Below are 57671 nucleotides of genomic sequence, written 5' to 3'. Positions count from 1 at the left end.
TCATGTAGTTTAGCAGATTCATTCTTACTTTCAAATTCAGCTACTGCTGTTGCAAGTTGGGAAATGTTATCAATTCTTGCTCTATCTTCTATTTTCGTTGAAGATTCCAACATTTTCTTATACCCTGTTTTTACATATACATCTTCAACTAAATCAGTTATCAAATATTCATCAACTAAATTTATAAAAGCAAGCATTTCATCAGCAAAACTTCTTAATTTTGTCACTGCAGCTTTTGAAAGTTCTTTATCTAATTCATCTGCATAAATTGCATCGAAGATACTTTGATTTATTCGTTTTGCAAAATTGTCTAATTTTGCTACTGTTGTATCTCCTATTCCTCTTTTAGGAATGTTTACGATTCGCTTAAATGACAAGTCATCATCAGGATTACCTATGAATGCTAAATAAGAAAGAATATCCTTAACTTCACGTCTATCGTAGAACTTAAGCCCACCTACAACTTTATTAGGAATACGCTCTGCCATCAGTTTTTCTTCAAGTACACGAGATTGGGAGTTTGTCCTATAAAGTATTGCCATATCTTTATAGTTATATCCAGCACTGTACATTTGATGAATTTTCATCACAATATCATCTGCTTCATCGTATTCAGATGAAGAATTTCTATAAACAATGTTGTGTCCGTCATGATTTTCCGACCACAATGTTTTATCTTTTCTTTCAATATTATTTTTAATTAAATCATTAGCTGCATCTAGAATATTTTTTGTAGATCTATAATTTTGCTCCAATAATATAACTGAAGCATTTTTAAAATCTTTTTCAAAATTAAGAATATTTGTGATATCAGCACCTCTCCACGAATAAATAGATTGGTCACTATCCCCTACAACGCAGATGTTTTGGTGTTTTCCAGCAAATAATTTAATCAATTCATACTGAGATTTATTTGTATCTTGATATTCATCGACAAACACATACTTAAATTTTTCAGCATAATAATCTCTAGTCTCTTGATCTTTTTTTAATAAACTTACAGTTTTTAATATCAAGTCGTCAAAGTCCAACGCATTATTTAATTTTTTTCTTCTTTCATAAAGTTTGTAAATTTCGCCAATATTACGCTGTCTTTCGTATATTGCTTTATCAATAACTTCTTCCGGTGTTTGGAATTTATTTTTATGGTCTGAAATACTTGAAATAATCGAATTTATTGGATTGTATTTTTCATCAATATTTAATTCCTTCATAATTTCCTTAACCAAAGTTTTCGATTCTGAAGTGTCATAAATACTAAAGTTGCTCTTATATCCAATTTTATCAATATTTCTTCTTAAAATTCTTGAACAAATGCTATGAAACGTACCAATCCACATGTGGCTAATATCTTTATTTAACTCTTTTCCAATTCTTTCCTTCATTTCATTAGCTGCTTTATTTGTAAATGTGAATGCTAAAATATTAAATTCACTAATATTTTTTTCTTCTATCAAATATGCAATTTTTCTAGTAAGTACGGTAGTTTTACCAGAACCTGCACCCGCAACAATTAAAATAGGTCCATTAGTTGTAAGAACGGCTTGTCTTTGCATATCATTTAAATTTTTCAATAAATTAGTCATTGTTCTCCTTTTCTAAACCTAAATTTGGAATTACATTCACCCTTAAATTATCTGCTCCATATTCCAAATAGTTATAATATCCAGCTGTTGCAATCATTGCAGCATTATCTGTACATAATTTCAATGGTGGATAATATAATTTAACATTCATGTCTGATAATTGCGATTCTAAATGTTCTCTTAAATCTTTGTTTGCAGCAACTCCACCAGATAAAACAAATTTATCTCTTCCCGTTTCTCTTAAAAGTCTTAATGATTTTTCAACTAAAACGTCATTAACAGCTGCTTGGAAACTTGCTGCAACATCATAAGGATTTATCTCATTTCCCGCCATTTTTTCTTGATTTAAGTAATTCAAAACTGCTGTCTTTAATCCACTGAAACTAAAATCATAAGAATCTTTTTCAAGCATTACTCTCGGAAAATCTATAGCATTTTTATTCCCTTTATAGCTCGCATTTTGTATAGCAGGACCACCTGGATATCCAAAACCTAACGCTCTAGAAACTTTGTCAAAACTCTCTCCAGCAGCATCATCTCTTGTTTTCCCAATAACCCTATAATCTGTATATGACAACACATCAACTAAATATGTATGTCCTCCTGAAACAACTAAAGATACAAATGGTGGCTCTAACTCTGGAAATTCTAAATAATTTGCACAAATGTGTCCTTCCATGTGATTCACACCAATCAAAGGTGTATCAAGCGCTAAAGACAATCCTTTAGCATAAGAAATCCCCACCAATAAGGCACCCACCAAACCAGGTCCTTTAGTTACAGCAATTAAATCAACATCATCAAACCCTATTTTTGCTTCTTCCAGAGCTTCCTTTGCAACATAACTAATTGCTTTAATATGCTCTCTTGACGCAATTTCAGGTACAACTCCACCATAAACTTTATGAGTATCAATTTGAGTAAAAATCACATTTGATAAAATTTTTCTTCCATCTTCAATTATTGAAATACTTGTTTCATCGCATGATGACTCAATTCCCATAATTCTCATAATTCTTCCTTTCTATCTCTTTGCATAATGTATGCATCTTCTCCATCACTATAATAGTTTTTTCTAGTATTAATGATTTCTAATCCATATTTTTTGTATAAATTTATAGCGGGAATGTTGTCAGTTCTAACCTCTAAATAAATCAACTGTTTTTTAGTCAATCTATTTAATAATTCTTGCATAATTTCACTAGCATAGCCATTTTTCCTATGTTTTGTATGGACTACAAAATGATTTATATTTACTTCATCCAAATATTCACTGTAAAACATATATCCAACTAAAACGTCATCTATACATAGCCCAATTGACCTCGTAAACTCATTTTCCATTTCTAAGAAAAACCCTTCCAATGGCCACGGATTTTGAAAATCTTTTTCCATTTCAACTAAAAAATCGATATATTTTTCGTCTATTTCTACAAATTCTCTATTACTCAAAATTTCCTCTTATTTATTCATCAAATTAACTTCTGCTTGAGATTTTCTCAAGTAATTTGGTGCAATATCAAAATAGCTTTCAGTTTCTCCAGATTCAAACTTTTGCTTTGCCATTACACATAAATTTTTACCTATTGCATTGTTCAGACTAGCTGGTGCCAAAATAACTTTATCACTTTTTTTAATTGATTGTGGCAATTTTTCAATCGCTTCTCCAACTATTGTAATTTTCTCATTTTCCTCAACAATTTCTACTAATTTATTTTCTAAAATAATATCTTCAAAATCACAAACTAATTTACCATTAATATATTGATAAAGTCCGGTAAAATATCTCTTTCCTCTAGCATCAATTATAGATAAAATTTTATTATCATTTAAAATTGAAAATGCCATAGCCTCTAATGTTGAAATTCCAATAATTGGTTTATCAAAAACTTGAGCCATAGCTTTAATAGATGCAACTCCTATTCTAAGTCCTGTAAATGAGCCAGGACCTTTTGCAACTGCATAAACATCAATTTCAGATAAATTAATCTTCAAATCTTGAAGCATTCTCTTAACAAGAGGCACTAGCATTTCTGAATGTGTTTCTTCTTGACTAATACTAAAATCTCCAATTATTCTATTATCTTCCATTATAGTTATTGACGACATCATGGTAGATGTATCAATTGCCAAAATCTTCATTTAATTTTTCTCCAATTTCTTTAGATCTAATATTATTTTCTTCAATTTCAATAATTCTCTTATTCAATCCTATTTCAATTGAAATTTCAATCATATCCTCAGGTAGATAGTATCCGCCTTTTTCTGCCCATTCAATAAATGTAATTCCTTCTGGGTAAAAATAATTTTCAAAATCAATTTGTTCTAACTCCGTTGGATCTTCTAATCTATATAAATCCATGTGATAAATTTTTTCGTCACCTTCATAAATATTTACAATTGAAAATGTTGGAGAAGTTACATAATCATTAACCCCCAACTCTTTAGCGATAAATTGAACTAGTGTTGTTTTTCCGGCTCCTAAATCGCCTTTTAATGAAATAACATCTCCAAACTTTAATATTTTAGCTAATTTTTTTCCATAATTTTCTAATTCTTTTAAATCTTTTATTTCTCTTTTCATAATTTCCTATTTTTAAAAATATATTTTTCTCTCAAAAATTCTATTAAATCTTTCATAATTACATAAAGAATTGCCCTATTTTCAAACTCATTTCTAGTTTTTGGCAATTCATCATTTTTAAAATCACTAATCAGTAATTTTGCTTTAGTTATTAATCCTACAACTGTGTTTTTTTCATCAAAATCATTTCTAATTTCATCAATAAAATCAGATACTACCTGCGTTTGTTCAAAATTTGAATCTAGTCGTTTTGATTCGCTGTAAATTTTCACTAAAATATTTACTTGATTTTTTCTCATTTGTAAATATTCTAAATCGTAAATATCTCGATTAAGCAGCGTATTTTCAATCTTTCTCAATGTTTTAATTTCTAAATCATCTATAAATTTTTTTATAATTTTAATTTGTTTATCAATATAAATTTCATATATTTGTTTATCAATGTTTGAGCTATTTATTGTATATTCTTGATTTAATAAATTTGAAGTATATAAAAGTAGTTTTTTTACATACTCATCTAATTGATCTCTTTCAATATTCTTTTCTTTTTTAGTCATAGGAATAATCAAGTTTACTGCAATCGCCATTATTAATCCTATCAGATAGATAGCTATTTCATTAAGAATAAAACTATAATCCGTACTCATTTTCGCATAAAAATGTCCTGCAATAACTACATTTGGTGCAAGCCCTACGGAAATATTGAAAAATGAATTTAGTACCGCAAATACTAGCACGAATATTCCAAATGAATATAAATTATATCCCATGAAATTAAAAAATATTAATATCAATGCCAACATCAAGAAAAATCCAAAAACTCTTTTTAAGGCAATAACTACTGTTTGTTTCTTAGTTATTTGAACGGATAGCAAAGTTATTACGCCAGCAGTAATAGCATTTTGTAAATTAAAAAATTGAGAAAATAGTATAGATAAAGTGAAGGCGATTGCTATTTGTAAATTTAATAATAAATCAAACTTCTTAAATCTTTCCATATTTCCTCAATCTAAATTGTCTTTTCTTCTAATTCCTCTAACATATCTTTTTATCAACTGGTAATAATCCCCATTTTTTGAAATATGGATATTGAAACTTCATTGAAACACCCAAAATTGGAGAAAAAATAATTAATGCTATAATTGTACCTTCTCTTATTATGTATTCAGAATTAAATATGTATGATAACAATAAACACATAACTACTGCGATAACATCAAATACCCATCTATATTTCAAAAAATCACCATTGGTTTTTATAGCTAATGCATCCAAAAAACCTTCAAGTGCAGTATACACTACATTTATATTCATAATTGCTCCTACTGCAAAACCACATATAGCTGTTGCTAAAATAAATAATAAAACTCTTTGAATATATGAATTTACCTCAAAAGTAAATACATTATAATAAAAAATATTTATTACATATCCTAGTACAAATATTACAATAACTTGTAGATATTGAAATTTATTAAAATTCTTACCTAAAAGTAAAATTTGCAATAAAATGCATGTACCATTTATTATAATTGTAATTGTCCCAACTTTTATAAGCGAGATATTGGATAATGTTGTCGATAGAGCATCATATGGACCTAGTCCTATTCCTGATTTTATCGATAATGCAATTCCCATACCTATAATGCAAATACAAAGTAACATGGCTAAAAATCTTTTAATCATATCCTTCTCCTATCTATTAAATTATATCAAAAAAGCAATTTTAATACTACTTTAACATCTAATAATTAATCTTTTTCTAATAATTTTTCATAGGTATTTTCTATTCCAATTGCCCCGATTGGAGCAGTTATCAAAATTCCTAAAACAGCAATAGATAAAATTAATGTACCATTAGGAAGTCCAAGTGATAGAGGGATGGCACCTATTGCAGCTTGCACTGTGGCTTTTGGCAGATACGAAATCATACTAAATACTTTTTCTTTTAAGTTTAGATTTGTTCCCATTAAACAAATATTTACAGCTAAAATTCTAAATGCTAACGTTGAAAAAATTAATAATATTCCTAAGATACCTGCTCCCAAAGTATATCTAATATCAACTTGCGCTCCAATTAACACAAATAAAAGCACTTCAAATCCATTCCAAATTCCATTAAATCCATTCTTTACTGAGTCAATTACTATGCTTTCAGATTGCATAGAATATACAAGTCCAAGTGTCATTACACTTAACATTTCTGAGAAAGCAAACACTTTTCCAATTTCATCTTTAAGTCCAACTAATAATAAAGACGCTGCAAATACGAATAAAACTTTAATATTATTTGTTAATTTAATCTTTCCTAAAACTAAACTTAGCAAATATCCTATAATAGCACCTATCAAAACTCCACTAATTATCGAAATAGGAATGTCTAATAATTTATATATGGAAAATTCTCCGCCCGTACTAAATCCAACCAAGCTTGAGAAAATAGCCAATACAAACACATCATCCAAAGATGCTCCAGCCAAAATCAATTGTCCTATTCCTTTTTTATTTCCATAACCTTTTTCAATAACATTAATCATTCCTGGCACAACTACCGCAGGAGATACAGCTGATAAAATCGACCCCATAATTGCAGCACTTAACATATCAATTCCAAATATGAATTTCGCCAAAAATGTATAAGCTAAAATTTCAACCGTTGCTGGCACGAATGACATTAGAAGCGCTGGACGCCCAACTTCCAATACTTTCCTAAAATCCAAAGTTAGTCCAGCTCTTATCAGAATTACAACAAGTGCAATTTTTCTAAGCTCTGGCGAAATTTTAAAAACACTAATATGTATTAAATTCAACACGAATGGTCCTATCAAAATCCCTGTAATAAGCATTCCTAGCAATCTAGGCAATTTAAGACTTTCTGAAATCTTTGCTAAAATTAATCCAAATAAAAAAATAATCGATAACGAAATAATCATAATATCCTCCATAAACACGATTATTATACTATATTTTAAAATAAAAATGGAGTACATTTGTACTCTCATTTTTACATATTAAATAAATCGTTCAAAGCTTCACTTATTGTCGGATGTGTGAAAACAAAATCTCTTAATTTTGTATATTCTAAACCTTCATCCATGGCTAATTTTACAAAGTTTATAATTTCCTCTGATCTTTCAACAAATAACATAACACCCAAAATCTTATTAGTTTTACTATCAACTAATGCTTTTAGTAATCCTTTTGTTTTACCCAAAACTTTTGCATTTGGTATAGATTCAGCCTTCATCACATTAACTTTATAATCTATCCCTTTTTCTTTTGCTTCTTTTTCATTCAAGCCAATTCTTGAATAAGTAGGTTCGATGAATGTTGATGTAGCAAATACTTTTCTTTCACTTATTGAGTATGATTTATCACCTAATAATTGTGATTTTACTATTCTAAAATCATCAAGTGAAGTATATGTGAATTGATATTGTGAAGAAACATCCCCTAAAGCATAAATATTTTCTTGTGTTGTTTCCAAGTATTCATTTACTTTAATCAATCCTCTATCTGTTAATTCTACTCCAGCACTTTCAAGATTTAAATCTTTTACATTAGCTCTTCTTCCTGTAGAAATAAGTACTTTTGTATTTTCTATTAATTTTTCTTCACCATTTTCAACATAATATAAAGTATCACCCTTTATCCTTGATGTTTCAGAATTTAATAATATTTCTATTTCTTTTTCTTCAATAGATTTTCTAATTTCATCTGAAATATCTGTATCTTCTCTAGGTAAGAATTTGTCTTCTCTAATCAAAATTCTTACTTTGCTTCCGAAATTAGCATAAATTGATGCAAATTCTAACGAAATAAATCCACCACCAATTATAGTTAGATTTTCCGGTAATTCTTCTAAATTCATAATTGATGTACTTGTAAATACATTTTCATTGTTTTCAATACCTTCCATTTTAGGTATAAATGGTGTTGCCCCAGTGTTTATAAATATTTTATCCGCTTTTACTTCCAATTCTTCAGATTCAGTTTTAACCAAAACTGTTTCTTTGTCCTTAAAACTAGCAAATCCATCTATAACTTCAGCTCCAGAATTTACTACATTATTATAATTAGCTTCATTTAACTTTGCTATTAAATTTTTCTTTTTAATAATAGATTTTTTATAAAACTCTTTTTTATCAATTTGGGATAATTTACCATCTTTACTGCTATTTAATAAGTTTTTTGAAGGAAGACACCCTATATTAATACATGTTCCGCCATACATTTTTTTATCTTTTTCGATAAGTGCAACTTTTTCACCTTTTTTAGCTAAAGTTGCTGCTAATGTTTTTCCTGCTTTTCCAAATCCTATAATAATTGAATCATATCTCATACACAGCCTACTTTAATAATTCTTTTACTTTTTCTAATGCAGATTTGAAATCTACTTCTGTTGCAGAATCTTCAAGATATTCTGTATATGCCACGTTTCCTTCTCTATCTACGATAACAATTCCTCTTGCTAATAATTTTAATTCATCAATCAAGAATCCGTATTTATTACCAAATTCTCTTTCTTTGTAATCAGAAACTGTTATTATATTTTCTATACCTTCTGCAGCACAAAATCTTTGTTGCGCAAATGGCAAGTCAAGTGATACAGTCACTATTCTTACTTCTTCACTCAATTTTGTAGCTTCTTCATTAAATAATTTTGTTTGAATCGAACACAGACTTGTATCAACTGATGGCACAACTGACAAAACTACTGTTTTTCCTAAATCTTCACTCAATTGATATGATGTCATATCTGCCTTTGTTGCCTTAAAATCTGGTGCCTTATCACCAACTTTAACTTGTGTTCCTAATAAATGTATTGGATTTCCCTTAAATTTAAATTCCATAATTAACTCCTTTATTTTTTTCTGTTATAACTTTTTTATATCCTTTTTTTTATTTTTTAATCTTTTATATGATAAAATAATCTTAAATTAAAATTTGGAGGATATATGAAAATTTATGTTGCAGGCTCTCTTTTTAACGAAGCAGAAGTAGCTCAAAGAAAATTAGAAGGAAAATTATTAAGGGAAAATTTTCCAGAATTAGATATTTTTAACCCTATTGATCAACCATTTAATGAAAACAAACAAAGTTTACCAACTCCTATCTCTATTTTTGAATGTGACACAAAAGCTGTTGAAGAAGCAGATATTTTTATAGCTGATCTTACAAATGAAGATGCTGGAGTAATCGTAGAACTAGGCATTGCAATATATACAAACACAAAACTTATTATTGGAATTAATTCAGATATTAGACTAGCTTCTTCAAACAAATATGATATTCCAACTTACGGTATGAATCACTATGTTTTAGGTGCAATATTAAAACATGGTCACTTCGTTAAAAATTTTGATGAAGCAATTGACGTAATAAAAGACTTTCTAAAATAAGCATTATAACTTATTTACATTTGAAAATTACAATTTTTAAGTGTAAAATTATATAGTGTTAACTATAGAAAGAGGAATAAAATGAAATATAAATTGTACTACAAAAAGGCATTACAAATGGCGTGGCCATCTGTATTAGAAAGTTTTTTCTTAGCCTTTGCAGCACTAATAGATACCATGATGGTAGCAACTCTTGGAAGCTATGCTGTTGCATCTGTAGGTTTGACAAATCAACCAAAATTTATTGCTTATGCAATTTTCTTTGCAATAAATACAGCTGTATCTGCATTAGTCGCTAGAAGAAGAGGACAAAATGATAGAAAGGGTGCAAATATAGTTCTTATAACCGCTATTTCAATTAGTGCTATATTATGTATTCTAATCACATTTGTTACTATTTATTTTTCAAATGATTTAATGCTTTTTGCAGGAAGTAATTTTGAAACTCATGATCCGGCTAAAGCATATTTTGATATAATTATTGCAGGAATGTTTTTTAATATAATTGCAATGTGTATAAACGCTGCTCAAAGAGGTACTGGAAATACTAAAATAGCATTCACAACAAATCTTACATCATCAATTATTAATGTTATTTTTAACTTTTTATTGATAAATGGCAATTTAGGTTTTCCGAAATTAGGTATACGTGGTGCAGCTTATGCAACAGTTTTAGGTTCGGTAATTGCATGCATAATGAGTGTTTCATCAATTTTCAAAATCATAAGCTTTGTTAATATTAAATATATAATAAAGCATAAAATCAAACCTAAAATTGAAGCTGTTAAATCGATTTTTAGTTTGAGTATAAGTTTATTCTTAGAAAATATTTTTATGCGTATTGGTTTTTTAACTACAGCTATTACAGCAGCTAAATTAGGTACCGCTGCATTTGCTGCTCATAATGCAGCAATGGGATTATTATCTGTTAGTTTTTCATTTGGTGATGGTATGCAAGTTGCTGCTGTTGCACTTTCAGGAAATGCTTTAGGTAAGGAAGATAAAAAATTAGCATTTACATATGGACATATTTGTCAAAGAATTGGTTTAGCCATGTCTATTATTTTATCAATCATTTTATTTATATTCTCAAGAGAAATAATGATGTCATTTTTCAAAGAAGAACATATAATTGAGATGGGAATAATGACAATAAGATTTTTAATGATAATTCTATTATTACAAATTTCTCAAATTATATATGGTGGTTGTTTAAGAGCTGGTGGTGATGTAAAATATACACTTATATCATCTATAATTTCTGTAACAATAATTAGAACAGGTGCAACTATATTATTTACTTCTGTTTTAGGACTTGGATTAATGGGGATTTGGATAGGTATAGCCTGTGATCAGTTATCAAGATTCATTCTCTTAAGACATAGATTTAAACAAGGAAAATGGGTCTCTATTAAAATTTAGAAAAATATAATAATACAAGTAACTTTTGTAAAATAACACATCTTTTAAACAAAAATTTAATAAAACATAAAATAGCCCTAGATTTCAATATCTAGGGCTTGTTTTGTAAGAATTAATTTCCTTATTATAGGTGCTATTACTAAATAACTAATAAATTTATTTTGCAACAGATCCTTTTACTCTTAACTTTATTCTATTTTTTGAGTTAAAGCTTTTATAATATTTAATTTATTACCGTAGCTTAAAGTTCCTTGTCTATAGATTTTTACTGAAATTAGTGCAAACAATAAAGTAAATATTATTAGTAATACAAAACTAATTATTACTTCAACTAAAGGCACACTTGTCATTAAAAATCTAGTTAACATAGCTAATGGTGAGGTAAATGGTATAAATGATGCTATTTTCATTACTATTCCATCTGCGTTTGACATTGAAAACATTGGAACAAAAAACGCAATCATAACTAATATCATCGCTGGAGTTAATGCTTGATTTAATTCATCTAATCTTGATACCAATGATCCAAGAGCTGCAAATATAAAGTAATACAATGTAACTCCAATTAGTGTAAATATAATTAATACAGCTAAATCAGAATACTTTATTTCTGATAATATTGTTTTTATAATAGTTTTTACGCCATCATTTCCTTGTAAATTTATATAAATCCCAATAAGACCTGCACCCAAGGTTACCATCAAATGTACTAAACTTGCAAATACTCCAGATAATACTTTACCAATGATAAGAGCTTTTGACTTTACATTAGTAATAAGAATTTCCATAGTTCTACTTTCTTTTTCTTTTGCAACATTTGTAGCTATTGAATTACCATGTAGAATTATCATCATATATAAAAACATTACACCAAAATAAGAAAGAACAAAACCAGATATAGGATTCCTACTGAATGACTCAACTTCCACTTTTGGAGTTACAGATTCAATATCATTTAATTTATTTACATCAATTCCAGCTTCTTTTAATCCAATATTATATTTGTAATTTTCCTTAAGAATTTTTTCTATTTCATTATTTCCAAAATCAGATAATTTACTTACAGAACTATAAACTTTAGCATCAAGTTCACTTTTTAATACAATACCTTCTGAAAATTCTTTTAATTTAATTTTATTTCTTAATTCTTCTTCACTTTTCATCTCAACTAGTTTATATTTTTTTGAAAGAGCATTAATAACTGAGTTGTCAATTTTATTTAAATTAAAAATTGCTAATTCTTTCTTATTTTCAACATTTTCGCTAGTATTTGGATTAAACATTTTATTTTCATTTCCAGATATAAATCTTGGAGCAAATGTTATTGCAAAGAAAATTAATGCACTGATAACTATAGAAACTATAAATGTCTTTTGTCTAAATCTTTGCTTAGTTTCAAAAGAAAATACTCTTAAAATTTGTTTCATATTAAGCCTCCTTATCCAATTCAATAAATATTTCTTCAAGATTTGGTCTATAAGGTTCAAATCTTAATATTTCAATATTATTTTCAATCATTTCTTTTAAAATATCATTTGTATCATAATTTTCATCAACTTCAAAAATATATTTATTATTCAATTTTTCAACATTTAATATAGATTTTATGTTCTCAAAACTATTTTCTTTTTTTATTTGAATGATATATTTCCCCTTGCCTTTTTCTTCTTTTATTTTTTCTAAATTATCGGATAAAATTACTTTCCCATTTTTAATAAATGTAACATCATCGCAAAATTCTTCAACATAGCTCATTTGATGTGATGAAAAAATTACTATCCTATCTTTTTTGATAAATTCTGAAATAATATCCTTTAAAACTCTTGAATTTACTGGATCCAATCCACTAAAAGGTTCATCAAATACTACAATATCAGGATCATTTATTATAGCTTGTAAAATTTGAACTTTTTGCTGATTTCCTTTAGATAACGTTTCTAACTTCTTATTAGCATATTCGCTAAGTTCCACTTTTTCTAACAATTCTAATGCAGATTTTCTAGCATCTTTGGAATTCATTCCTTTTAATTCACCAAAATAAACAAGTTGATCAATTATATTAATTTTTTGATACATTCCTCTTTCTTCTGGCAAATATCCTATCTTGTATTTTCTTCTATCAAATGGAAAACCATCTAATAAAAATTCTCCGCTATCTGGGTTAAATACATTCATCAATGTTCTTATGGTAGTTGTCTTTCCAGCACCATTCCTACCCAAAAATCCCATCGCTTTACCACTCTCAATAGCAAAACTTACATCATGTAAAATTTGCTTTTTATTAAAACTTTTATTGATGTTTTTAAGTTCCAATCTCATGTAATTCCTCCTTTAATATTTATTACTATAATATATATATATGAAATAAAATATATTATAAATATTACTGACAAAAAAGTTTGTAATGAGTTTCTCAATGAAAAATCTAAATTAAATGTTGTTAATATTATACTCATAAAGGATAATATTATAATAATTATGAATAATGTAGTTTCTGATGTTTTTTTACTTATATATTTTATTCTTTCATCATTGAATTGAGCATATAGTTTTTTTAATTTTTCATAATTTCTCAAGGCTTGTATATTTCTAAAAATATAAAATATAAGCATGAAAATCATTCCTGTAAAAAATCCTCTTACAAATGCTATATTAGTATTTTTTTTAGAATAAATTATACTAACTCCTAACATAACTACAGCAAAAAACAATACTAAAGAGAAAATAATTGTCTTATTTCTTATCTTTTTTCTAAATTTTTCTAACATATTACTCCTCCACTTCACTAAAATCAAATACTTCTTCAATACTCAATCCAAAATATCTTGCAATTTTATATGCTAAAACAAGTGAAGCAGTATATTTTCCATTTTCTAACGAAATAATAGTCTGCCTTGTAGTATCTAGCTCATTTGCAAATTCTTCCTGGGTAAGTTTTCTACTTTTCCTTAATTCTGAAATCCTATTTTTCAAACCCTCTCCTATTTTTATATTGTATTTACAATTTTATATAGAATGTTAAGTTAACTTTACAAAATAAGTATAGTAAACTTTACATTTTATGTCAAGTTTATTTTACATTTTAAAATATGAATGTATTTACAAACAAATATGTATCACTAGAGGAAGTTTGAAGTATTTTTTTTTTAGATATACTGGTAATATAAAATTTTTGTAACAATAATGACAGTATGCTTTATCGTTTTTTATGTAATAATGAATATATGGAGGAAATTATGAAATCAAATATAAACGAATTAATCACAAAATATGAAATCATTAGTAAAAAGATCAAAAAAATTAATATACCAAATATTGTTGGAACACTACAAACTTACTTATCTAAAGGAAATTATCAATACTACATTAAAATAAAAAATCCGGAAAAGTTTTGTGTGTTAAGTAACAAAACTTTTCCGGTTCAATTCTCAATCGATTAAAATCCGTTATTTTCAAGTAATTTTTTATACCATTCACCAGATTTTTTAATTGTTCTCTCTCCAGTTTCAAGATTTAATTCAACTAATCCATATCTATTTTTGTATGAATTTAACCATGACCAACAATCAATAAATGTCCAAACGTGGTAACCTATACAATTTGCACCTTCTTCAATTGCTTTGTGTAAATATGTTAAATGTTCTTTTATAAATTCAATTCTGTAATCGTCTTGAATTTGACCATTAACTTTGAATTTTTCTTCACCTTCAACACCCATACCATTTTCCGAAATAATCCATTCAATATTGTCATAATTATCTTTGATGTAAATAGCAATATCATAAACTACTGAAGGATCGATTTCCCATCCTCTATGTGGATTGATTCTTCTGCCCGGCATTACATAAGGTTCATAGAAATTTGTTGGGAAGAATATTGCATCCTTCTTAATTTCATATTGAACCGCCTTGACTCTAAGTGGTTGATAGTAGTTTACTCCCAAGAAATCAATTGTATTATTTTTAATAATTTCTAAATCTGATTTTTCAACTTTTGGTAATAAATTGTATTCTCTTAAAAGATCAACGAATTCAGGTTGAAATTCACCTTTAATGGATGGATCTAAAAATGATCTAATCGCAAACATTTCAGCATATCTTGCTGCTTCCAAATCCTTAGGATGTTGAGATCTTGGAATAGCCGGGGTTAAGTTTAATACAATACCAATTTTAGATTTTAACTTTAATTTTCTAAATTCTTCAATTGCTCTTGCACTTGCTAATTGAGTATGATACCCAACCAATACCGCTTTTTCAGGATTTACCTCCATAGGATAATGATATTGCAATAAATAACCACATTCAACATGAACAATTGGTTCATTGAATGTAAACCATCTATCCACATATTCATCAAATAGTTCAAATGCTGTTTTTGCATAATTGGCAAAATGTTCTACAACATCTCTATTTTCCCATCCACCAATATTTTGCAATTCAACAGGCATATCAAAATGGTATAAATTCATGAATAAAGTTAAGCCTTCATCCTTTATTCTTTTGAATACATCTTTGTAAAAACTTACTGCTTTTTGGTTGATTTCTCCATATCCTTTCGGAAATAATCTTGACCAACTAATAGATGTACGAAATGAATTTTGACCTGTTGCTTTTAATAATTTTATATCTTCTTTATAATTTTGATAAAAAGAACTTGTCTTTGATGGTCCAATTAAATTATGAAACTTATATGGTTCTTTTTCAAACCATAAATCCCAAATATTATCTCCCTTTCCATCTCCTTCAACTCTTCCTTCACTTTGTGTAGCTGATGTAGCTGACCCAAAGTAAAATCCATCAGGAAATTTAATCATTATTTCCTCCATTAAAATTATTTAGTCCATTTTTAGCTGCTCCAACTAAACCAGCATCATCACCAAATTTAGCCACTTCTATAAATATTCTATCTTTTAATCCTTCATAAACTTTATTTTTTGTAGCTTCAACTACTTTATCAATTAAAAATTCATTTTTTGTAATAACAGAACCACCCAAATAAAATATTTCAGGTTCTATAATTTGCAATAAGTTAGCAATTGATCTTGAAAAATATTCTGTCCATTGTTCAATAATTTCTACTGCTTTTTTATCATTTTCGGCATATTTTTCAAAAAGTTCTTTTGTAGAAACTTCTATTCCATAAACTTCTGTTGCTTTTTTCGATAATGCTGTACCCGAACATAGACTTTCCAATGTTCCAGCATATAATTGACTATGTTTTCTATCATCATCTGAAATAATCATCAAGCCAAATTCTCCAGCATAAACCTTTTTACCTTCCATAAGTTCACCTTTGTAGACAATTCCTCCACCTACTCCAGTACTAACTGTCATAAATACAATAGTTTCTCTATCATCTCCAACAGCTTGAGCCATTGCAGCAGCATTTGCATCATTTGTTAAAAATGTTTTTCTCTTTGTTTTTTCTTCTATTAATTTTAAGAATTGTTTATTTCTCCACTTTGGTAAATTTGGAGCATCTAGAATCATCCCTAAATCTTTATCTAAAGGTCCTGGAGAACAAATTCCTACAACATTTGTTTCATGATTTGGATCAACTTTATTTATCATTTCTGATATTTCATTAATTATATCATCAAATTCTTTATCACCTGTTTGTGTAACTTGTTTTGAAATAATATTAAAATTCTCATCAAATAATGCAACTCTTGCACTTGTACCACCAATATCTACACCTATTGATTTCATAATCTTGCTCCTTTTTCTATTGATTTTAATAAATTTGAATATGCTCCATATAAATTATTATCATTATAAAATGTTACCGGTCTAATCTTTACATCTGCTAATTTGAATGGTTCTTGTTGCAAGAAGTTTTTTAATTCTTCTATATATTTTTCTGATTGTGAAATTCCTCCACCAATATATATTACTTCCGGGTCATATATGTATTGAATATTATATAATCCCATGCACATATATTGAAACATCTTTCTTACTTCACTGTAAAATGGCTCTATTTTATTAAAGTATTTTTCCAATACTATATGAGGTTTTTCCACTATATTGTATTTTTCTTTAATTCTAGAGACTACATTTGGAATTGTTGCAAGTCTGGAAAAATTGGTGTATTCTCCTTCTATATTTTTTAATAACATATAACCAAATTCTCCAGCTTCAAGTCTGCGACCTCTAATAATTTCTTTGTCTTTTATAATTGCCCCACCTATCCCGGTTCCAACAATTACAAATGCAATATCTTTTTCTTTTGGCGTGTCCATAAACATTTGAGCCAATGCAGCACAATTAGCATCATTTTCTATCGCTACTGGTAGATTAAATTTATCTTGTATATGTTTTGCAAAATTATATTCATGAATATAATCAATAGCGCTTAATCCATAAATATTTCCAGTTTTAGAATCTACTGTGCCAGGACTGCTAAATCCTATTCCTTTTATATTGTATGAATAAATATTTTTTTGCACCTGTTCTTCAAGCATCAATAAAAATTCTTCAAGAGTGTTTATTCTATCAATAGAGTATTTTTTTATTATTTCTTTGTCTTTTATAATTCCTATTTTAGTAGATGAACCACCAATATCAAATATTAAATACATAAAATTCTCCTACATTTTTTTTTATGCTATGATATAATTATATTTGTATACAGTTAATTGTACTCATAATGAGGTGATGAAATGAATAAATCATATAATTTTATAAAAAATCTTATTTCAAAAAACTCTATTAAACTTTCCCATCTTGAACAAGAATTTCTTGATAGACTTGGAGAAAGTAATATTGAAATTTTTGATTCTTATATAAGTGAATTATCTAAAGCATTCTACGTTTCAAATTCTACTATCACTAGATTTGCTAAAAAATTAGGTTTTGACGGATTTAATGAGCTAAAATTTGCTCTACAAAATATTCAAGAACCTGAAAAATATCAAACACAAAAAATTTATACTTCTGTGATTAATGATATTAAAGAATTTGACAAAGATATTGTAGAATTAATTCATAATTTAGATAAATTTCACAGAATAGTAATAGTCGGCATAGGTTCTAGTGGATTAATAGCAAATGAAATGATGTTCAAATTAGGCGAGATTGGATTAAACAATCTTGACTATGCTAAGGAACCATATGGAATTAACATTCTTTCAAATAATTTGTCTGAAAATGACTTATTAATATGTATTTCACTTTCTGGTGAAAATACGCATATATTAGAAGCTTGTGAAAATGCAAAAAATCACAACGCAACAATCTTCTCTATATCAGGAAATGTTAATTCTTCATTAAAAAATTATTCTGATTATTTACTTAAAACACCTGGATATTCTACTTATGAATATTCTATATCTAAAATGTTACCAATTTTAATATACATTGATATAATATGTGAAATATATACTAAAAGGGTTTAAACCCTTTTAGTATTTTTTATTTCTTTATTTTTTAATTATCTTTTTGCCTAAATATGTTAAAATAGCTTCACAAAACATTGAATTTGACCATGAAAACCATTCTCTTGTAAATTTATATGGGTTATCCACATCAAACCCTTCATGTAATAGATTTGTGTCCGCATCAGTTGTTTCAAACCATTTTAGTATTTGATCTATTTCTTCTTTATCTGTTGATGTCATTAATTGAATTGATAAAGCTATATGCCAGATATATCTTTCTGGAGTGTGAGGAGATCCAACACCTTTAGCAACACTTCCTTCATAGAAATATGGATTCATTTCTGAGAGCACAGCTTTTCTAGTATTTAGATATACCTCATCTTCTTTTGAAGTATATCCTAAATATGGTAGTGATAATAAACTTGGAACATTAGCATCATCCATAAATATCTGATTTCCTAATCCATCTACTTCATAGGCAAATATTTCTCCAAATTGTTCATTTTTAATTAATCCATATTTTTCAATACCATCATTAATTTCTTTAGATAGTTTTTTCATTTTTTCAATTAGTTCAGTATTTGCAAAATTAATTTCTTCCAACATTTCAACAGTTTTGTTTAATGAAACAACTGTAAATGCATTAGCTGGAATTAAATATTGCAATTCACATGAATCATCACTTGGTCTAAATCCTGACCATGACATGCCTGTCACTCCTACTGGCGTTCCCATATTTGATTCTCTTAATGAATCACTTGGAGCCCATGGATTTGGTCTTTCAAATCTATATGGTGATTTTTCATGATTTTGTTCAAGTATTAATTGATCTACTAAAACCTCCATCCATTTTGAGATATGTTCATCAATTATTGTTGCATCTTTGGTTTTTTCATAATACATATGAAGTAATTGAAACATATATGCTACTGAATCCAATTCATATTTTCTTTCCCACACCCAAGGACTATCAAAATCTGTTATATCATCATGAGTCCATTTTGAATCATCACCTGTTTCATTAAAAGCATTTGCATACGTATCTTTTTCAATGCTAAACCATTGTCTTTTTATTACTTTTTTAATTAATTCATCAGCATCTTTAGAATCAATATAAAATAGAGGTCTAATTTGAGCACTTGAATCTCTTAACCACATTGCTGGAATATCTCCTGTTAAAACAAAAGCATCATCTCTATCGGTAATTTTAATTGTTGTTGTGAATGTATTTTGAATCGCATTTTTGAACATTGCTTTAAGTTTATCGCTTAAATCAGATTTTTCTACAAATGTTATCAATTCATTTACAATATTTTTCATTAATCCTCCCATTTAATTGTTCTTATTTCATATGGATTTAAGAAGCTATTATTTAATGTATCGTCATTTAATGGCTTACGTCCTAAAATATCGCATATTTCACCATTTTGAACATATAGTCTATGTGTAATCTTGTCTGGATTATATACTCTTAAAATTCTTTCACCTTTTTCATTTCTATACAATGTAGAAAAAATATTTGATCCTAAATTCATATCATAAGCTGTATTTGCTTCAATTTTCCCTTCATTTTTAGCAATTTGTGTTGTAAAGTATGGTACTCTATTTCCTAATGCTCTTTGCCATGAAGATACATAATCTTTTACAAAGAAGTCTAAATGAAATTCAAATCTTAAAAATTCTTGACTTTGTGCATCTGGTGTTGGGAAATATCCCCAATCGCCCATTTCACCAACAGCTCTAAATAATGTCAATGCCAATCCATCTTCTGTTTGTTCGTATTCTTGAACACCAATTGAAGATATTGTAAATCCACCATCTTTATCATGCATTTCTACAAATCTATTAAAGTTTTGAGCATAATCTGGATTTTCCCATGTTTTTGGAGGATATGCGTCTCTTGATACAACCTCAAATATTGATTCCGCATTTACTTTATCTGTATCCAAGTTATGATCTATTAAAATTCTCATTCTATGATCTTTTGCAGTATTTTCAAATTTAATTTTTGCGGTGACTGTTGATTTCAATTTATCAATTTTAATTCTTTTATATACTAAAATATCTACATATTCATCCGAACGTGGTGCAGTTCTGTTTTCTACAGCAATTACCAATTTTTGTTCATCCAATAATTGTTCTGCAGCGCTTTTTGGAACAGAAATTTTTTCTGTCATCTTTATTTCGTAAAGTTTTGTTGTTAATTCTTCAACTGAATAGTCAACTAAAGTTGAGCTCTTAATAATTTTTTTATCACCAGATTGTTTGTAGATATACTCATTTCCGATATCTCCACTGTCTTCAATCATGAATACATTTTTATATACTTTATTATTTCTCTTATCAGTTATTGTCAATGTAGCATTGTCTTCAATCTTGAAATTCAAAATATTTGTATCAACTTCTCTAGTATCAATCATATTTGGTTTTCCAATATAATCATCTTTAGGGACTAATCTAAATATTCTTCTTTCAAATGGATCTAATTCTGTAACAAACTTAACTTGTATTTTTCTTGTAAAGTATCCTCTTCTAAATTGATTATCAGGTAGCTCATAATCAAATAATACACCTAAATCTTTTACATATGTGTCATATTCAATATAATCATCAACAACTTTTAGATTAGGGATTCTTTCTTTTTTCATTTCTTGTGTAAATTTCAAATATTCAAATCCTGAAAAATATCTCTTATCATATTCAATTTCAATAGTTGCTTCTTTTCTTTGATGGTATGGTGTTGTATTTATAACTGTAAATACGTGATCTTCTTTATAGTTATTTTTTATATTTTCATTTAAATATTTTCTAGCTTGATTTTCTAAATAATCTAAACCTTCAACACAAGTCTTGAATCTTCTAATATTACCATCATGCACCGAATCAACTGAACATCCACAAATACTATCATGTGGATGATTTGTAAATAAAGTTCTATATACATAATCAATTTTATCTACTGGATATTTTTCTTTATCAAATAGCATTGTGTAAAGTGGTTGAACGACTTCTTCCAATCTCATTTCAATTGTTTTATTATAATTTTTCAATCTATATCTTGAAGAAGATGTACCTTGTAATGTTCCCCATCCATTTGTAGTTTGAGATCTTAATTCTCCCTTAATTACTGATAATTTTGAACTATCTACCTCTGAAGCAACTGATTCGTAGTAATTATCTAAGTTAGAATGTACAAATTCATAATCTTCATATAAAGTATTTGCTTTTTCGATAATTTCACCAATATTTTTTTGAACTGGAGAATGATCACATCCATTCATTAATAATAAATGTCTTGTTGAAGCATATTTTTCCATATCTTCAATTTTTTTATCTAGATATTTCTTCATTAATTCTGTTTCATAAGGAATATCAACACCATTACAGTACCAATTTGCAAATAAAATACCTAAAACTTTTGAACCGTCTGGTGATTGCCAATACATTTCCGAACTGCTTGAAGTATAATCTTCAAATACAACATTAGCAAAACCTGTTGCTTTAACACCTCTACCAAAGTAAGCATTATTAATGCCTGCTTTTTTCAAAATTTGAGGTGCTTGACCTATATTTCCAAATGTATCTGGAAAATATCCAATTTGTGCTGGCACACCAAGTTCTTCAGATTTTTTCATACCAATTTCAAGATTTCTAACATTTGACTCTCCAGATGTTAAAAATGAATCTTGAAGAATATACCAAGGTCCAATAATAATCTTACCTTCTTTTATTAATTTATATACTATATCTCTATTTTCCGGTCTAATTGCTAAATAATCTTCTATTGGTAAATAATGTCCATCCATTTGGAAGGAGATAAATTTATTATCTTTTGAAGCTTCTATAATTCCATCAATAAGATCAACAAGTCTCATCTGATGGCTAACTAGAGGCATATACCACTCTCTATCCCAATGAGAATGCGATACAACATGAACTATTTTTTTCATCTATCCTCCTAAAATTAATATATCTTTATATAATATAATTTTACAATCAAAAGTATCTAAACTCAAGTATTTGACGATATTGACTGGATATTTAATACTTATACTTTTAGTACTATTTTTTTGAAAATAATTTCACTTCTTATATACATTTTCATCCATAAAAATATTAGAAGTATTTTTATAAATGATAGCTTTTTCTTTTTTTATTTCAAATTTATTATTTATTATTTTTATATTTTTATGAATAAATACATCATTATTTTCATATTTTAAAATCGGATTTATCCAAATAGATTTAGTATCGTTTAATCTTAAAAATTCTTCATTATATTTAAAAATATTATTCTCTATTAACATATCTTCTATCTTACCTGATTCATACCACTCATTAGCGTCATTTGAAAGGTAAATAGATGCCATAGTTATATTTTCAAAAATATTATTTCTAATTATAGATTTTTTTCTAGTTGTACATAATATTGCTCTAGTAGGAATGTTACTAAACTTATTATTTTCTATTAGTACTTCTGGTGTATACGATATGTTTTCAGCTACATATTTACCTTCATTTTCCATTTTTTCATTTAAATAATCTGGCAAATCTTCATCAAAATATACTTCCATATATTGCAAATCTTTAGAATATTCTCCAGGGTTAATAACATCAACAACTTTATATGACTTATTTCCAACTCTTTTTAAAGAATTTCTGTCAAAAAAATCTACTTCATCTCCAACAAAAAATTGATTAAATCCTCCTTGTTGATGATGCACATATCTCATAATAGCTTTATTTTTTTCAACATTTTCTACTCTTACATATGTTCCATGTATATTAATTGAATCATCAAGTGAAGAATCAAATACACAATTTTTAATTTCAATTTTACCTTTTAATCCAGAAACATGAATTGAATCCGCAAAACTAGTTACCATATGTCTATCATTTCCAACAAACTTGCAATTGTCAAATACTACATTTTCACACATTTGTAATAGTAGTCCGAAACCATGTAAATAATTAAATGTTACATTTTCAAATTTAATGTTCTTAGATTCAATAATTGAAAATCCTGCATTATCTCTATTGCATGACTCGTTAAGACAAATTATATAATCTTCTGAAGCGGACTTTGGTATTTTATTATAATAAACTCTTATTCCTTCATCAATTTTTTTTATCATAATTTGATTAGAAAATGGTCCTTCATTTAAATCCAATCTTTTAGAATATTTATTTTTTAAATCAAAAATTGTAACTGCATATGAATTAAAATTATTCTTTTCTTTCCAATAGTATCCATCTAATGATTTTTCTGATTTCCAAATAATATCCTTTCCATCTATTTCATAATTAAATGTTTTTGAAATTTTATAATCAACATATTTTGACTTTTCATTTACGCTTTTCACATAAAGTTCTACTGCCGTAGGTTTAAAATAATCTATTGTTAAATTCTTAATTGTAATATTTTTAGAATTTTCAATTAAAAAAGTATTAATATCTCCATGAAATATTAATTTTGCACTATTACCATCAATTATTAGTTCATTTTTATCGTTAATTTTGAACATAACATGCTTGTATGGATTTTCTATAGTATTTGTATTTGAAAAATGAACATTTACAAATTCAGAATCCTCTTTAAAAAAATGATATTGTTTATCATCTAATTCTATATGATCTACATTCTTTTTATTTACATTTTTAATATTCTTTTGCTTCATAAAAACCTCATAAAAAAAGGATGGGAAAGATCCCATCCTAAAATATTTTCAAATCTTATTTATGATTTTTTGCATACCAAGCATCAAATTCAGCTTTTAATTCTTTAACAACTTCATCTGCGCCAGCATCTTTAACACGTTTTACAAATTCTTCATAAACATCCATTCTACCATTTTGTAAGTCTGCTAAACCATCTCTTGCTGCTAAAACATTACTAATCTTTGTTTGTAAATCTTTGCTTGGATTGAATCCTAAGTCAGCTGCAGGAACTATTGGTTTTACATATTCTTCAATTTTCTTTTGCATTTCTGGTGAATTGATATCTGCTCCTGCTGGTTCTGGAATTCTTACGTCATTTGACCATTGATTTCTCCATGGATTCCATCCTTCTTGTTTATCAACAGGAACTGCTCTACCGTCTTTAACGTTGTAGTGTGTACCTTCAATACCCCATGCTAATAAGTTTTGAATTTTTTCATCAAATCTTGCTAATTCAATAAAGTTTACAGCTTGTTCTGGATATTTTGTATGTGCGTAAACTGATGTTAATTTACCTTGTACGTTTTCGTTGTATAATACATTATCTTCAGCGATTGGAACTGCTACAACAGGTGTTTTATTTTGGTCTGTCCATGTTGCTTCTGAACCTGGTTCCCCTTCACCTCTTGATACTAACCATTGATCTGGTTGTTTTTGTGTTTCTTTTAATGGATCATTTTCTGTACCTGATTCTTTTCCTAGGTATCCTGCATCTCTATATTTAGCAACTAATTCAAATTTTGCTTTTAATTCTGGTGATGCTAAGTAGTTTTCTACTGTGTATGTTCCATCAGATTTTGTTCTAATAAAGTTATCTAATCTTCTTTCTGCCCATACGTCACCTCTCATAGGTGTTTTTTCTGGGAATTTTTCTTTATAAGCTTTCAATACTGGTTCTAAACCTTGTATATCTGTAATTTTCTTTACATCAGCAGCTTTCATACCAATTTTTTCTAATTCTTTTACGTTCCAAATAAACATATCTCTAGCCATTGGAGCTTTATCAATAATTGTTTGGATACCATATAATTTTCCATCAATTGAAGCACCAGCTTTTTGAGCATCTGTTAATGCTTTTGCTAATTTTGGAGCATTTTTTTCTAAATATGGATTTAAGTCTAATAAACCATTGTCAGCAACCAATGTTTTGAAAGGTCCTAACCATGAAGCTGTTGTTGCTAAGTCAAATGTTTCTTTGTCAGCACCTCTAGCTAATAAACCAATCTTTGTTTCATAGTCACCCCATGAAAAAGCGATAAATTTAATTTTGTAGTTAGCTTTTAATTCAGCTAATCTTTCATTAATTTTTTCTGCAACCTTATCTTTATCTTTACCTGCAGCGTGAACCAAATATGTTATAGTTGGTGTTTCTTTCTTTTCTCCTTCTTTTTTAGTTTCGTCTTTCTTTTGGCCACATGCTACTAAACCAAAAACTAAAACTAAAGCTAATAATGAAGCAATAATTTTTTTCATATATATTTTCCTCCTAATATATAATATATATTTATCTTGTTTGAAGAGTCTTAACTCTTACTTACAAATATATTTTACTATGAAAATCAATTTTTGACAACGAAATCATCAATAAAGATTAAATTTTCTTTTTTTTATCTTTTTTTTATAAAAAAATGATTATATTTTCATATACTAATTTAAAAATATTTTATAAAAAAATGCTTAAATCATCTACTATCTACGTATTTTTCTGTATTTTACTTAATTTTACTTTATTAATAAAATTAAAATATTAAATTTTTGTAAAATATTATTTCACGTATTTTATTCATTTAATTATTATTTATTAATTTTAAATTAATTTATAAAAAAATGTGAAATCATATAGCTTTATGATTTCACATTTCACATTTCAATATTAATATTATTCTTTAACAGCTCCCAAAGTTAAACCTTGTACAAAGTATCTTTGGAAGAATGGATATGATAAAGCAATTGGGAATGTAGTTACTATAACTATAGCCATTCTAATACCATCTGTTGGTAATGATTGTAAAGCTTCTTTAGCAACTGAACCCATTTTATCACCCTTCAAAATAACAACTTCTATTGTTCTTTGAATTTGAATCAACATATATTGTAATGTTGCATATGGTGAAAATGTATCATCCAAATATAACATTGCATTAAACCAATCATTCCAATATCCTAATGTTAAGAATAGTGCGATTGTAGCAATACCAGGTAATGAAATTGGTAAAACAATTTTGAAGAATATGTCAAACTCATTTGCTCCATCCACCATAGCTGCTTCAATTAACGCAAATGGAACACTTGTTTGGAAGAATGTTCTCATGATTACTAGATAAAATGTATTAAATAGTAATGGTAACAAAAGTGCAAATGGTGTGTTTTTTAATCCTAAAACATTTACCATAACGATATAGTTAGCAACCATTCCACCACCAAATAACATAGGAATAAATGCTACTGTGTTAAAGAACTTTCTATATAGAAAATCATTTCTTGACATTGCATATGCATAAGTAATAATTGTAAATGAACCTGTCAATGTACCAACTATTGTAAGAATTACTGAATTCTTAAATGCATTTAATATCGAGCTACCATTTCCTAAAATTTGTTGATATGATGCTAAAGTTATTTCTTTAGGTATAATTTGATATCCATATTGTGCTATTGATTCTTTTGTGCTTAATGATACTGAAAATACATATAATAGTGGGAAGATACACGTAGCTGCTATAACGAATAACAAAATATTAAATATAATATTTGTTCCACCAGAAATAGCTATACTTGATTTTAATTTCTTTTTTGCCATTTTGTAATCCTCCTTCTAATAAATTGCTCTTTCAGGATCATATCTCTTAACAATCTTATTAGCAGTAAAGATTAAAATAAATCCTATTACAGATTGGAAGAAACCAATAGCTGCTGATTGTTTGATATTACCACTGTTAATCAATAACTTATAAGTATATGTATCAATAACTTCTGATACTTTTCTCAATGATGCTGCCCCACCACCACTGTTTGGAATGTGGAAGAATAGACCGAAGTCTGATCTGAAAATACCACCCAATGATAGTATAAATATTATAACAATAACTGGTCTTAATAGAGGAACAGTTATGTGTTTTGCTTGTTGTAATTTGCTTGCACCATCAATTGATGCTGCTTCATATAATGACTTATCAATTCCTGATAAAGCAGCTAAATATATAACTGTATTATATCCTAGCCCTTTCCATGTATTTAAGAATACATAGAAGAATGGCCAATATTGTGGTTCTCTATACCAAGAAACTGGTTCTAATCCTAACCCCCTTCTTATTTGGTTGAATAAACCTGTATCAGTTTGCAACATTGCATAAACTGAATATGATATAACAATCCATGATAAGAAATATGGTAAGAATGTTGCTGTTTGATATGCTTTTGCCATTCTCTTATTCAATAATTCATGTAACATTATAGCTACAATCAATGGAATCACAATGTTTAGTACGATAAATACACTGTTATATAGTAATGTATTTCTTGTTACCAACCAAGCATCACTAGTCTTAAAGAAAAATTCAAAGTTCTTTAGTGTCCATTCACTTTTAAATAAACTTGTAAAGAAATTACCATCAATATTTCTATAATCCTTAAACGCTACGATTAAACCAAACATTGGAAGATAACAAAATATCATCAACCAAACAAATCCAGGGACTGTAAACCATGCTAATTGTAAACTTCTCTTACGAGAATCTTTATTTATTTTATTTTTATTTTTCATGTTTCCCTCTTATTTTTTATTCAATCTGCTTTCTATTAACTTATGAATATAAGCTAAAAATAATGAATATATCGGAACACCAATCGCTATTACCCTGAATGGAAATTTTGGAAAATTATATACCATCCAAACAAAAATAAAAGTCATAGCTACTGTAATTATTCCATACATTGCTGAAAGTAAAAATGAATTATTTATTATTTCTTTTATTGACTTAGTTTCATACAATGCAAACTGCATTGTTGTATAAATCACATTAGGTACTATCATTATAATTATTAATGCAAATAACATCCAAAATGCACCACTTACTCTCATTATCATAATATAAGTACTATTTAAACCAAAATACAACAGTAAAACAGCTATAAAATAGTACAAATAATTTCTCATAAAATTTTCTTTTAATGAGTGAAGAAAAAATGGTCTATAATATGATTCATTCTTAAATACAATTTTATAAATTGCATATGTTAGTGATTTTATAGCCATAAAATATAAAGTAATTAAAGGGATGAATAATATTGGATAACTTATTACATCTCCCCCTTTTATTAAAAGCCCAACCAAAATCACTGGTAAAGTCAAAATAAATGTATAAAATATATTTATCAAATAAGCTAATACTTTTTCAGAAAAAGCATATAGCCATTCAATCATTCTATTATAATTCATTAATATAAGCTTTCCTCTGTTTCGTCATCAAATAATGTAATCTTTGAAGCGTCAACTTTAATATCATATTCTGTTCTTGCTTCATCAAATTTATCAACGTCTACATTGATTTTTGAAACTGCTTTTTGTCCAGAAATATGTCCATGTAAGATATATTCATGACCTAATAATTCTGAAACTTCAACATACATCTTCATATATGCTGTTTCTGCAAATTCTTCTTTATCAAAATCTACAAGTCTTAATTCTTCTGGTCTAATACCTAAAGTAACTGATTTACCTTCATATCTTTTTATTACTTCTTCATGTTCTTTTGGTAAATTTACTTCTAAATCATTTGCAACAAATTTTCCATTTTTAATTTGTCCACTAAAGAAGTTCATAGCTGGAGATCCAATAAAGCTAGCAACAAATTTGTTTGCTGGTTTACTATAAATTTCCTTTGGTGTACCAATTTGTTGTACATAACCTTTACTCATAACAACAATTCTTGATGCCATTGTCATAGCTTCGGTTTGATCGTGTGTTACGTAAATTGTTGTTGTTTCCATTCTTCTGTGTAATTTAATTAACTCAGATCTCATTTGAATTCTCAATTTTGCATCTAAGTTTGATAATGGTTCATCCATTAAGAATACATCTGCTTTTCTAACGATTGCTCTACCCAAAGCTACCCTTTGTCTTTGTCCCCCGGATAATTGTTTTGGTTTTCTGTCCAATAATTCTTCAATTTCAAGAATTCTAGCAGCTTCTTTAACCATTCTATCTATATCATCTTTAGGTATTTTCTTTAATTTTAACCCAAATGCTAAATTGTCATATACTGACATGTGTGGATATAAAGCATATGATTGAAATACCATCGCAATATTTCTATCTTTTGGTGGCATATTATTTACAAGTCTATCATTAATATACAATTCCCCTGCAGAAATATCTTCTAAACCTGCTATCATACGTAATGTTGTTGATTTACCACAACCTGATGGTCCAACGAACACAATAAATTCTTTATCTGCTATATCTAAATTAAAATTGTGTACTGCTTGGAATCCATTATCATACACTTTATCAATATTTTTTAAATTAAGTGTTGCCATAGTTCCTCCTAAATTTTTCACTTTCATATATATTTTATTACAAAATATGAAATTTGACAACGATAGCAAATTTTTGAAGACATATTCATAAATTTGTAAAGATGAAATTATTTTTTGAAAATAATTTCATCTTTAGAATTTAGCTATTTAATAGTTTTTGTCAAAAATTCAACAATTACAGCAATGTTTTTATCTATTCTGTAGGTTCCTGATACTGCCTTTAAATTTTTAGCAGGAAATTCTGATGTTTTTGTAAAAACCTCATATAATTCGCTATATTTTAACAATTTATTACCAATTTCAAATTCTTCTTTAGATTTTTTATTTTCATTGAACTTTAAATATTCCAAAGCTGAAATTAAATGTACAGCAGCTAATGATTTTTCCCTTAAATTCAATACATAAGGCTTAATTTGTTCTGCTAATTTTCTATTTGAGAAATTTTTGTAATATTTTTGAATTGAATCATAAATTTTTTGATACTCACTCTTTAATTTATATAAATTATATCTATATTCAAAAATATTTTCAGACTTGAATGTTTCTTCAAATTTTTCAATGAAAATTTTTAGTTCTTCTGATTCTTCCAATCCTGGTATTCCACCATTATCAGCATTTGTGCCTGAAGCATCTGTATTTGACATGTGTTTACAAATTTCATATAACTCATCGGATACTTCATTGTCAATATATCTAAATGATGCTTCCCATGATTTTTGATCGTAAAAGTCTTCTGTATTCCATGCATAGTCAGATATAGCAAATACTGCAACAAGTGATGCATATCCTTCTTCTAAAGGATTTGTAAGTGATCCGACTAATCCTTTTACTCCTGGTTCTAGCATTTCACCTTTACCCATGAATAATCTTCTGAAAGCTGTTCTATCAATGTCATTTACAGGCCAGTTTAACCAAAATAGTGGATCTCTTCTTTCTCCAAGTTTAGCTTCTCTATTTTTAAAGTCAGTTACTGTACTTTGTGTGATTGGCGCACAAGTATTATCTCCTGTAAACATTATTTGAACATCAGCTGGAAACTCACTTGAATACAAATCTAATTCATCAGGTCTGAATCCCCAATCAGCCAATACATATCCTTCTGGAACGAATACAAAATCATAAATTTTATCTTCTTTTGTCTTAGCCCATTCGCTTACTTTATTCATCACTTTAACAACTACCTCTTTAGGCAATGCACCTACGTCATCTCCTAAAACTCCAAATTGTCTTAGACCGATTTCATATACTTGATCTAATTTTGCAAGTAATAATTTAATATTTTCTTCAAATGATTCTTCGTTAATTGGATTACATTCTTTCTTGAATGGTGAAATTGTCCATACAAATCTGGTCTTTATCTTATCTCCCAATTCACCCAACATTTTAAAATCTTCTAATTCTTTTTCAGGATATGGTTCAAACCATTTTTCTCTATGATATGGATCATCTTTTGGTGCATATATAAACACATTAGCCTTTAATTTTGATGAAAATTCCATTACATCTTTACGAACTTCTGTTGAATATGGTATTCCGTAGTAACCTTCAATTGTTCCTCTAATTTTTTGTGTTGCATAATCATTTATAAATAGATTTCTAACAAATTTACGATTTTGTTCAAAAATTTGTAATAGTGTCATGTATGAATAATACAATGCGTCATTACTTTGAGCAGAAATATTAATTAAATTTTCTTCAATTTTAATTGTGTATTGATCAAATTCTTCTAAACTTTCATCTAATTTTAGATTTACTTTTATTGAAGATTCTTCTGTTACTTCAAAATTAAATTCATCAATAATTTCTTGTAATTTAGTTTTGTTATATTCTGAAATACCTTCTCCAAAATTAAATTCAAATTTCTTATTCAAATATGTTGATCTGTATCTATATTCTAAATGTTTTGGAACTGGGTAAATTTCATATCTCAATGTATCTTCTTTTTCAAATAAATAATCCCAGTTAAATTCTCTATACATCATATCCATATCATTATGCATCAAGCTATCTCCACCTTCATACATAATGGCAAATTTGTCGCCATGTTTTTCTAATGATGAATACCAGAACATTCCAAATGAGATATATTTTGAGTTTACAAAGTTAATTTTTCCATTTTCATAAACTTCTCCAATATAAATTCTTCCATCAAATCTTTCGTTTGAATGTGCTGATGATGGTGATGAAATCAATACATATTCTTTATCTTCATGATGTGTATGAAGCACTGATAATTGGCAATTTGCTTGTGATTGAAAGTTGACATCTAGTAATTCGGATTCAAATGTTTCACCATTATCCTTGCTTGTTGCAACTTGAATGTGTACAGGTTTTCCATGGAATTGATTTCTAACAAATACTTTGATATCTCCATTATCTAACTGTACAAGTTGTGATTCGCTGGTTTGATAAAAATAATTATATTCTTCTTTATCATTTAATATTTCATCTTTAATTTTTCTATTTTCATTAACTGATTGACTTCTATGCCATGTTTTACCGTCATCATCAGAATAAACTAAACACGTATTTTGTCTTGTATACTCATTTGTGAAATATGCAGGAAATATAATCCTACCAGATTTTAATGTTATTCCTCTTCCGGGTGCCACCCCCATAAATTTCATCCATGATTCTTTAACTTGTGGATTTAAGTCAACAGGACATGACCATGTCTTACCGTCATCTTCTGAATAAGTCATCAATATATGTGATGTTTGTTGTACAAATAATTCACTATTCATTAAGAATATGTTTCCAACTTTTTGACTACCTTTATATAAATCTCCTGTTTCGTGAAATGGCTGAATTTCATCTTTTTTAACTGTAAATTCTGTCAATTCACCTGATAAAGTATAAACTTTAGAATCTTTAACATAATATCTATTTTCTTCTTTATCAAATAATTCTAAATATTTATTACCTTCAACTTCAACATAACCGTTTCCGGATTCTCTAATTGAGAAAAATCCTTTTGATTGTGGAAATGCAGTTACAAATGCAAATATTTTACCGGAATTTGACTGCAATACAACCGGATCAATTGTAAATGCAGATTTATCCCCTATATCCAAATCTACAGGCCATGTTACATATGGTGGCATTTCTCCACCAGCCTGATCTACAGGATCTATAATAACTAAATTTTTTGAAAATACTTTTTGTCCCTTTTCTTTTCTTCTTACCACAAGGTCTATATTTCCCCAATCATATTGGTGTTCATTTCTCTTATCTGAAAATGCAAGTAATGTACCTTCTTTAGTTTCTAATAAAGCCGGTATTCTATATGATTTTGAGCCATCTAAATCTCTGTAAAATATTTTTTCTGGAAGTGAAAGATTGCTTCTCTTTCCAAAAATCTTATCTAAATATTCTTTTAATCTTGTAATAATTGGATTAATTCTAAGTCTTGATGTTTCCGATTTCTTCATAAATCTATTTGATTTAGGATCAGCATCAATTGGATGATATGCATATTTTTCATTATAATATCGTGCCTTATCATACAATTTTAATCCAATTTCTTTTTGCCCTTCTTCTAACGCGCCGAATGAATCGATGTAGTAAATTCCCGACAATAATAATTCTCTAAACGCTTCAAAATATGGTTTTACTTCTTCAACTAATTTTTCTTCTTGTGATTTAGCAAAATATCTATCTACTGTTTTAACTAATAATTCAAATTTAGGTTTGATTTCACCTAAAACATCTTTAACTTCTGAAACTAATGCATTATCCATGGCTTTGTTAAATGCAATTTGTAATTCCTTAAAGTCTTCTGATTCTTCTAATTCTTGTATTCCTTTTTCATTTTGATTTGTCATATGAGCTGCAATAGTCTTTAATTCTTCAGCAGCAAATTTATCTATATATTTGAATGAATCGCTCCAAGATTTTTCACAATCAAAATCTTTAATATTCCATGAATAATCCGAAACAGCAAAAATGGCTATTTTTGATGCATTTGCTTCTTGCATAGGATTTGTTACAACCCCAACAATGTTATCAACATCTTTGTAAAGCAATTCACCCTTACCCATGTATAATTTTCTATAATTTATATCAATATCATTTACTGGCCAATTTAACCAGAAAAATGGATTTCTTCTTTCTTTTCCTGTACCACCATGAGCTTCGTCAATTTCTTTTGTTTTCAATTCATCAACATCAGCTTTATTTACTGGTGAACATGTTTCCTTTCCTGTAAAGAAAATGTGAATATCTTCAGGAAATCCTTCTGTATATGCATTTAATTCTTCAGCATCCCAAGCCCATGTCAATACATATGAAGCTGGACAATACAAGAAATCTTTTACGTCTCCCTTTTCTTTTGACCATGCTGATAATCTATTCATAACATCTACAACAACTGAATTAGGAAGTTTTCCAACATCATCCCCTAATACTCCAAATTGTTTTACTCCTACTGAATATAATTGTTCAAATTTTTCAATAAGAATACTTACGGATTCTTCAAAATTTTCTTCACTAATTGGATTTGATTCTTTCTTAAATGGAGAAATTGTATAAACAAATCTATTTTTATATTCATTTCCTAATTTTGCCATTTCGCCTAATAAATTCAATTCTTTTTCTGGATATAATTCATACCATTTTTCTCTGTGATATGGATCGTCTTTTGGAGCAAAAATGAATAAATTATTCTTAAATTTTGAACCGAATTTTATTAATTCTTTTTTATTTTCCCACGACCATGGAATGCCGTAAAATCCTTCAATTATTCCTCTATATTTAATTGAAGCATAATCTGAAATCTTTAATTTATTTATTTCATATTTAACTTGTGTAAATATAGCTTCTAATGTTTGTATTCCATAGAATAAAGCATCATTATCTTTAGCGATAATTTTAATTTCATTTGTAGAAATTTCCAATCCGTATTCATCATGATTTATTAAATTATCTGAAAATTCTAATATTATTAATTTGTTTGCATTATCAGATAATTTTATTTTCTTTGAAGCTAAAAGTTTTTCAATTTTATTTTTATTAACTTCATCAACTTTTTCGTTTAATATTAAATTAAATTCAGCATTCAAACTAAGTTGCCCTTCAAAATATTCTGTTTTTTGAGGAATAGGATATATTTCGTATTTAGTCATTTTTTCTCCTTAAAATATATTTGTTTTCCATTAATTTATTTTCCGATTTAACGATATATGTTATATCTTCATTTTCTGTAATTCCAGGTATTTTAGTTACTGACGCGTTATTTGTAGCTACTACAATTACATCTTTAGCATCTTTAGGAATTTCATAGATTATTTTATCTTTTTCAAATTCTAAGGCTTTTCCATCAACTGAAATATTTAATTCATAATCGGATAATTCTTTTACTTCTTTACCATATGCCTTAATTTCAGTAATACCTATCGCTTTATCATCTTGTGCAATCATTCTTACTCTTATAGCATGTGTAAGCACATCTTCAAATTCAAAAATCTTAAATTTTTCTCTTTCTCCAATAGTTTCAGTATAATTTGGAATTTCCTTCCAATTATTATCATCTGCTAACTCATGCTCTAAAGTTTCAATATTTTGATAATCTTTAGGGAATGAAATTTTTTCAGTAACATAATATTCTAATTTATATTCTTTTGGAACTGAAACTTCTTTATCTTCAAAGAAAAACACTTCCACTTTATTAATTTGATGTTGTTCAAATTCTCCAGCAAGACCAAATAATATTCCTGCCCAATCTTCACTTCTCTTTTCTTTAGAAATATTTGTCCATCTATCAATATATGTGTCATCATATGAAACTACTTCGTTATTCAACGCCTTAGTTGTTGATAATGTATATTCTAAATCTGATGTAAATGATGCTATTCCTGCTGGAATTTCTGACCCATTCCATGCTCTAGCATAGTTATAGCTTGAAATTACGCTAGCATCATTGTTATCAACAAATCTAATATTTAGTGTTGAAATGAAATCTGAGTTTTCTAAAATTCCATGTAATACTAAATTATCTGTATTTTTTAAATTATTGAAGTCAATTTCTTCTTTAGTATTTTCATCAATCCATTTTACAACTTGTATTTTTCTCATATCCCCAGAAGTATTATAAACTGTTGCAAATTTAGGTAATTGTGGTCTCTTTGTACCTTTTCTAAATGCAAAGCTAAAGTTTTCAACTGAAACAAAATCATTTACATTAATATTTGCAATGACATTTTTTCCACTTTCAGTCTTTCCATGAACTTGATATCTTCCTAATTTTTTAATATTGGTTAACTCTTCCAAGTTCCAATTTACATTTTCATAAGAATTGAATTTATTTTCTAATATTACTCTAACTTTTTCTGGTAATCGCAATTTTTGATCTTTTTGAATAGATACAGCAATATCCTTAGTTTCTAAAATCTCACCATCAGCAATATTTGAAATTTCTTTACCCAATTGTAAAATTTCATTTTCGATGAATGTTGCTTTTTTAGGTTTTAATGATAATTCTATTTCTGAACTTTCAAGTTTATCAGATTCAGCCTTCAAAACGACTATATCATCTGATTTAATTTGAACTATTATCATTCCAGATCCACTAAATGCTTTTCTAATCCATCTACCGTCTTTTTGCACTTTATATCTTTCTTGAGATGATGCATCACCATTGTCAACACCTAATATTTGTGCATTTTTTGTAACTTCAAATTCAACTAAATTATTTGCATATGGTACAACATTGTCATTTTTGTCAACAATATCAAATCTTACATATACCAAATCACCTTCTTGAGAATTTTCATCAATTAATAATTTTACTTTTTTAGGATTTTCAGATGTCACCACTTCATCTCTTGCAATTTCGTTTCCAAATTCATCTTTTGCAATTGCTTCTAATTTCCCTTTTTCAAATGGAACAAACCATTGTAAATATAAATCTCTTTTTGTTTCTCCTTCTAGATATTCAAATCCATAATCTGTAGTTTTTTTATTGAATTCTTTTTCGCCTAATGATTTTCCATTTAGGAAAAGTTCTATTTTTTCAATATTTGAATAAACTCTAACAGGAATTATATTATCGTCTCTTTTTAAATCAGTTCCAAATTGTTTTAATAATTTTCTATCTTCAAAATTCCAATGAGGTAAAATTTTCACTATTTTTTTCTCATTCTTACTAAACCATTGAGATTGATAAAAATAATAGTCCATCTTTGGCAATCCTGCCGTATCAACAATCCCGAAAAATGATGATTTTACCGGTGCCCCCAAATCTTCTTCATTATGCCATGGTGTTGGCTCTCCTATATAATCAAATCCCGTCCATATAAATTGTCCCGCATAATATTTTCTATCTCTATCATGAATCCATGAATCTATCGCAGTTCTCCCCCAACCTACTCTGTCATTTCCATAGTCTGACATTTGGTACATTCTATCAGGTTTATTTGCATTTCCTGTTGCAATTGCATCTCTGGTTTGTGGATCATAGTAAACACCTCTACTCTTTACTGCTGATGATGTCTCTGCTCCATATAAAATCCAATCTGGATATCTTTCAAACAATTCATCTGAACCATCTTCATTATAGTTTAATCCTACAGTATCAAGCATTCCTGCAATTTTAACGTGATGTGCATCTTCATTTCTATTCCAATTTAGTGAATTTTCACCAATTGTCACATATCTTGTTTCATCAATTTCCTTAATCCATTTAATTAAATTTCTAGCTTGGTCAACACCATAAGGTTGTTCAGTTTCAAATATCTCATTGCCTATAGACCACATAACAATTGATGGAGAATTAATATCTCTTCTAACCATATTCTTAATATCAAATTCTGCCCAAATTTCACCATTATGTGAATCTGGATGAGTTGCCAATTTGTTGAAAAATCTATTATAGTCGTATTCTTTCTTTCTATTTCCAAACCATGTATCAAATGATTCTTCTTGAACTAAAAATCCCATTTCATCACATAATTTGATAAATTCTTCGGATTGTGGATTGTGGGAAGTACGAATGGCATTAACACCCATATCTTTCATGATTTGCAATTTTCTTCTATCTGCTTGTTCGTACAATTCAGCCCCTAGCGCTCCATTGTCATGATGCAAACAAACTCCATGTAATTTCAAATATTTCCCATTCAATGAAAAACCATCTTCTCTAGTCCATGAAAAATATCTATATCCAAATCTTGTAAATTCTTCATCCATTAATTTTTCGTCTATATAAATGCTTGTTTTCAAGTAATATAAATTTGGATTTTCAATATCCCATAATTTAGGATTTTCAACAAATATAGTTTCATTAATATTTAATTCTGACTTTTTTTTAATTTTCTCAAAAACTTCTGACTTTTTAACAATTCGTCCATCAGCATCAAATAATTCAAATTTCACTTTTATATTTTCCATGTAATTCGATGAATTGAACAATTTTAGTTCAATATTTGTTTCTGCATTTTCAATATTAGATTCTAAATTTGATGTAGTTATTACAATTCCATTATTTTTTATATATATTTTTTCTCTTAAAATCAGGTCTACATTTCTGTAAATTCCTGATCCTGAATACCATCTAGATGACGGTTGCATATTTGTAACTTTAACAGCAATAGTATTTTCTCCATAGTACAAATAATCTGTTAAGTCGTATGTAAATGTATTATATCCAAATGGGTAATTTCCAACTAAAGCACCATTCACATAGATGTAAGAATCCATGTAAACTCCACCAAATTTTATAAAAATATTTTTATTTGCAAATGACTCATATACATTAATTTTTCTTACATACCATGAAGTTCCACCATCAAGCAGACCACCTTCATTTCTCGATAATGACTTTTGATTAAAGTCTTTATATATACTCCAATCATGTGGTAAATTAATATTATCAAATTCAGAAATTACTTTTTCGGTTAAATCTTCGATTTCTAATGTATCACTTTCCTTAAATTTCCAATCTTTATTAATATTTAAGTATTTTTTATTTTGCATAATCCCTCCGATTAGTATAGATTATGTATTTTATTTAAAATATCAAAACATAAACTTTCATTTTTATATTACCACAAAAATATATGAAAACCTATTCTGAATATTGACGTTTTCTTGATGAAAATTAAAAATGATGTCAAAAAAAAAGCCGCTGTAAAATAACATTCATATCATTTTACAACAAGCTTCTTAAATTTTATTTATTAGATTTTACCTACTAAATCTTTTCCAGGTGTTAATGTATCATCTCCTGGATGCCATGCTGCTGGACATACTTTATCTCCATATGTTGCAACAAATTGAGCAGCTTCAACTTTTCTTACTAATTCACTTGCATCTCTACCGATACCATCTGAATGAATTTCATAAGCAACAATTTCATTTTCTGGATTAATTACAAATGATCCTCTTAATGATTGTCCGTCTTTTTCTTTTAATACTCCTAACATTCTAGATAAAACAAATGCTCTATCTGATAACATCGGATATTGTACACCTTTAACTGCTACTGATTCATCTTTCCATGCTTTATGAACAAATTCACTATCTGTTGAAACACTATATACTTCAGCTCCTAATGATTTTAATTTTTCATAGTGATTTTGTAAATCTTGTAATTCTGTTGGACATACAAATGTAAAGTCTCCTGGGTAGAAGAATAAAATTGACCATTTACCTTCTAAATCTTTATCTGTAACTGTAGTAAAATCTTCGTTCGCATATGCTGGAACTTCAAATTCTTCTAATTTTTTTCCTATTAAATTTTCCATAAATTGTCCCCTTTCATCAATTTATTTTTAGTAGGAGTAAACTCCTACATATATATGTTACTATAAAAAAACATTTATTACAATTAAAATATTTTTATAACAAATTTATTAATTAAAATTCAAAGTAAATACACTAGTAATTATTTATTTTTTTCTACTTCTACAATTCTATTATCAAAAAAAATGATTTACAACTATATTAATTATTAGAGTTTTCAATGTATAATCCCACATACATCTACATTCATTTAACGGCTGTATATAGTAAATTCCAAAAATGCATTTTACTTCTTACATAAATATAATTATGAATTTTAAAATAAAAATTATCCATCTATACAATAAATCAAATATTGCTTAAATGGATAATCAAAATTTAAATTACTTTGTTTTATCCCACTTTCCAAAATTATCTACATGATATTTTCCAATCCATTCAGATTTTGCCATTTTTCCATTATTTTTCAAATAATAATTTCCTTGCCATTTATTTTTTAACTTTTTGCCGTAATTATCTATATAATAGTAGTCTCCATTTTTATAAATCCACTTATTTTTTAATGATTTATCCTCAAAAGACAAATTATTTTCAGATTTAAAATCTTTATTCAAATTACCCTTTTCTATATTTTCTTTATTTCCTTGATGAAGCCGTTAGATCAAGAACATGCCATTTTTTATTATAAAAGACTCTTGTAGTAGCATGAATTTCTCCATTAACATTTCTCCCTTCTATAACATAAGCAGGTATGCCCATTAAATTTAATCCTCTTGCTGCAAAAGTAGAGAATCCTAAACACATCGCCTTATGTCTTTCTGTAACAGAAAAAATATCAGATGCCAAATAATACAACAATCTATCATCATTATAATATGCTTGTCTGTCATAAACAGTATTTTTCCCTACTTGAAGTATAAATCTTATTATTTTTTCTCTATCATCTATACCTTCCTCATTGGAACCCGCTTCATGAATTATCTTCTTTATAGCTTCATCATTTTGCTTTATTCTATCTAAGTTCAAATTAATGTACTTATTATACTGCTCTTTATTATTTGCACTTATATTAAATGCAAACCTGTTATCTATATTTAAATTTCTGGTATATATATTAACATTATTTATTCCAATGTGTTTTATACCCCTTCCCATAGAAAGACCAACTGCATTTAATCTAATTTCTATAAAATCTTTATCTTTAATAGGAAAGGTTGTATGTATAACTATATTTTTAAATTTTGATATATTTTTTAATCTTTAATCCATTATTTTATTATATTCATCTATATTTTTTACAAGCCTATCTTCTTTTTTCATTATAAACAAAGCCATGCCGTGAATTGCTTTCCATTTAGTTTAACAAATTTATATTTATCTTCTAAAATATCGGAAATTTTATTCATAGGCAAATTTTCCTTATATATAACAGAATCATTTCCCAATATATAAACATTTATATTTTCAAAATTTGAAGATTTCATCTCACTTTGTACGTCTTCTATAAATTTATTTTTATCATTATCTTCTATTACAGTTGATTCCTGATTACTAATTCTTTGCAAACTTTCTGCATATACAGTCCTATTAAAATTTACAAATCCTTGGTTCAATGGTGTAATCAGCCCTGCCATAAGAACTAATAATACTTTAGACTTATTTTTAATTCTCATAATCAATCCTCATTTAAATTATTTTTAAATTATAAAACTTAATATATTTTACGAAAAAATTATAGCACAAAAATATTTAGTGAAAAACTTTTTAACAATAAAGTTATATGTTAAAATTAGTGTATTATATATTAGGGGGAAAAATGGAACAAATACTACATAATATTTTATCATCTGTTGCTCCGATTATAATTACAGCTTTAGAACTTATCGGAATTGCCATAATCGCATTTGGAAGTTTGGCTGCTCTTTATAATTTTGCAAAACACAAATTTGATTTAAGAGAAAATAAAACCAAGATAATCTTAGGCGACGCTTTAGCTCTCGGACTTGAGTTTAAGCTGGGTTCAGAAATTATAAAAACAGTCATAGTTAGAGATTTAAATGAATTAATTATATTAGGTATAATTGTAGTTTTAAGAGTTGTGCTAACATTTGTAATTCATTGGGAAGTAAAACAAGCAAATCTCTCCCATGATTTTAAAAATCCAAATCCTATAAAAAAGTCTAATCATGCAATATAGAAAAGTCGCTATATCAAACATAATTTAAACATATTTTTTCAATATATTTATTTTATAATCATTATAAATATATTGGAGGATATATGATAAGAAAAATTTTATTGTTAATTATAAGTATTTTGTCTTTTATTCGAATCAAAGAAGAATATTTAATATTTGATACTCTTATAAAATCAAATACTAATTTGTCTAGTTTTTTTCTAGCAATTTTAAGTTTTGGTATTTACATATCACCACTGGCAATCATGTCATACATAGCTGCAAAAAAATATAAATTAAAATTTAGTTATTTCCTAATAAGTATTTTCTTTGGCCTTTTTGTAATTTCTCACTGGTCCGGAATTGCAAACATAAAATTTCATGATATACTTTCAGGAATAATAAAAAATAAACAGTTTATGGATACATGGGGGCCAAGTATTGTGCCGGTAATTGTAGAAGAAGGTTTTAAGCTTACATTAGCATTAATTATAATATACATATTTAACATAAAAGATATATTTAATATCTTACTTGTTGGTATTGGTGTAGGATTAGGCTATCAATTTTCAGAAGACTATACATATATATTGGGAGCAATGATCGAGGGTAAAAATATTTTTTCAGAAGTACTTTCAAGATTTAGTTCAGCATTTGCCGGTCACTGGATATTTAATGCATTTTTAACTACAGGTGTAGGTTATTTAATTTTTTATAAAGAAAAAAGAAAAGAATATCTATCATATTTTTGGATAATATTGCCATTTTTACTTCACGCAATATGGAACAGCCCTTATGTAGAAAAATATCCAATGTTAATTTATATAATTATTCCAATAAGTTGGGCATTTTTATTTAAGCTTGTAAAAGATATTATAAATACCCGAAAAAACAATTATGGAAATATTTAAAAATAAAGAGCCGTTACTAAATAATTTTTTATTTAGTAACGGCTCTTTATTTTTTTAATTCCTTTTGATTTTTCACTTTTGAAATTGTCTTATTCTACTTTTTAATGTTCATGATCATGGTCATGATCATCTTTATGGTCGCCATCTGTTATTTCATCAAATCTGGTTGCTTTTTTTTTGATTAAATTTCATTTCTTTTAATTCTTTATTAAGCAGTTCTTCTTGAGCAGAGGCATCATCTTTTTTTAATTTTTCCTTAGTTATAATTACAGGTTTACCAATTTCATTTCCATCATTGTCAAGTTTACTAATGATAACTAATTCTACACTATCATCAGAATTTACATAATCTACAAACCCTTTTATAAATATATGATTATCTTCTATAGTTTTTGTGTTATTTATACATCTAGTAATCTTTACCTTTTTTTAAATCTAATATATCTGATGATATATTTGTTTTATAATCTTTTGAAGCTACAGCTAAGTTGATTATTGCTTCTTTACTTAAATTTCTACTTCTTCCATTTCCATTATTCAAATCAAACCACTGTATCTTATAAACATATTTTTTGTCATTTTCCATAGATGCTAAAGCAAATGAATTTTCATCAACAGCTGGATTTACAATCCGCAGTCCCCAAACTCATATTAATTACGTCAGCTTTTAACTTTATCGCATCATCTATCGTCTTTAACCCAATGTCTGTAAAAGTAGTAGGATATTGAATGTCATCCGAAAAAACTTTCAATGACAATATCTGAGCGTTTGGAGCAACCCCATATTTGTTATTTTTAGTATCATTTGCCCCTATTATCCCTGACACATGCATCCCGTGCATTGCACCATAGGAATCAAATAAATTTTTGTTGTTATCATAATAGTTATATCCATAAGGAATTTTTTCAGAATAAAAACTCCCCCTTTAAATTTTTTTATTTTATTAAATCATTTATATTTTATTTATTAAATCTTGCTTGACTCTTAGCATTTTCATCAAGTTTTAATGCACTATGATTGTAATCAATACCCGTATCGATTACAGCAACTACAGTCCCCTCACCTTTATAATTAACATTATCCCAAACTTGATTTGCTCCAATTATTTGTTGTGCATTTTTTAATAAAGGTCTATTGAACTCTTGAGAAATTTAAGACTATTTAAAACATTGTAGTAAATATTATATCCTTGAGCTTTTAACTTATTTTTTATAATATCAAAAGTATTTCCTTTATCATGATTTAATAATCCTTTAACATTTTCTAAAATGAAGTACTTAACATTTTTTTGCTTCATAATTTCTATTAAAGAATATATAATTTGTCCTCGCTCATCATTAAATCCTTCTCTTTTACCGACAATTGAAAATGTTTGACAAGGAAATCCTGCTATCATAAATTCAAAATCAGGCAAACTACCCATATCGATTTTAGTTAAATCTCCATAATTTCTATCATCACCAAAAAAAATATTATAAGTATTGGCAGTTTTTTCATCTATTTCACAATGCCCAACGCATTCTAATCCATTATTTTCTAATCCAATCCTTCCTCCACCAATTCCTGAACAAAAATCAAAAAATTTTAACATATAATATTCCTTCACTATTTCAAAACTAATTACTTTAACCATTATATAGTCTAAAGCTAAAAACACATTATAAATATTTGTATACAATACATGTTTATTTTTTTCATATCAACTATACAAATTTTCTATAAATTAATTTTTATATTATAATATTTTTTATTTCAATTAATTATCTCCCCCAGTGATATATATTGTAAAATACCATCTTCATAATCTTGACTCACTTCACCTTTTATCAACGGTAAAGCATATTCAATAATTTTTCTTTCAAGTTTCTCTTGAGTTTCAAACCATTCAGCAGGAACTATTTTTTCTTTATTTGCAATTATACCTGATTCAATATACTCATATCTAGGTTTATATTCTTCAGACAATTCTCTTATAATTACCGGAACCATATTTGTATTGTTTTTCGAGATTTCTAATGACTTATACCCTAAATTAAATGCTTCTTCTGAATCTGTCTTACTTATTAAATGGTTTACTCTTTGAACAATGCTTAACTCTACAGCTTTTGTTTTTATATCAAGTTGTTGATAAATATATTCTGAAAGTCTTCTAGACATTCCTGAAATTATCGGATGATTAAATCCTTCATCATAAGAACGTTCGATTTCTCTCTTAAAGTTATTTTTTGCATCAACAAAACCTTCAGATATAACTATAATTAAATTATCTTCTTTTTCATGTGCTTTTTTGATATCTTCAATTATTTGTTCTTTATTTATCTTCATTTCTGATAAATATACCAAGTTTACAATTTTTCTACGTCTATTATGATTTGCTAACAAAGAACTCGCAGCTAACCAACCAGCATTTCTCCCCATTATTTCAACTATTGTAACAGTTTTTTTCTTGTAAATATCTACGTCTTTTCTAATATCAACTATTGTATTCACTATAAATTTTGCAGCTGATCCAAATCCTGGTGAATGGTCCATTAACATTAAGTCATTATCTATTGTTTTTGGTGATCCACAGATATTAACCCAATTTATTCCTTTATATTTCATATATTTGTTCAATTTCAAAACTGTATCCATTGAATCATTACCACCAATATATACAAAAATAGATATATCATGTTTATTTAATTGATCAAAAATTTTAACATAAATTTCATCTTCCATATCATCAGGAAGTCTAAATCTACATGAACCCAATATTGAAGAAGGTCTTTTTTTTAGTCTTTCTTTTCCATTTACATTTTCAAATTTTTCTTTATTAAATTCAACTATATTATCATTTAATAAACCTTCTATACCATTTTTGCATCCAAATATTCTAAAATTATTATCAAATGCTGCCTGAATAACTCCCGAAAGTGAAGAATTAATTACACTTGTAGGTCCACCAGATTGTCCAACTAAACAATTCATCTTTACTCCTTAAATTTTAATCATTTTTAATTTTATCATAAAATATGTTTATGTGTTGAATAAAATTAAATGATACAACATATAGTATTTCATATTTTTAATTATCCACTTATAGTTGAAAATATTTTACATAAGATATATAATTTTAACATTAATTAAAGATTAAAGAGGTTACTATGGGAGGAGACAAATACGTGATAGTTTTAGCTGGAATGATTGGAGCTGGAAAAACAACATATACTAAATATATTTCTGAGCATTTTGGTAGTGATGCATTTTATGAAAGTGTTTCTGATAATCCGATTTTAGAAAAATTTTATGATGATAAGGAAAGATGGGGGTTTGCTCTTCAAATTCATTTTTTAAATACAAGATTTAAGAGTATTAAAGAAGCATTATTACACAAGAATAATGTACTTGATAGATCAATTTATGAAGATTCCTTATTTACTCAAATTAATTTTGAGCAAGGAAATATTACAGAAGACGAAATGAATATATACAATTCATTACTTAATAATATGATGGAAGAAATTGACGGAATGCCTAAAAAATCTCCTGATCTTCTAATTTATTTAAGAGGATCATTTGAAAAGCACATACAACATATAAAAAAAAGAGGTAGAGATTACGAACAAGAAGAGAAACAAGTCGAATATTTTAAGCTTTTACATAGCAGATATGACAAATGGTTTAATGAATATGATAAGAGTCCAACACTTATATTTTCAATTGATGAATTAAGCATTGAAGATCCAAAAGACAGAAAATTTATTTTAGAAACAATTGAAAAAAAATTAAAAGAAATTAGAGGATAATTTTATCTCCAATAAAGGTGAAATAAATCAAATATGAGAAATAGTGAAGATGAACTTTTAGAAAAATATAATAAAACAAAAGAAAATTTAGAAAAAAACAAACAAAAAATAAAACAAATAAAAGAACAAACCAAGTTTACAAAAGAAGAGTATATAGATATTATTAATAAAATAAAAAATTCAGATGTATCTAATAACTCAGAGTTATACAAAATTAAAATTTATCATTATAATAAAAAAATAAATATTTTAACTGAAATATTTAATGCAATAACACATGGTATTGGTGTGTTTTTAGGTGTAATAGGATTGTTACTACTTTTAATAAAAGCAAATACCTCGACTCAATATATTGCCTATAGTATATATGGATCATCAATAATTCTACTGTTTTTAGCATCTACTTTATACCACAGTTTAAGTTTTACAAAAGCAAAAAAAGTTTTCAGAATAATTGATCATTCTTCAATATTTTTATTAATTGCAGGAACATATACACCTTATCTATTGTTAAGTTTAAGTAGAAATGGCTTATTATATTTTGCAATAATATGGTCTATAGCTTTAATAGGCATAACAATAAAATCTACTATGTTCGATAAATCGAGCAAGATTGGACTAATTTTATACATTGCAATGGGGTGGATAAGTGTACTAATGATAAATGATTTAATTAAATCTATAAACATCATGGGAATTTTTTTACTTGCCTTAGGTGGCTTAACTTATACTTTTGGTGTTTACTTTTATAATAAAAAAGACATGATATTTTCTCATGTAATATGGCACTTATTTGTGCTAGGTGGGGCAATATTAATGTTTATGTCAATTTATATATATGTTTAAATATAAAAATAATCCCTAGATTTATCAAGTTTTTCAAAACTTAAGTAAATTCTAGGGATATTTTTATGCTAATAAATCTCTATATTCTTCATTTTTATCAAATTCTCTCTTAACAAAAGAACAAATTGGATGTATCTTAGCTCTTTCTTTTCTTGCATTTTCAACAAGGCATTCTACTAATTTTGAAGCTATTCCTTGTCCACCATATTCTTTTTCTACACCTGTGTGGTTTGCCATCCATTCTCCGTTTAATTCATTATATGTGCAAACACCTACTAATTTATCTCCATCATAAGCGGCTGATCTTTTATTTTCTTTTTCAAATACTATTTTAATCATAAAAACCTCTTTTCCTTTGTTATATGATTATTATACCCAAAATTTTTAAATATATTCTTTAATATGAGATTTGTCAGTTTTCCCATCTGATTCTATCAATACTTGTTTTGAATTTCCATTGTTTTTTAATTTTCCATTTAGTATAAATTCATCTACATTACCACCGTTGATATGATCAATTTACAACATCTTCCCAAAATGTTTCATATCGCCTTCTACTACAAGTTTTTTTATTGTTCCACCAGATAAAACGCTGATACCATCAGCTTTAAAGTTCATAATCACTCCTTTAACTAAAGTTTGTCCCGCTGAACCATATGTTTTAATATCTTTTTTAATAGTTATATTTCCCACAGGTTTACTAAATTGCATACCTATTGATCCATCTCCTAAAGTTTCAATAGAATCGAAAACAGCTTCTTTTATCGTTCCATCATATTGATTGAATCCTCTAGCTCCCAATCCAAATGTTTTAATAGGTTTTTGTGTTTCAAAATAATCTACTATACCAAAGTTTACAAATCCTATACCACTAGCTCCGTATAAAAAAAGAATTTATTGATTAAAATTCACAATAAATTCTCTTAATAATGTGTATAAAAAATTGTCATTTTAATCTACGACAAACATACCCACGTTTTTTTATTTATAACTTTTATTTTTCAAAAATTGACTCAACAACTTCTAATTTTTTATTATCAAAGTCTACTTCTACTTCACATCCTAGAGGAATTATACATCTTGGATATGAATGTCCAAAGTTTACATTGTATAAAATTGGAGTTTTCAGATCTGAAAACACCCTATTATATACTTCTTTATATTCTTCATAATATGTTTCATCAACAGGTTTTCCAACGATTACAGCTTTAACAGATTCTAAAATCCCCCTATTTTTAAACTCTTTAAGAATGTTTTCTAATTTTTCTGGGTGCATTTTTTCACCACTTGTTTCTATAAACAGAACTTTTTCTTTCCATTCTTCAAGCGTAGGTAAAACTGCATATTTTTCAACTACTTGTGAAACTCCTCTTCCTATAAAGTCTAACAGAGCATCTCCAATTGTGTCTAAACAGCCACCATATAATTTTCCTGTAACCTTACCTTTTCCATTATTTAAAACCTCAAAACCATGCGTTTCCTGTCTTCTTGGTCTTTCAACTCCTAATTGATCAGGACCATAGCTATCTCTATCTAAATACCATGTATCAGCAATTTCAATTTCAAACCCATCATTTTCTTCAAAATATAAATCAAAATATTTTCTTGTATATGGTAAAATATCATCTTCTAATTCTGCAATATCTACTAAATATGCAGGCCCATAAAATGTATTTAATCCTAATTTTTGAAACATTAAATGATTCATAGTCGTATCGGAGAAACCTGTAAATAGTTTGGGTTTTTCCTTTACTAATCTAATAAATTCTTCATCTTCTAATAAAAACTCATATGTCCTATATGTGTCAAGTCCACCTATAGCAGTCATAATGGCTTTAATGGAGTCATCCTTAAATGCAGTCTTTAAGTCTTCAGCCCTAGCTTGTGGATTTTCATCCAAATATTTTATTCCCTTTTTAGAATTCGGCATATAAACAACTTCCAAACCATATTGCTCTTCCAATCTTTTTTTAGCCAAATCTCTTTGATGCTTTGTAAAATCCTCACCTAAAATTCCTAATGATAGACTTACAATAGCAATTTTATCGCCTCTTTTTAATTTTTTCGGTTTAATCATTTTAATTTATCAGAATTATATTAAATTCTACACTCCTTCGCTAATTAAATTTTTATTTTTAACTATTTAAATCAAATTATAATTTATAATAGTAAAAATAAATTAAAAATTTATATACTCAATTTTTTTATTCGCTTAAATAAAACAAAAGTAATTATAATTTCCACTAAAACAAATATTAAAAATAATATTTGCACCATTAGATGCTGTTTACTTATACCACTTAAAAGCACATAATCCCAAGTCGCATGATAAATTACAATCAATAATATATTTTTAGTGTATTTATAAACTGTTGCAAAAAATAATCCTGCAACAAAAGTGGAAATTAATTGTGATAAAACTTGATTAAATGCAAGTCCTCCCAATATATTAACTGCATGCAATAATGAAAAAGCTGATGCTGATATTATCAAGGCTTTTGTAAACCCTTTTTCTTTATGTAAATTAGTAAACACAACTCCCCTATATATAAGTTCTTCACTTATGCCTACAAGTATATCTCCAATCAAAGGTACAAAAAATGAAGTTGAAAAACTAAATTTTTTATAAATTGTAAAAATACCTATAGATAGCAACGCAGCAAATAGACAATTAAAAATAATACAATTTGACTTGTCGGTATCAATATCTGCTCTATATTTGTTATAAATTATTAAAGAAAATATAGTCAAAACAGATAAAAATGGCAATATCATCTTGATAAAGTTTGGATTACTATATTCTACACGATAAACATGTTTTGATACGAAAATACCAAGTGCCATGATAAATGTATAAATTAATAATATTTTATAAACTTTTTTCATAATTTTATATTAAGTTAATCCTTAACCCTCCTTCTTTTATATTGAATTATACCATATTTTCACCATTTAGGCATATTAAATTATCCTGCTATATAAACTATATATCGTGTTTAAATATAAAAACAGTACTATATATTGTATTTAAATCTTGAAATATAACTTTATATAGTATATAATCAGAAATAAATATTTGGAGGATATATGTATATAATAGTAGATTCAATCACCGGCAATTCAATAAAATTCGCAATTAAAACAGGATACACATACATGAAAGTCAAGGATAGAAAAAATATAAAAGAAGGAGATAAGTTTTTACTAATTACAAGATGTCAAAATTTTGGTGAAATTCCGATGAATACACAACTTCTTTTAGATAAATATCATTCCCAATGCATTGGAGTAGTGGTTTCCGGAAACAGGAATTGGGGAAAACATTTTGGCGTGTCCGGAGATCTGATTGAAAAACAATATAATATAAAGTGTATATTAAAATTTGAAGGCACAGGTTATCCTCACGAAGTTGAAATTGTAAAAAAATTTATTGAACAATATGAAAGGGAGCATAATGATTAACGAAAATACAAATATTTCACCATGGATATTACTTAATAATCAAGTGGTAGATGGTGATGGAAATATAAAAGATTTAAGTAAGGATAAAGAAGCTGCACGTTCTTACTTTTTAAATGAAGTAAATAAAAAAACTAGATTTTTTCACTCTTTAGAAGAAAAAATTGAGTATCTTACAGAAAATGATTATATTGAAAAAGAGTTTTTAGAAAAATATTCAACTGAAGAAATTAAGCAAGTTTTTGAATATGCATATTCCAAAAAATTTAGATTTCCAACATATATGGGAGCATTTAAATTTTATAATGACTATGCGCTAAAATCTAAAGATCATGCTGAAATTTTAGAAAGATATGAAGATAGACTTTCATTTATAGCACTTTATCACGCGGATGGAAATATAGAGAAAGCTATGGAATTAATAAAAAGATTAATTGCTCAAGATTTCACTCCTGCAACTCCTACATTGTTAAATACAGCAAAAAAACACAGAGGAGAATTTGTTTCTTGCTTTTTATTAGAAATAAACGACTCTCTTAATGATATCGCTAGAGCCTCTGAATTCGCAATGCAATTATCAAAAATTGGCGGTGGTGTTTCTCTACATTTATCCAATTTAAGAGCAAAAGGAGAATCAATAAAAGGACATCCAAATGCTGCAAAAGGTGTAGTTGGTGTAGCAAAATTATTAGATAATGCTTTTAGATATGCTGATCAAATGGGACAAAGACAAGGTGCAGGTGCTGCCTATCTTAATATTTTCCATGCAGATATTGAAGATTTTATTTATACAAAAAAATTAAATGCAGATGATGATATAAGACTTAAAACTCTTTCTTTAGGGGTAGTAATCCCTGATAAATTTTTAGAACTTGCTAAAGAAGATAAGGATATGTACCTATTTTATCCAAAAACTGTTTATGATGAGTATAAAATTCCATTTGGAGATTTAGCTATTCATATCGATAAATATTATGACGAAATGATAGAAAATCCAAAAATTAGAAAGAAAAAAGCAAATCCAAGAAAATTATTAGAAATGATTGCTCAAGTACAGGGAGAATCTGGATATCCTTACATCATGTATGCTGATAATGTTAATAATACAAACCCACTAAATAGAGATATAAAATTCTCTAATTTATGTACGGAAATTTTACAACCTTCAGTAGTTTCAACATATGCAGATTATGACAAAAGAGAATTAGATGAAATAGGACAAGATATTTCCTGTAATCTTGCGAGTGGACATATGACTAATATGATGAATAATAAATCAATTAAAGAAACTGTTTTTGCAGCAATGGATATTATGAATTCAGTAAGCGAAAAAACTAATTTATCATATATTCCAAGCATAGCTAAAGGAAATAATTTAATGAGATCTGTAGGTTTTGGTATCATGGGACATCATGGATATATTGCCGAAAAACAAATCTATTTTGGATCAAAAGAAGATTTAGAATTAGTCGATGTATTCTTTAACATTGTAAATTACTGGTCTTTAGTTCATTCTATGAATAAAGCAAAAGAAACTGGATTAAAATTTGATAAATTTGAAGACAGTGACTATGCTTCAGGAAAATACTTTGAAAACAGAGGTGAAATTTTACCAAATACTGAAAAGGTAAAAGAGCTGTTTGAAGGAATTTACATTCCTACTAATGAAGACTGGAAAGCACTTAAAGAAGATGTAATTAAATATGGATTGTACAATTCCAACAGACTTGCAGTAGCTCCAAATGGAAGCTCTGGCTATGTAATGAGTGCAACTCCTTCTATCACACCAATTAAACAATTAATAGAAGAAAGAACTTATGGAAATTCAAAGTCCTACTTCCCTGCTCCAGCACTAGATAAATCATTACACTACTATACAACAGCATATGAAATGAATAAATACAAAATCATTGATGTAATAGCAACTGCTCAAAAACATGTTGATCAAGGGATTTCATTTGAATTATGTATAACAAGTGATTTAACAACTAGAGATTTACAAAGATTTTATCTATATGCACATTATCAAGGAATTAAGACACTTTATTACACAAGAACTCAAAAACTAAAAGTAACAGAATGTGAAGCTTGTTCAATTTAAGGAGATAATTATGACACATATTTACACAGGTGCAAACTGGAATAACAATGATGACGAATTTACACAGCTATTTTATCAACAAAATTTATCACAATTTTGGAGACCTGAGGACATTTCCCTACAATCCGACTTAAATGTATGGAATACTCTTCCAGATCATGTCAAAAAGGCATATGTTAGAAATTTACAAGTTTTGACATTTTTAGATACTTATCAAGGTGATATTGGAATGCCAGTCGTTTCTCGTTCATTAGATGAAGATCAACACCAAAGAAAAGCTATTATAAACTTCATGGCTGCAATGGAAAATGCTGTTCATGCAAAGTCATATTCAAATATTTTTATGACATATTTAAATGGTACAGAAATAGATGATTTATTCAAATGGGGTGAAAATAACAAGGAACTTCAAGCGTTTCTAAACTTAATAGTCGGACAATATAAAGAACTAGATAAATTAACTTATGAAAAAAACTATGGATTGAAAAAAATAGATCCATTAAAATTTAAAATCGCTCAATATAAAGCTTGTGTTGCATCTACATTTTTAGAAACATATTTATTCTATTCAGGATTTTACTATCCTCTATACTTCTACGGACAAGGTAAATTAATGCAAGCGGGAGAAATTATAAATTTAATTTTAAGAGATGAATCCATACACGGTGTTTATATCGGAAGAATTGCCATAGAACTATATGAAGAATTTGATGAAAAATTACAAAAAAAATTACATTCTTGGGCAATGGATTTAATGAGCAAACTTTATGGACATCAATTAACACTAATTGAAGATATATATGATGAAGTAGATCTCTCACATGATGTTAAGGTATTTGTCCGTTACAATGCAAACAAAGCCCTAATGAACATCGGATTTGATCCATATTTTGAATATGAAGAGGTAAATCCCGTTGTATTAAACGGTCTTAATACCGAAACTAAAACTATGGATAATTTTTCAATGAAGGGGAATGGTTATCAAAAAATGGTTACTGAGTCAATTAAGAATGAAGATTTTGAATTTAAGAGACCAAAAATTAAATAATAACAAAATAGTTATATTTTATAAACTACTTAAAAACACTAAAATTGTGGGGATTTAATTTGTTCATTAAATCCCCACAATTGATTTATATAATATACTAGATTATAATATTTATAACATAATTAAAGGAGGTTTGATGAAAAAGATAATATTAAGTGCTGATTCTACCTGTGATTTATCATCTGATTTATTAGAAAAATATAACATTAATACATTGCCATTATACATTAATTTAGATGATAAAGAATACAAGGATATGATAGACATAAATCCGGATTTTATATATGAATACTACGAAAATAATAAAGTTTTACCTAAAACAGCAGCTCCAAGTATTGGAGATTATCTAAAACATTTTGGAAAATGGGATTCAAGCGAATATGACATTATCCATATAAGTATTGGATCTGGTATTTCCGCTTCATATCAAAATGCATCTTTGGCAGCAAATGAATTAGATAATGTAAATATAATTGACTCAAAATCACTTTCTACAGGCTCAGGAGCTTTATTAATTGAAGCATTTGAAATGATTAATGATGGTAAATCTAAAGACGAAATTATAAAAAATATAGAAGCTTTAAGAGAAAAATTAGATGTAAGTTTTGTTATTGATTCTCTAACTTATTTAAGAGAAGGCGGAAGATTATCTGCTTTACAAGCTTTTGGTGCTAATTTACTAAATATTAAACCAAGTATATTTGTTTCATCAGAAAAAAATGGACAAATGGATGTGGGAAACAAATATAGAGGTAATATTAGCAAAGTTTTTTCTAAATTTTTTAAGGATAAATTATACAATAGAGATGACATAGATTTAAGAAGAATATATCTTACTCATTCAGGTGCCGATGAATCTGACATTGAACTTGCTAAAAACACTATACTATCTCTAAATAATTTTGAAGAAGTAATTATAAATAAAACAAGTTGTACGATATCTTCACATTGTGGAAGAAATACTTTTGGGATAATTTTCTTAAAGAAATAGGTTAAAATTCACTAAAAAATTATAATTAATAAAAATCCCAACCTTTTTATCTTTTATAGACAAAAAGGTTGGGATTTTTTTAATATATAATAATATAAAAGGCTGGAAGCCTTATTAATTCTTCTAACCTTCAATATTCATATCTATAAAATTTACTATCTCTCAAAAACTACTTTCCCGTCTTTGAATTCTTTTATCATTGCTTGGCTATAAACTTCATATCCTTTTTCTCTATAAAGTTTACCACCTTCTTGGAATGATTTTTCTATCGCTATCCCTATACCTTCAATTTTAGATCCTGATTGATCACATAAGTCTATTAATCCACCTAAAGCTTTCCCATTTGCTAGAAAATCATCGATTATCAAAACATTATCATTTTCTGTTAAATATTTTTTTTCAACTCTTATTTCGTATTCTCTATCCTTAGTAAATGAATACACTGTACTTTTCCAAGCATCATCCACTAAAGTTTTTGAAGCGATTTTTTTCGCAAATACCATTGGAACTTTGAAAAAAAATGCTGTTGTAAGTGCTATTCCTATTCCTGAAACTTCAAGAGTTAAAACTTTTGTAATTTTTTTATACTTAAACTTTTCATAAAAATCTTCTCCCATCTTCATGAATAAGTTTGGATCTACTTGATGATTTAAAAAATTATCAACTTTTAAAATATTTCCTGATAAAACTCTTCCATGTTTTTCAATCATTTCTTCTAACAATTTCATTATTATTCCTTCTTTCTATCCTTTAATATAATATTTAATATAAGCGCAACTAGTGTACCCGTTGAAATCCCTGAAGATAAAATCATTTTCAATGCTTCTGGTAATCCATTTAGAATTTCGGGTTTTACTGTTACACCAATTCCTAGTGCGAATGCTACTGAAATTATAAGCAACTCTCTATCTCCTAGTTTAATAGTAGATAATGTCTTTACCCCTTGTGCTGCAACTAGTCCAAACATTATGATGCCCACTCCACCTAAAACTGGTTGAGGCATTACTGAAATTAATGCACTTAATTTTGGAAATACACCTAATAATGTCAAGATTATACCTGCGATAATCATAACATATCTACTTGCAACTTTTGTTAATGTGATTAATCCAACATTTTGTGAAAATGATGTATTTGGACCTGCTCCAAATAATCCTGAAATCATTGACCCTATACCATCTGCTAAAACTCCATTTGCAACTCTATCACTTGAAAGTTTTACTTTTGACGCTTCCCCTATCGCCATCATAATACCTGTTGTACCAATTGTAGAAACAACAAATGCTGGTACAAATGATAATGTTGATGATAAATCAAATTTTATTCCGTTTCCTAAAATATTTGGAATTGCAATCCATGATGCATCAGCAACCGGCTTTAAATCTACCATATTTAACGGTAAGCAAATTAAATAACCAAATACCATTCCTATAAATACGGCTGCGGATGACCAAATTCCTTTTCCATAATGGTTTAAAAATATAGTAAATATCATAATTACAAATGCAACACCTAAATTTCGCAATGATCCATATGTAGCTGATCCTACTCCTCCAGCTGCCCAATCAACACTAACTGGCAATAGTGTTATTCCGATAAGTGATACAACTGTTCCTGTAATTAATGGTGGGAAAAATTTGATAATTTTCTTTATAAATCTACTTAAAATAATTTCAACGAATGATCCTGTAATTGTAGCTCCTATAATTCCTGCTATACCAAATTTAGCCCCAACACTTATAGATGGGTTTACAAATGTAAAGTCTGTACCCATCATACCTGACACTCTTGAACCAATTTTCCATACTCCTTTTGACTGCAAAATAGTTGTCAATCCTGATGCGAATATTGTTGCTGAAACCATAACCGAAGTTGTGGCAACATCAAATTTTAATGCTGAACAAACAACTAATGGCACAGCAATTATTCCTGCGAATGCAGCTAAAATGTGTTGCAAAGCAAGTATAATACTTACTCCCATAGGTGGTTTAGAATCGATTGAATAAATTAATTCATCTTCATTCTTACTATTTAATTGTTCTTTCATATAATTCCTCCAAAAAATATTTAAAAACAAAAAAGATTTTCTCACGTTTTGAGTTAGAAAATCTTTAAAATGTCAATTCTAACTCATAGACTATAATTATAGGTTATAGGTAGATACGCCCTACCATATTAAGGGCTTATATGAGTTTAATATTCTTTTTTGTAATTATTTCTACTATGATAACACAGTAATTTTATGTTTTCAATATTTTTAATGATTTTTGATAAATTTTGTTGATAATTCTAGCATTTGAACTGTTGCATCATAATAATCTGCCATCAAATTGTAAATGCCATCTTCTGACAAAACACCTCTATTTAAGTCATCAGGAATTAATCCCGATTCATCATCTAATAAATCTTGATGTCTTTGATCACTATAATAATATTCATTTAGTTCACTATAGTTTTCAAAGTTTTCTTCTAAGTAGGTTAAAATTTCCTTTAATTGACTTAATTTTTCTTCATGTTCATTTAATATATTTTCCATTTTTGTGATGTATTCGTATTTCATATTATCCACTCTTTATTCTTTAATTTCCGCACTTCTTAGATATAGGAAAAATGTACCGCACAGTATATACAATAATCCAAAGACTATATATTCATGCTCTAAAGTCTCAGTTATATAATACCCTAAAAATCCTCCAAGTATAAATGCACATATTGACTTTATATAAAATAACATATATCTAAATTGTTTTTTTTCTCCCTTTATATATTGCCCAAAAGAAAATCCCGCATCAGTGATATATCCAGTAATATGGCTTGTTCTTACAGTTACTCCCTTGTAATTAATAAACAATCCATTTTGTAATCCCATCCAAAACGTTATTAAATACAGTGCCTTAAATCCTATATTGATATATTGTAATAATATCAATACAATTCCTCCTGAAATAAGTATCCAAGCATATCTTCGCTTTGGCAATTTTACT

General features: G+C 27.5%; 55 protein-coding genes and 1 riboswitch (2 of these 56 cut by a window edge). Of the genes, 12 read left to right on the top strand and 43 right to left on the bottom strand.

Going from position 1 to position 57671, the window contains the following annotated elements; genetic code table 11:
• The 10 genes from ABGF48_RS01295 to tpx form a co-directional block, all read right to left on the bottom strand.
• A protein-coding gene (locus tag ABGF48_RS01295) for an ATP-dependent helicase (protein ID WP_408104559.1) crosses the window boundary here: on the bottom strand, nucleotides 1–1586 show its 5' portion. 622 nt of this gene lie to the left of the window's left edge; the window shows 1586 of its 2208 coding nt (coding positions 1–1586); its start codon is at nucleotides 1584–1586; the stop codon falls past the left edge of the window.
• The gene (gene tsaD / locus ABGF48_RS01290; RefSeq protein ID WP_408104558.1) at nucleotides 1579–2598 is read right to left on the bottom strand and encodes a tRNA (adenosine(37)-N6)-threonylcarbamoyltransferase complex transferase subunit TsaD; all 1020 of its coding nucleotides are present in this window, start codon (nucleotides 2596–2598) and stop codon (nucleotides 1579–1581) included. The genes ABGF48_RS01295 and tsaD overlap by 8 nt, the downstream gene beginning before the upstream one ends.
• Nucleotides 2595–3038: a ribosomal protein S18-alanine N-acetyltransferase gene (gene rimI / locus ABGF48_RS01285; protein WP_408104557.1), complete on the bottom strand. Its 444-nt coding sequence runs from the start codon at nucleotides 3036–3038 to the stop codon at nucleotides 2595–2597. The genes tsaD and rimI overlap by 4 nt, the downstream gene beginning before the upstream one ends.
• 9 nt (nucleotides 3039–3047) lie before the next feature.
• Nucleotides 3048–3728 (bottom strand): tRNA (adenosine(37)-N6)-threonylcarbamoyltransferase complex dimerization subunit type 1 TsaB, encoded by a 681-nt coding sequence (gene tsaB, locus ABGF48_RS01280; protein ID WP_408104556.1) that lies wholly within the window; start codon nucleotides 3726–3728, stop codon nucleotides 3048–3050.
• Nucleotides 3709–4170: a tRNA (adenosine(37)-N6)-threonylcarbamoyltransferase complex ATPase subunit type 1 TsaE gene (tsaE, locus tag ABGF48_RS01275; protein ID WP_408104555.1), complete on the bottom strand. Its 462-nt coding sequence runs from the start codon at nucleotides 4168–4170 to the stop codon at nucleotides 3709–3711. The genes tsaB and tsaE overlap by 20 nt, the downstream gene beginning before the upstream one ends.
• Nucleotides 4167–5168, bottom strand: a complete 1002-nt coding sequence (locus ABGF48_RS01270; RefSeq protein WP_408104554.1) for an aromatic acid exporter family protein — start codon at nucleotides 5166–5168, stop codon at nucleotides 4167–4169. The genes tsaE and ABGF48_RS01270 overlap by 4 nt, the downstream gene beginning before the upstream one ends.
• 37 nt (nucleotides 5169–5205) lie before the next feature.
• Entirely contained in the window at nucleotides 5206–5856 is a 651-nt protein-coding gene (locus ABGF48_RS01265; RefSeq protein WP_408104553.1) for a YczE/YyaS/YitT family protein, read from the bottom strand.
• Between the two features lie 65 nt (nucleotides 5857–5921).
• Nucleotides 5922–7103, bottom strand: coding sequence for a cation:proton antiporter (locus tag ABGF48_RS01260; protein ID WP_408104552.1), 1182 nt, complete (start codon nucleotides 7101–7103; stop codon nucleotides 5922–5924).
• Between the two features lie 71 nt (nucleotides 7104–7174).
• Complete coding sequence (locus ABGF48_RS01255) at nucleotides 7175–8512, bottom strand: FAD-dependent oxidoreductase (RefSeq protein ID WP_408104551.1); 1338 nt, start codon at nucleotides 8510–8512, stop codon at nucleotides 7175–7177.
• Nucleotides 8513–8519: 7 nt separating this feature from the next.
• Complete coding sequence (tpx, locus tag ABGF48_RS01250; protein WP_408104550.1) at nucleotides 8520–9023, bottom strand: thiol peroxidase; 504 nt, start codon at nucleotides 9021–9023, stop codon at nucleotides 8520–8522.
• Nucleotides 9024–9128: 105 nt separating this feature from the next.
• On the opposite strand from tpx, the gene ABGF48_RS01245 reads away from it, so the two are divergent.
• Nucleotides 9129–9572 carry a nucleoside 2-deoxyribosyltransferase gene (locus tag ABGF48_RS01245; RefSeq protein ID WP_408104549.1) on the top strand — a complete coding sequence of 148 codons (444 nt, stop codon included), beginning with the start codon at nucleotides 9129–9131 and terminating at the stop codon, nucleotides 9570–9572.
• Nucleotides 9573–9653: 81 nt separating this feature from the next.
• Entirely contained in the window at nucleotides 9654–10994 is a 1341-nt protein-coding gene (locus tag ABGF48_RS01240) for an MATE family efflux transporter (protein WP_408104548.1), read from the top strand.
• A 188-nt stretch (nucleotides 10995–11182) separates the two neighbouring features.
• Here ABGF48_RS01240 and ABGF48_RS01235 read toward each other — a convergent pair whose 3' ends face one another.
• Genes ABGF48_RS01235 through ABGF48_RS01220 form a run of 4 tightly spaced genes read right to left on the bottom strand, consistent with a single transcriptional unit; the run spans nucleotide 11183 to nucleotide 13967 of the window.
• A complete protein-coding gene (locus ABGF48_RS01235; RefSeq protein WP_408104547.1) occupies nucleotides 11183–12421 on the bottom strand; it encodes an ABC transporter permease in 1239 nt (412 codons plus the stop codon).
• 1 nt (nucleotide 12422) lies between these two features.
• Nucleotides 12423–13313, bottom strand: a complete 891-nt coding sequence (locus tag ABGF48_RS01230) for an ABC transporter ATP-binding protein (protein WP_408104546.1) — start codon at nucleotides 13311–13313, stop codon at nucleotides 12423–12425.
• The gene (locus tag ABGF48_RS01225) at nucleotides 13310–13762 is read right to left on the bottom strand and encodes a DUF2178 domain-containing protein (protein ID WP_408104545.1); all 453 of its coding nucleotides are present in this window, start codon (nucleotides 13760–13762) and stop codon (nucleotides 13310–13312) included. Before ABGF48_RS01225 ends, ABGF48_RS01230 begins: the two co-directional genes overlap by 4 nt.
• A 1-nt stretch (nucleotide 13763) precedes the next feature.
• The gene (locus tag ABGF48_RS01220; protein WP_408104544.1) at nucleotides 13764–13967 is read right to left on the bottom strand and encodes a helix-turn-helix transcriptional regulator; all 204 of its coding nucleotides are present in this window, start codon (nucleotides 13965–13967) and stop codon (nucleotides 13764–13766) included.
• Nucleotides 13968–14230: 263 nt separating this feature from the next.
• Between ABGF48_RS01220 and ABGF48_RS01215 the strand changes: the two genes are divergently transcribed.
• Nucleotides 14231–14434 carry a hypothetical protein gene (locus ABGF48_RS01215; protein WP_408104543.1) on the top strand — a complete coding sequence of 68 codons (204 nt, stop codon included), beginning with the start codon at nucleotides 14231–14233 and terminating at the stop codon, nucleotides 14432–14434.
• Here ABGF48_RS01215 and ABGF48_RS01210 read toward each other — a convergent pair.
• The 3 genes from ABGF48_RS01210 to ABGF48_RS01200 are packed head-to-tail and all read right to left on the bottom strand — an operon-like array spanning nucleotide 14431 to nucleotide 17574.
• On the bottom strand, nucleotides 14431–15807 hold the full coding sequence (locus ABGF48_RS01210; RefSeq protein ID WP_408104542.1) for a glycoside hydrolase family 1 protein: 1377 nt from the start codon (nucleotides 15805–15807) through the stop codon (nucleotides 14431–14433). The two genes, ABGF48_RS01215 and ABGF48_RS01210, sit on opposite strands and share 4 nt — an antisense overlap.
• On the bottom strand, nucleotides 15800–16702 hold the full coding sequence (locus tag ABGF48_RS01205) for an ROK family protein (RefSeq protein WP_408104541.1): 903 nt from the start codon (nucleotides 16700–16702) through the stop codon (nucleotides 15800–15802). The genes ABGF48_RS01210 and ABGF48_RS01205 overlap by 8 nt, the downstream gene beginning before the upstream one ends.
• A complete protein-coding gene (locus tag ABGF48_RS01200) occupies nucleotides 16699–17574 on the bottom strand; it encodes an ROK family protein (RefSeq protein WP_408104540.1) in 876 nt (291 codons plus the stop codon). Before ABGF48_RS01200 ends, ABGF48_RS01205 begins: the two co-directional genes overlap by 4 nt.
• A gap of 81 nt (nucleotides 17575–17655) precedes the next feature.
• Between ABGF48_RS01200 and ABGF48_RS01195 the strand changes: the two genes are divergently transcribed.
• Nucleotides 17656–18390, top strand: coding sequence for a MurR/RpiR family transcriptional regulator (locus tag ABGF48_RS01195; protein WP_408104539.1), 735 nt, complete (start codon nucleotides 17656–17658; stop codon nucleotides 18388–18390).
• 24 nt (nucleotides 18391–18414) lie between these two features.
• Here the strand turns inward: ABGF48_RS01195 and ABGF48_RS01190 are convergent, their stop codons facing one another.
• From ABGF48_RS01190 to ABGF48_RS01125, 14 genes are all read right to left on the bottom strand, one after another.
• Complete coding sequence (locus ABGF48_RS01190) at nucleotides 18415–19692, bottom strand: glycoside hydrolase family 125 protein (RefSeq protein WP_408104538.1); 1278 nt, start codon at nucleotides 19690–19692, stop codon at nucleotides 18415–18417.
• Nucleotides 19692–22322 (bottom strand): alpha-mannosidase, encoded by a 2631-nt coding sequence (locus ABGF48_RS01185; RefSeq protein WP_408104537.1) that lies wholly within the window; start codon nucleotides 22320–22322, stop codon nucleotides 19692–19694. Before ABGF48_RS01185 ends, ABGF48_RS01190 begins: the two co-directional genes overlap by 1 nt.
• A 132-nt stretch (nucleotides 22323–22454) precedes the next feature.
• Nucleotides 22455–24050 (bottom strand): alpha-1,3-galactosidase-related protein, encoded by a 1596-nt coding sequence (locus ABGF48_RS01180; RefSeq protein ID WP_408104536.1) that lies wholly within the window; start codon nucleotides 24048–24050, stop codon nucleotides 22455–22457.
• Between the two features lie 55 nt (nucleotides 24051–24105).
• Nucleotides 24106–25563 carry a hypothetical protein gene (locus ABGF48_RS01175; RefSeq protein WP_408104535.1) on the bottom strand — a complete coding sequence of 486 codons (1458 nt, stop codon included), beginning with the start codon at nucleotides 25561–25563 and terminating at the stop codon, nucleotides 24106–24108.
• 406 nt (nucleotides 25564–25969) lie between these two features.
• Nucleotides 25970–26890 (bottom strand): carbohydrate ABC transporter permease, encoded by a 921-nt coding sequence (locus tag ABGF48_RS01170; RefSeq protein WP_408104534.1) that lies wholly within the window; start codon nucleotides 26888–26890, stop codon nucleotides 25970–25972.
• A gap of 15 nt (nucleotides 26891–26905) precedes the next feature.
• On the bottom strand, nucleotides 26906–27853 hold the full coding sequence (locus tag ABGF48_RS01165; RefSeq protein WP_408104533.1) for an ABC transporter permease: 948 nt from the start codon (nucleotides 27851–27853) through the stop codon (nucleotides 26906–26908).
• Nucleotides 27854–27862: 9 nt separating this feature from the next.
• Nucleotides 27863–28528, bottom strand: coding sequence for a hypothetical protein (locus tag ABGF48_RS01160; protein ID WP_408104532.1), 666 nt, complete (start codon nucleotides 28526–28528; stop codon nucleotides 27863–27865).
• A complete protein-coding gene (locus ABGF48_RS01155; RefSeq protein ID WP_408104531.1) occupies nucleotides 28528–29628 on the bottom strand; it encodes an ABC transporter ATP-binding protein in 1101 nt (366 codons plus the stop codon). Before ABGF48_RS01155 ends, ABGF48_RS01160 begins: the two co-directional genes overlap by 1 nt.
• A 143-nt stretch (nucleotides 29629–29771) precedes the next feature.
• Nucleotides 29772–34751 (bottom strand): beta-N-acetylglucosaminidase domain-containing protein, encoded by a 4980-nt coding sequence (locus ABGF48_RS01150; RefSeq protein ID WP_408104530.1) that lies wholly within the window; start codon nucleotides 34749–34751, stop codon nucleotides 29772–29774.
• Nucleotides 34744–38598, bottom strand: a complete 3855-nt coding sequence (locus ABGF48_RS01145; protein WP_408104529.1) for a glycoside hydrolase family 2 TIM barrel-domain containing protein — start codon at nucleotides 38596–38598, stop codon at nucleotides 34744–34746. Before ABGF48_RS01145 ends, ABGF48_RS01150 begins: the two co-directional genes overlap by 8 nt.
• Nucleotides 38599–38801: 203 nt before the next feature.
• Complete coding sequence (locus ABGF48_RS01140) at nucleotides 38802–39368, bottom strand: redoxin domain-containing protein (RefSeq protein ID WP_408104528.1); 567 nt, start codon at nucleotides 39366–39368, stop codon at nucleotides 38802–38804.
• A 381-nt stretch (nucleotides 39369–39749) separates the two neighbouring features.
• Nucleotides 39750–39980 carry a hypothetical protein gene (locus tag ABGF48_RS01135; RefSeq protein ID WP_408104527.1) on the bottom strand — a complete coding sequence of 77 codons (231 nt, stop codon included), beginning with the start codon at nucleotides 39978–39980 and terminating at the stop codon, nucleotides 39750–39752.
• Between the two features lie 22 nt (nucleotides 39981–40002).
• Nucleotides 40003–40521, bottom strand: coding sequence for a transglutaminase domain-containing protein (locus ABGF48_RS01130; RefSeq protein ID WP_408104526.1), 519 nt, complete (start codon nucleotides 40519–40521; stop codon nucleotides 40003–40005).
• 164 nt (nucleotides 40522–40685) lie between these two features.
• Nucleotides 40686–41039: a hypothetical protein gene (locus ABGF48_RS01125; protein WP_408104525.1), complete on the bottom strand. Its 354-nt coding sequence runs from the start codon at nucleotides 41037–41039 to the stop codon at nucleotides 40686–40688.
• Between the two features lie 143 nt (nucleotides 41040–41182).
• Here ABGF48_RS01125 and ABGF48_RS01120 point away from each other — a divergent pair, with 143 nt between their 5' ends.
• Nucleotides 41183–41563: a DUF1622 domain-containing protein gene (locus ABGF48_RS01120; protein ID WP_408104524.1), complete on the top strand. Its 381-nt coding sequence runs from the start codon at nucleotides 41183–41185 to the stop codon at nucleotides 41561–41563.
• A gap of 83 nt (nucleotides 41564–41646) precedes the next feature.
• On the top strand, nucleotides 41647–42453 hold the full coding sequence (locus ABGF48_RS01115; protein ID WP_408104523.1) for a PrsW family glutamic-type intramembrane protease: 807 nt from the start codon (nucleotides 41647–41649) through the stop codon (nucleotides 42451–42453).
• A gap of 409 nt (nucleotides 42454–42862) precedes the next feature.
• Here the strand turns inward: ABGF48_RS01115 and ABGF48_RS01110 are convergent, their stop codons facing one another.
• The 4 genes from ABGF48_RS01110 to ABGF48_RS01095 form a co-directional block, all read right to left on the bottom strand.
• On the bottom strand, nucleotides 42863–43039 hold the full coding sequence (locus ABGF48_RS01110; RefSeq protein ID WP_408104522.1) for a hypothetical protein: 177 nt from the start codon (nucleotides 43037–43039) through the stop codon (nucleotides 42863–42865).
• 25 nt (nucleotides 43040–43064) lie between these two features.
• The gene (locus ABGF48_RS01105) at nucleotides 43065–43355 is read right to left on the bottom strand and encodes a S8 family serine peptidase (protein ID WP_408104561.1); all 291 of its coding nucleotides are present in this window, start codon (nucleotides 43353–43355) and stop codon (nucleotides 43065–43067) included.
• A gap of 219 nt (nucleotides 43356–43574) precedes the next feature.
• Entirely contained in the window at nucleotides 43575–44045 is a 471-nt protein-coding gene (dcm, locus tag ABGF48_RS01100; RefSeq protein WP_408104521.1) for a DNA (cytosine-5-)-methyltransferase, read from the bottom strand.
• Nucleotides 44046–44206: 161 nt separating this feature from the next.
• The gene (locus ABGF48_RS01095; RefSeq protein ID WP_408104520.1) at nucleotides 44207–45424 is read right to left on the bottom strand and encodes a diphosphate--fructose-6-phosphate 1-phosphotransferase; all 1218 of its coding nucleotides are present in this window, start codon (nucleotides 45422–45424) and stop codon (nucleotides 44207–44209) included.
• 176 nt (nucleotides 45425–45600) lie between these two features.
• Between ABGF48_RS01095 and ABGF48_RS01090 the strand changes: the two genes are divergently transcribed.
• Together ABGF48_RS01090 and trhA are read left to right on the top strand one after the other, a co-directional pair.
• Nucleotides 45601–46242 carry a deoxynucleoside kinase gene (locus ABGF48_RS01090; RefSeq protein ID WP_408104519.1) on the top strand — a complete coding sequence of 214 codons (642 nt, stop codon included), beginning with the start codon at nucleotides 45601–45603 and terminating at the stop codon, nucleotides 46240–46242.
• Nucleotides 46243–46275: 33 nt separating this feature from the next.
• A complete protein-coding gene (gene trhA, locus ABGF48_RS01085) occupies nucleotides 46276–47088 on the top strand; it encodes a PAQR family membrane homeostasis protein TrhA (RefSeq protein WP_408104518.1) in 813 nt (270 codons plus the stop codon).
• Between the two features lie 63 nt (nucleotides 47089–47151).
• Here the strand turns inward: trhA and ABGF48_RS01080 are convergent, their stop codons facing one another.
• From ABGF48_RS01080 to ABGF48_RS01065, 4 genes are all read right to left on the bottom strand, one after another.
• Nucleotides 47152–47427 (bottom strand): GNAT family N-acetyltransferase, encoded by a 276-nt coding sequence (locus ABGF48_RS01080; RefSeq protein ID WP_408104517.1) that lies wholly within the window; start codon nucleotides 47425–47427, stop codon nucleotides 47152–47154.
• Nucleotides 47428–47607: 180 nt separating this feature from the next.
• Nucleotides 47608–47889, bottom strand: a complete 282-nt coding sequence (locus ABGF48_RS01075) for a hypothetical protein (protein ID WP_408104516.1) — start codon at nucleotides 47887–47889, stop codon at nucleotides 47608–47610.
• Between the two features lie 193 nt (nucleotides 47890–48082).
• A complete protein-coding gene (locus ABGF48_RS01070) occupies nucleotides 48083–49165 on the bottom strand; it encodes a S66 family peptidase (protein ID WP_408104515.1) in 1083 nt (360 codons plus the stop codon).
• 110 nt (nucleotides 49166–49275) lie between these two features.
• Nucleotides 49276–49974, bottom strand: coding sequence for a CPBP family intramembrane glutamic endopeptidase (locus ABGF48_RS01065; protein ID WP_408104514.1), 699 nt, complete (start codon nucleotides 49972–49974; stop codon nucleotides 49276–49278).
• Between the two features lie 201 nt (nucleotides 49975–50175).
• Between ABGF48_RS01065 and nrdI the strand changes: the two genes are divergently transcribed.
• From nrdI to ABGF48_RS01045, 4 genes are all read left to right on the top strand, one after another.
• Entirely contained in the window at nucleotides 50176–50550 is a 375-nt protein-coding gene (gene nrdI / locus ABGF48_RS01060; RefSeq protein WP_408104513.1) for a class Ib ribonucleoside-diphosphate reductase assembly flavoprotein NrdI, read from the top strand.
• Complete coding sequence (nrdE, locus tag ABGF48_RS01055; protein ID WP_408104512.1) at nucleotides 50543–52648, top strand: class 1b ribonucleoside-diphosphate reductase subunit alpha; 2106 nt, start codon at nucleotides 50543–50545, stop codon at nucleotides 52646–52648. Before nrdI ends, nrdE begins: the two co-directional genes overlap by 8 nt.
• A gap of 10 nt (nucleotides 52649–52658) precedes the next feature.
• Nucleotides 52659–53696: a class 1b ribonucleoside-diphosphate reductase subunit beta gene (gene nrdF / locus ABGF48_RS01050; protein ID WP_408104511.1), complete on the top strand. Its 1038-nt coding sequence runs from the start codon at nucleotides 52659–52661 to the stop codon at nucleotides 53694–53696.
• 136 nt (nucleotides 53697–53832) lie between these two features.
• Nucleotides 53833–54687: a DegV family protein gene (locus ABGF48_RS01045; RefSeq protein ID WP_408104510.1), complete on the top strand. Its 855-nt coding sequence runs from the start codon at nucleotides 53833–53835 to the stop codon at nucleotides 54685–54687.
• Between the two features lie 155 nt (nucleotides 54688–54842).
• On the opposite strand, the gene ABGF48_RS01040 is transcribed toward ABGF48_RS01045, so the two are convergent.
• The 4 genes from ABGF48_RS01040 to ABGF48_RS01025 all read right to left on the bottom strand — a co-directional run.
• On the bottom strand, nucleotides 54843–55415 hold the full coding sequence (locus ABGF48_RS01040; protein ID WP_408104509.1) for a xanthine phosphoribosyltransferase: 573 nt from the start codon (nucleotides 55413–55415) through the stop codon (nucleotides 54843–54845).
• A 2-nt stretch (nucleotides 55416–55417) separates the two neighbouring features.
• Complete coding sequence (locus ABGF48_RS01035) at nucleotides 55418–56734, bottom strand: uracil-xanthine permease family protein (RefSeq protein WP_408104508.1); 1317 nt, start codon at nucleotides 56732–56734, stop codon at nucleotides 55418–55420.
• A gap of 66 nt (nucleotides 56735–56800) precedes the next feature.
• Nucleotides 56801–56898: riboswitch (purine riboswitch) on the bottom strand.
• 46 nt (nucleotides 56899–56944) lie between these two features.
• Complete coding sequence (locus tag ABGF48_RS01030; protein WP_408104507.1) at nucleotides 56945–57247, bottom strand: DUF4298 domain-containing protein; 303 nt, start codon at nucleotides 57245–57247, stop codon at nucleotides 56945–56947.
• 12 nt (nucleotides 57248–57259) lie between these two features.
• A protein-coding gene (locus ABGF48_RS01025; protein WP_408104506.1) for a YoaK family protein crosses the window boundary here: on the bottom strand, nucleotides 57260–57671 show its 3' portion. Its footprint extends 272 nt past the window's final position; 412 of the gene's 684 nt are visible here — the last part of the coding sequence; the start codon falls outside the window, past its right edge — the gene reads right to left on this strand; the stop codon is at nucleotides 57260–57262.

It is taken from the genome of Helcococcus bovis (genome assembly GCF_046035835.1).
GTDB lineage: Bacteria > Bacillota > Clostridia > Tissierellales > Peptoniphilaceae > Helcococcus > Helcococcus bovis.
The sequence above is the reverse complement of the archived record's forward strand: the minus strand, read 5'-3'. Positions and strand labels throughout refer to the sequence as shown.

Bases quoted from the DNA above. Each gene is read 5' to 3' on its own strand.
- tsaD (WP_408104558.1), bottom strand. From the start codon at position 2,598: ATGAGAATTATGGGAATTGAGTCATCATGCGATGAAACAAGTATTTCA.
- tsaB (WP_408104556.1), bottom strand. From the start codon at position 3,728: ATGAAGATTTTGGCAATTGATACATCTACCATGATGTCGTCAATAACT.
- tsaE (WP_408104555.1), bottom strand. From the start codon at position 4,170: ATGAAAAGAGAAATAAAAGATTTAAAAGAATTAGAAAATTATGGAAAA.
- ABGF48_RS01270 (WP_408104554.1), bottom strand. From the start codon at position 5,168: ATGGAAAGATTTAAGAAGTTTGATTTATTATTAAATTTACAAATAGCA.
- ABGF48_RS01265 (WP_408104553.1), bottom strand. From the start codon at position 5,856: ATGATTAAAAGATTTTTAGCCATGTTACTTTGTATTTGCATTATAGGT.
- ABGF48_RS01260 (WP_408104552.1), bottom strand. From the start codon at position 7,103: ATGATTATTTCGTTATCGATTATTTTTTTATTTGGATTAATTTTAGCA.
- ABGF48_RS01255 (WP_408104551.1), bottom strand. From the start codon at position 8,512: ATGAGATATGATTCAATTATTATAGGATTTGGAAAAGCAGGAAAAACA.
- tpx (WP_408104550.1), bottom strand. From the start codon at position 9,023: ATGGAATTTAAATTTAAGGGAAATCCAATACATTTATTAGGAACACAA.
- ABGF48_RS01245 (WP_408104549.1), top strand. From the start codon at position 9,129: ATGAAAATTTATGTTGCAGGCTCTCTTTTTAACGAAGCAGAAGTAGCT.
- ABGF48_RS01240 (WP_408104548.1), top strand. From the start codon at position 9,654: ATGAAATATAAATTGTACTACAAAAAGGCATTACAAATGGCGTGGCCA.
- ABGF48_RS01235 (WP_408104547.1), bottom strand. From the start codon at position 12,421: ATGAAACAAATTTTAAGAGTATTTTCTTTTGAAACTAAGCAAAGATTT.
- ABGF48_RS01230 (WP_408104546.1), bottom strand. From the start codon at position 13,313: ATGAGATTGGAACTTAAAAACATCAATAAAAGTTTTAATAAAAAGCAA.
- ABGF48_RS01225 (WP_408104545.1), bottom strand. From the start codon at position 13,762: ATGTTAGAAAAATTTAGAAAAAAGATAAGAAATAAGACAATTATTTTC.
- ABGF48_RS01215 (WP_408104543.1), top strand. From the start codon at position 14,231: ATGAAATCAAATATAAACGAATTAATCACAAAATATGAAATCATTAGT.
- ABGF48_RS01210 (WP_408104542.1), bottom strand. From the start codon at position 15,807: ATGATTAAATTTCCTGATGGATTTTACTTTGGGTCAGCTACATCAGCT.
- ABGF48_RS01205 (WP_408104541.1), bottom strand. From the start codon at position 16,702: ATGAAATCAATAGGTGTAGATATTGGTGGTACAAGTGCAAGAGTTGCA.
- ABGF48_RS01200 (WP_408104540.1), bottom strand. From the start codon at position 17,574: ATGTATTTAATATTTGATATTGGTGGTTCATCTACTAAAATAGGAATT.
- ABGF48_RS01195 (WP_408104539.1), top strand. From the start codon at position 17,656: ATGAATAAATCATATAATTTTATAAAAAATCTTATTTCAAAAAACTCT.
- ABGF48_RS01190 (WP_408104538.1), bottom strand. From the start codon at position 19,692: ATGAAAAATATTGTAAATGAATTGATAACATTTGTAGAAAAATCTGAT.
- ABGF48_RS01185 (WP_408104537.1), bottom strand. From the start codon at position 22,322: ATGAAAAAAATAGTTCATGTTGTATCGCATTCTCATTGGGATAGAGAG.
- ABGF48_RS01180 (WP_408104536.1), bottom strand. From the start codon at position 24,050: ATGAAGCAAAAGAATATTAAAAATGTAAATAAAAAGAATGTAGATCAT.
- ABGF48_RS01175 (WP_408104535.1), bottom strand. From the start codon at position 25,563: ATGAAAAAAATTATTGCTTCATTATTAGCTTTAGTTTTAGTTTTTGGT.
- ABGF48_RS01170 (WP_408104534.1), bottom strand. From the start codon at position 26,890: ATGGCAAAAAAGAAATTAAAATCAAGTATAGCTATTTCTGGTGGAACA.
- ABGF48_RS01165 (WP_408104533.1), bottom strand. From the start codon at position 27,853: ATGAAAAATAAAAATAAAATAAATAAAGATTCTCGTAAGAGAAGTTTA.
- ABGF48_RS01160 (WP_408104532.1), bottom strand. From the start codon at position 28,528: ATGAATTATAATAGAATGATTGAATGGCTATATGCTTTTTCTGAAAAA.
- ABGF48_RS01155 (WP_408104531.1), bottom strand. From the start codon at position 29,628: ATGGCAACACTTAATTTAAAAAATATTGATAAAGTGTATGATAATGGA.
- ABGF48_RS01150 (WP_408104530.1), bottom strand. From the start codon at position 34,751: ATGACTAAATACGAAATATATCCTATTCCTCAAAAAACAGAATATTTT.
- ABGF48_RS01145 (WP_408104529.1), bottom strand. From the start codon at position 38,598: ATGCAAAATAAAAAATACTTAAATATTAATAAAGATTGGAAATTTAAG.
- ABGF48_RS01140 (WP_408104528.1), bottom strand. From the start codon at position 39,368: ATGGAAAATTTAATAGGAAAAAAATTAGAAGAATTTGAAGTTCCAGCA.
- ABGF48_RS01130 (WP_408104526.1), bottom strand. From the start codon at position 40,521: ATGGGAAGGGGTATAAAACACATTGGAATAAATAATGTTAATATATAT.
- ABGF48_RS01125 (WP_408104525.1), bottom strand. From the start codon at position 41,039: ATGAGAATTAAAAATAAGTCTAAAGTATTATTAGTTCTTATGGCAGGG.
- ABGF48_RS01120 (WP_408104524.1), top strand. From the start codon at position 41,183: ATGGAACAAATACTACATAATATTTTATCATCTGTTGCTCCGATTATA.
- ABGF48_RS01115 (WP_408104523.1), top strand. From the start codon at position 41,647: ATGATAAGAAAAATTTTATTGTTAATTATAAGTATTTTGTCTTTTATT.
- ABGF48_RS01110 (WP_408104522.1), bottom strand. From the start codon at position 43,039: ATGGAAAATGACAAAAAATATGTTTATAAGATACAGTGGTTTGATTTG.
- dcm (WP_408104521.1), bottom strand. From the start codon at position 44,045: ATGTTAAAATTTTTTGATTTTTGTTCAGGAATTGGTGGAGGAAGGATT.
- ABGF48_RS01095 (WP_408104520.1), bottom strand. From the start codon at position 45,424: ATGAATTGTTTAGTTGGACAATCTGGTGGACCTACAAGTGTAATTAAT.
- ABGF48_RS01090 (WP_408104519.1), top strand. From the start codon at position 45,601: ATGGGAGGAGACAAATACGTGATAGTTTTAGCTGGAATGATTGGAGCT.
- trhA (WP_408104518.1), top strand. From the start codon at position 46,276: ATGAGAAATAGTGAAGATGAACTTTTAGAAAAATATAATAAAACAAAA.
- ABGF48_RS01080 (WP_408104517.1), bottom strand. From the start codon at position 47,427: ATGATTAAAATAGTATTTGAAAAAGAAAATAAAAGATCAGCCGCTTAT.
- ABGF48_RS01070 (WP_408104515.1), bottom strand. From the start codon at position 49,165: ATGATTAAACCGAAAAAATTAAAAAGAGGCGATAAAATTGCTATTGTA.
- ABGF48_RS01065 (WP_408104514.1), bottom strand. From the start codon at position 49,974: ATGAAAAAAGTTTATAAAATATTATTAATTTATACATTTATCATGGCA.
- nrdI (WP_408104513.1), top strand. From the start codon at position 50,176: ATGTATATAATAGTAGATTCAATCACCGGCAATTCAATAAAATTCGCA.
- nrdE (WP_408104512.1), top strand. From the start codon at position 50,543: ATGATTAACGAAAATACAAATATTTCACCATGGATATTACTTAATAAT.
- nrdF (WP_408104511.1), top strand. From the start codon at position 52,659: ATGACACATATTTACACAGGTGCAAACTGGAATAACAATGATGACGAA.
- ABGF48_RS01045 (WP_408104510.1), top strand. From the start codon at position 53,833: ATGAAAAAGATAATATTAAGTGCTGATTCTACCTGTGATTTATCATCT.
- ABGF48_RS01040 (WP_408104509.1), bottom strand. From the start codon at position 55,415: ATGAAATTGTTAGAAGAAATGATTGAAAAACATGGAAGAGTTTTATCA.
- ABGF48_RS01035 (WP_408104508.1), bottom strand. From the start codon at position 56,734: ATGAAAGAACAATTAAATAGTAAGAATGAAGATGAATTAATTTATTCA.
- ABGF48_RS01030 (WP_408104507.1), bottom strand. From the start codon at position 57,247: ATGAAATACGAATACATCACAAAAATGGAAAATATATTAAATGAACAT.